This is a genomic window from Aureimonas fodinaquatilis (genome assembly GCF_008369445.1).
Classification (GTDB): Bacteria; Pseudomonadota; Alphaproteobacteria; order Rhizobiales; family Rhizobiaceae; genus Aureimonas; species Aureimonas fodinaquatilis.
Genome location: NZ_VTWH01000001.1, coordinates 55,805 through 112,425, shown reverse-complemented (window position 1 = coordinate 112,425; position 56,621 = coordinate 55,805). Strand labels below are relative to the sequence as shown.

The window sequence follows — 56,621 nt, the reverse complement described above, 5'->3', positions numbered from 1 at the left end:
ATGCGAACAGCGTGTGGAAAGAATGGGTTGTTAACCCAAAATATTCGATAATCCGATTGCGGCTCCGGGTTCGAACATCCGCATATGTACCAAACCTCCCGGAGCCATCAAACTCGCAATGAAGAAAGAGCCGCTGTGGGACGTCAATTCATCAACCGATCAATCGCGGTTCTCGCGGCTTTCATCCTGTATGCTGCCCCAATCAGCGTGGCGCAATCCCAAGATGCCACTGCAAACGACACCGCCGCAGCCTCTTCCAGCAGATTGCCCCTTCCCCGCTTTGTTTCCCTGAAAGCTGAACGCGCCAATCTGCGGGTCGGCCCCGGGCGCGACTTTCCGATATCGTGGCTGTTCACCAAACGCGGCCTGCCCATGGAAATCATTCAGGAATTCGAGCAATGGCGGCGTGTGCGCGACAGTGAGGGCTCTGAGGGCTGGATTTATTATTCGTTGCTGTCTGGCGAACGGTCAGCGATAGCCGCCCCGTGGCTGTCTGGCCAGGACGTGCATATTGACGTCCGGCGCAACAATGTCGAGGAGGCCGCAGTGGTGGCCAGGCTGGAGCCCGGCGTGGTGATGAAGGTTGAGAACTGCACCGGAACATGGTGCCGTGTGGATGTGGCGGACCGCAAGGGCTTTGTTGCGCAAAACCAGTTGTGGGGCGTTTACCCGGACGAGGTGTTCTAGAACCGGGCCCGCCGGAATATGGCGAGAAAATCGCGCTTTAAACGCGCTTGCGACGAAGCCGGACCACCACGTCAACATTAACAATTTCCATGCCTTCAGGTGGCTCCGGAAGATTGTCGATGGACAAGGTGCCATCGGGAATGTCCAGCATCATATTTTCTTCTTCCAGGAAGAAATGGTGATGGTCAGAGGTGTTCGTGTCAAAATAAGTGCGCTGGCCCTCTCCCGAGAGCGGGCGTACCAGGCCAACATCGGTGAACTGATGCAGAGTGTTGTACACCGTGGCCAGTGAAACGGGTTCGCCTGCCTTGTGCGCTTCCTCGTGCAGTTCTTCAGCAGAAAGGTGACGGTCGCCAATTCCGAAGATCAGATTGCACAATGCAACACGCTGGCGTGTAGGACGCAGCCCGGCGGCACGCAGGCGCTCAAACACGCAGAAAGAGGCATGCTGCACAACCGCTGCGGACTTACCCAATGTCTGATCACCCATTGCATTCACCATTTATAACTTGACTGCGTTTGTCCACTTTTACGAATAATCGTTCACACATGCAAGAGATAGTCTTTCTAAGGTGGAAAAACAAATCTTATCCCGATGATATGGGTATCTGAGGAAACGAATTCATACATGGTACATGTAATTTTATGAATTTACGGTGCCCAACTGGCAGCATAGGTTTGTTACGGGATTTGCCCCGTGTCCTAGCCGTGCTATGGGCGTTTGAAAAATCAAAGGCAATGGGCCAGCTTTCATCCGCTGTTCCTCATGCCTCAGGTAAGCGGAAGAGTGGCAGGCAGTACCATGGAAACCAGACAGACGCAGTTCAGCAAGGACGAAATTCTCTCCTGCGGCCGGGGAGAGTTGTTCGGCCCTGGCAATGCGCAGCTGCCCCTGCCGCCAATGCTGATGTTTGACCGGATCACAGAGGTCAGTGAAACCGGCGGTGAGTTTGGCAAGGGCATCATCCGCGCGGAGTTCGACGTCAATCCGGATCTCTGGTTTTTCGATTGCCATTTTCAGGGCGATCCGGTCATGCCCGGCTGTCTGGGGCTGGATGCCTTGTGGCAGATGACCGGCTTTTTTCTTGGCTGGCTCGGAGAGCCAGGCCGTGGCCGGGCCCTGGGTGTGGGCGAGGTTAAATTTACCGGTCAGGTTACACCGGACGTCAAACTGGTTGAATACGGTGTGGAGTTTCGCCGCGTCATGCGCTCAAAACTCAAGCTTGGCATTGCAGAAGGCTGGATGAAAGCCGATGGCGAAATCATCTACCGCGCAAGCAATTTGCGCGTTGGCCTTTTTCAAGACCAGGATGCGGCATAAGCCGCTGGCAGCATCGGTAAAGGAACGAACCATATGAAGCGTGTCGTCGTCACCGGAATGGGTATTGTCTCCTCCATTGGCAACAATGTTGAAGAGGTTGCTCAATCCCTCAAGGAATCGCGTTCCGGCATTACCTTTTCGGAAGAATATGCCGAACTGAACTTCCGCTGCCGGGTTTATGGCAAGCCGACGCTGGACCCAACAACCCTGCTTGACCGGCGCGCACTGCGCTTTCATGGAGGTGGCACTGCATGGAACCATGTTGCCATGGATCAGGCAATTGCCGATGCCAAGCTGACCGAAGACATGATTTCCAACCCGCGCACCGGCATCATCATGGGTTCGGGTGGCGCATCGACCCACACGATTGTGCAGGCGGCGGACATTACGCTCAACAAGGGCGGGCCAAAGCGCATCGGGCCGACCAGCGTGCCAAAGGCCATGGGCTCCACCGCCTCTGCAACGCTGGCCACATGGTTCAAGATCAAAGGCGTCAACTATTCCATTTCTTCGGCCTGCGCCACGTCCAATCACTGCATTGGCAATGCGTATGAGACGATTCAGGTTGGCAAGCAGGACATCATATTCGCTGGCGGCTGCGAAGAATTGAACTGGACCCTCTCGTCGCTGTTTGACGCGATGGGCGCTATGTCGTCAAACTTCAACGACAATGCATCCGTTGCCTCCAGAGCTTATGACAAAGACCGCGACGGATTTGTCATTGCCGGCGGTGCTGGTGTGCTGGTTCTGGAAGAGTACGAACATGCGGTGGCGCGTGGTGCGCACATCTATGCGGAAGTGGTTGGCTATGGCGCCACATCCGACGGCTATGACATGGTGGCACCTTCCGGCGAAGGTGCCGTGCGTTGCATGCAGCAGGCTCTGGCCAGCGTGGACACTGCCGTTGATTACATCAACCCGCATGCCACCTCGACACCGGTCGGCGACCGCATGGAAGTTCAGGCAATTCGGGAAGTCTTTGGCAACAATATTCCGCCAATTTCGGCAACAAAATCACTGACCGGCCATTCACTGGGCGCAACGGGCGTGCAGGAGGCAATTTATTCCCTGTTGATGATGCGCGACAAGTTCATTGCCAAAAGCGCCCATGTTGATGAGCTGGATCCGGAATTTTCCGACATCCCCGTCGTGCGGGAACGCATCGACAATGCCAAAATTGACACGGTTCTATCCAACTCCTTCGGATTTGGTGGAACAAATGCCACGCTGGTCTTCCGCCGCATCTAACCATTCGCGAAAAGTGGTCTGAACTTCGAATTGCGGTAAAAAATAAAGGGTTTCGGGCGTTTATGGGATCGAGCCTGTAAATACCGGACAGGAACAGAAACAGGGGATGGCCATGGGCGACCTGATGAAGGGAAAGCGCGGCCTTGTAATGGGCGTCGCCAACCACAACTCCATTGCCTGGGGCGTTACAAAAGCGCTTGCCGGGCAAGGTGCGGAACTGGCTTTGACCTATCAGGGAGACGCATTCGGCAAGCGGGTGCGTCCACTGGCGGAAGAAGTGGGCTGCAATCTTCTGATGAATTGCGACGTGGAAGACATTTCCACCGTTGATGAGGTTTTTGCTACTCTTGAACGGGAATGGGGCAAGATTGACTTTGTTGTCCACGCCCTGGCCTTTTCCGACAAGAACGAATTGAAGGGCCTTTACGCAGATACCACCCGTGAAAACTTTGTCCGGACAATGGTGATCTCCTGCTTCTCCTTCACCGAGATTGCCCGCCGCGCAGCGCGGATCATGAACAATGGCGGCTCATTGGCAACCCTGACCTATGATGGTTCGCAGCGCGTCATGCCGAACTATAATGTGATGGGTGTAGCCAAAGCGGCTCTTGAAGCCTCCGTGCGCTATCTGGCTGCAGATTTTGGTCCGCGCAATATCCGGGTCAACGGCGTTTCCGCAGGCCCGGTGCGCACACTGGCAGGCGCCGGAGTTTCCGATGCAAGATTGATGCTGAACTATCAGCGACGCAATTCGCCGATGCGCCGGAATGTCACCATTGATGAGGTCGGCGGAGCCACGCTTTATCTTCTGTCTGATCTGGCAAATGGCGTAACCGGCGAAGTTCACTATGTCGATGCCGGCTACAACATCATGTCCATGCCGGCGCTGGATGAACTTAAAACACAGGAACGCCATGCGGTGATTGCCGAGGGCGCAGACACCGTCAAGGAAGACGTCGCTTAAACCAGACTTCAGTTCCTCCTGCTGTTTTGGGGTATTTTCGCTTTTTCGTGAAAAAGTGAGAATGCCCCAAATTGCTATATATTTCTGGTAGAAATCATCGTCATAATTATCCTATGTAGACATTATACCAAATTAGTCGGTAGTGGAGCTATAAAGGGTGGGCGGCGAATTGGCACCAAGCACTCAGATTGCAGAGGCGGAGTGCCTCGCAAACGGGGAACGCAGTCAATTCAGTGATTTTATCCCGGCTTTCGCGCTTTTGGCTGCGGGGCTGATTGCCCTGTTGATTGCTTTTGCGGCGAGCTCGGAAGACCGCGGACAGTATGTCATTGTAACTGCGCCCTGGGCCGATACTGTCCAGACAATCCGGCAGATTTCATCCACCGGCGGTGGCTTTCTGGAGTTCGGGGGCTTTTCGAACATCGTCCTTGCGGCGTCGTCTGATCCGGATTTTGTGTCGAGCATGCAGGCAGAAGGAGCTTGGCTTGTTCTGCCGCTTCCCCGCCTCGCAGGGTGTTTTGCGTTAAGTGGCGAGGCTGAGAAATGAACACGGAATTGAATGGTTTGCGCCAGTATTTCGGGCGTTTCCTGGTCTATCTGCTTTGGGCGCACGTCCCGGTTCTGTTCATCGTTGGCATGATCACCGGCCAGTCGGCTGTGTCCGGTGCTCTGGCCGCAGCGTTTCTTGCAGGTGTTTACCACATAACTTGGTTGCGCAACGGCACCGCGCCGGTGACACGCTATGTGTCTTCCGTCGCGCTTGTTCTGGAACCTGCATTGTTGCTCTATTTGCTGCGCGGCCAGCCATGGCAAATGGATATGCACATGTACTTTTTTGCCATGCTGGCGCTGACCATTGCCTGGTTTGACAAGCGCGCGGTGCTTATAGCCGCTGTCGCCATTGCCCTCCACCATTTGCTTTTGTTGTATCTGCTCCCCTATGCGGTTTTCCCCAGTGACGGCAACCTGTCGCGCGTTCTTCTGCACGCCGCCATTGTTGCATTCCAAACCGCCGTGCTGGTCTGGCTAAGTGTTATGGTCGCCAACAGTTTTGCCCGCATCAGCCGGATGAGCGAGGAAATTGTGGCCAAGAATGATGCGTTGGAACAGCGCACCAAAGAGGCTGAAGACGCAAACGAAGCCAAGAGCCTGTTCCTGGCGAATATCAGCCACGAAATCCGCACACCGATGAACGCCATTCTCGGATTCTGCCATCTGGCGCAGCGCACAGACCTGGACCCAAAACAGCGAGACTACGTTACAAAGATCAGCAATGCTGCCGGATCGCTTTTGCGGCTCATCAACGACATTCTGGATTTCTCAAAAAATGAAGCTGGCAAGCTGACGATGGAAACGCATCCGTTCGAACTGCGTGCGTCTGTTGAAAGCCTGCGCGCTCTGATGGCTACGGAAGCCGACGCCAAGGGCGTGACGATTGTTGCGCAGATTGATGACGCCATTCCCAAATCGCTGCTGGGCGATGAGCTGCGCTTCAAGCAGGTGATCCTCAATCTTTTGACCAATGCTGTGAAATTCACCCAGAAAGGCGATGTCACAATTGCCGCGCGGCTGCGTTCGCTGGCGGAAAACACGGCCACAATCGAGGTATCGGTTCGCGATGCGGGCATCGGCATGACCGCCCAGCAGCAGGCCTCGCTGTTCCAGTCCTTCAATCAGGCAGACAATTCCACGACGCGCCGTTTTGGCGGCACCGGACTGGGACTTGCCATCTGCAAACAGATCGTCGAGCAGATGGGCGGCCAGATCGGGGTTGCCAGCGAACTGGGCGTTGGCAGCACTTTTACATTTTCGCTTGAACTGGCTCTCGACAACAGAAGCGCTGATGAAGCCTGCGTACCATCAGACGCATTTTTGCAATTGCGCATTCTTGTGGCCGATGACAACCCGGCTGCCCGCCAGATCATTCAGGAAATATTCCTGGAATGGGGCCTCAATGTCGATCTGGTTGCTTCCGGCCCGGAAGTCATTGGCGCCATGGAAATTGCGGCCTCGGCAAACAAGCCTTTCGACGTTGTTCTGCTGGACTGGAAAATGCCCGGCATGGACGGCATGGAAACTGTCCAGGCAATGCGGTCAAACACGGCCATCAAGAAAAAGCCAATCATCGTCATGATTACGGCTTATGGAAATGATGAGTTCATCAACGAAGCAGAGAAAGCCGACATTGCAGCTTTCATTTCCAAACCTGTTGAACCAAAGGGCTTGTTTGACACAATCACCAATCTGATCACCGCCACGACCGAGCGAGACGGAGCCTCCGCGCCTGCTGCGCCTGGTTTGCCGATGGTGCAGCCGGAGTTTTCCGGGTTGCGCGTATTGCTGGTGGAAGACAATGAGATCAACCGCGAAATTGCCATCGAACTGCTGACAGATGCCGGTTTGGTGGTTGATACGGCTGAGAACGGCCTTATTGCCTGCGAACGCGTTGAGGCAGAGGGTTTAAGATACTCGGCAGTTCTGATGGATGTTCAAATGCCGGAGATGGACGGCCTTGAAGCGACCGGGGTTATCCGACGGACATGGGATGCCGAAAAGCTGCCGATCATTGCAATGACGGCCCATGCTTACGAGGAAGAGCGGCAAAGATGCTTTGCCGCGGGAATGAATGATCACATAGCCAAGCCGGTTGACCCCGATGCCATGGTGAAAACCCTGAACCGCTGGCTGAAGCTGCGGCAGGTCACCGCAAAGGCAGAGGCTCCGCCTGCGATGGTTGAGGTGAAGGCGGTCGAAACCGGCCTGCCCGATGATCTGCCCCCATTTGGAATCAAGGCTGCTTTGAACAGAATGAACGGCAAAGTGCCGCTCTTGCGCAAGCTGATCATCAGTTTTGGCGAACGATATGATGATGTGGGCGGTGATCTGCTGAAACTGATCCAGGCCGGCGACATCGCCGACGCAAGGCGGCTGGCGCATACGCTGAAAGGTGTGGCTGGCTCTCTGGAACTTCTGGAGGTTCAGGAAAAGTCTGCCGCGATTGAGCGTAGGCTGGCGTCTGACGAACTGGATGGAATTGGCGACAATATTGCAGAGCTGAAGCTTCTGGTGGAACCGGCAATCGCAGCCGCACGACGACTCTCGCCCGCGGTTGTGGCGCCGCAAGCGCCCGCGGGAATCGCGCTGGATCGGCAGGATTCAAGCGCGGAGCGTGACCAGCTTCGTGATCAGATCAAGCGCCGCAGCCTGCAGGCCAGAGGCGGTTTTGATGCATATGCCGCAGCCGTAGGCCTTAATGGGCAGGACGCAAAGCAACATCCGATCCGGCTTGCACTGGATCGGCTGGATTATGATCAGGCCCTGATCCTTCTTGACCGTGAAACCGCTCTGAATGCCTGAAGTGGATTGTGAGAGCACATGACGCACAAGTCTACAATTCTGATCGTGGATGACGAAATTTCGAATATCGAAATTATGAACGCCATTCTGGAAGATGATTACGAGATTTGCTTTGCCACAAGTGGCGAGCAGGCGCTGGAGATTGCACGCACTATATTTCCCGATCTCATTCTTCTCGACATTCTGCTGCCGGGAATTGATGGATTTGAGGTGTGCCGACAGCTTAAGACAGATGAGTTGATGGCCGATGTTCCGGTGATTTTCACCACCGGGCTGGGCGACACGGAAGATGAAGTGCGCGGCCTGATGCTCGGCGCAATCGACTATGTTACCAAGCCCATTCAGCCCATCATCCTGAAGGCCCGTGTGGGCAACCATGTGGAATTGAAGCGACTGCGCGACCAATTGGCCGAAATTGCAGTGACCGATGCCTTGACGGGTTTGAGCAACCGACGCCGGCTTGAGCAAACCCTGAAAACCGAAACCTCCCGCCTGTCGCGAAACGAGGAGTATCTTTCGGTTATCATGGTGGATATCGACTTTTTCAAACAGTTCAACGACACCTACGGCCACCCCGCCGGAGACAGATGCATCACCATGGTTGCTTCTGCCATGAACCGCGCTGTCAAACGGACCTCTGATCTTCCGGCAAGATATGGCGGGGAAGAGTTTGCCTGCGTTTTGCCGGGTGCCGATGCCGATATGGCGTATTCAGTGGCTCGGGAGATTCAACAACAGGTGCGCGCCCTGAACATTCCGCATCAGAAATCCGATATTGGCCCCTATGTGACCGTGAGCATGGGAATTGCAACAGCGCGGTGCCTGCAAGGCATGACTGCAGACATGTGGACGCATCACGCCGACAGCCAGCTTTATATCAGCAAAAGCAATGGCCGCGACCGCATCACCCAGACCACATTTGAAGCAGATCACGCCTGAACCCGTCTGGATAGTCGCGCGTCAGAGTCACTGCACCGTTGAAAACAGGAAGCGCAGTGATCTGATACAATGTCTGCAAGGCTTTCAGCGGGTAGGAACGGGCGTTTCTCCGCGATAGTCATAGAATCCGCGCTTGGTCTTCCGGCCAAGCCACCCCGCCTCGACATATTTGACCAGCAATGGGCAGGGACGGTATTTGGAATCCGCCAGACCATCATGCAGCACCTGCATGATGGAAAGGCACGTGTCCAGACCTATGAAATCTGCCAGTTGCAGCGGCCCCATCGGATGATTGGCGCCAAGACGCAAGGAATTGTCGATGCTTTCCACGGAGCCAACGCCCTCATACAGGGTGTAAATTGCCTCGTTGATCATTGGCATAAGGATGCGGTTGACAATAAAGCCCGGGAAATCTTCCGAAATTGTCGTCACTTTATCCAGATTGGACGAAAACCCGCGCGCCGCCTGGAATGTTTCATCCGATGTCGCAATTCCACGCACCAGTTCCACCAGCTTCATAACCGGCACCGGATTCATGAAGTGAATGCCGACAAACTGTTCCGGCCGGTCGGTGGATGAGGCCAGTCGCGTGATGGAAATCGACGAGGTGTTTGTTGCCAGAATGGCCTCCGGCTTCAATTCCGGACAGATTTGCTGGAAGATCCGGCGTTTGACCGCCTCTTCCTCCGTGGCCGCCTCAATCACCAGGTCCGCTTTGGCCAGAGCTTTCACACCATCAGCGGCGCTGATGCGTGCAATGGAAGCTGCCTTGTCCGCCTCGCTGAGTTTGCCGGATGCGACCTGACGCGCCATATTGGCAGCAATCCGCTCAACGCCCTGTTGTGCACGCTCAAGACTGACATCCTGCAGGATGACGTCATAGCCGGCCATCGCGCTCACATGCGCAATACCGCCGCCCATCTGCCCAGCTCCCACAACCGCGACCGTGCGGATATCCACCATAGTGAACCCTCCCCTCACATGCAGCGCACAGCCTGCGCTGCATGGATTGATGTTATGTTTTTATAGTTTTGATTGCAGTTCCGGCACGATCTGGAACAGATCGCCCACCAGTCCATAATCGGCGACCTGAAAAATCGGCGCATCTGCATCCTTGTTGATGGCGACGATGACCTTGGAGTCCTTCATGCCAGCCAGATGCTGGATAGCGCCGGAAATGCCCAGCGCAACATACAGATCCGGTGCCACCACCTTGCCAGTCTGGCCGACCTGCCAGTCATTGGGCGCGTAACCGGCATCCACCGCAGCACGTGAAGCGCCCACCGCAGCACCAAGCTTATCGGCCAGCGGCAGCACAACCTCTTCAAATTTTTCGCGGCTGCCCAGCGCCCTGCCGCCGGACACGATAACCTTTGCCGCAGAAAGTTCCGGGCGTTCGGATGCCGCAACATCTTCGCTGACAAAGCTGGAAATGCCATTGTTGCCGGCACCTTCCAGTGTTTCCACCGGAGCAGCGCCGCCACCCTGCGTTTCAGCAAAAGCGGCTGTGCGCACAGTCAGCACTTTGCGCGCATCTTTGGAGCGCACTTTTTCAATGGCGTTGCCAGCATAAATCGGCCGCTGAAACGTATCGGCGGAATCAACCGCAATGACATCAGAGACCTGCATCACGTCCAGAAGGGCGGCAATACGCGGCGCCACATTTTTCCCGGTTGTCGTGGCTGGTGCAACAATCGCATCATAGGCGCCAGCCAGTTTGACAATCAGGTCGGCCAAAGGTTCGGCCAGTCCATGCGCATAAGCCGCATCGTCGACCAGCAGCACTTTTTCAACATTGGCCAAAGCACCAGCGGCCGCAGCCACCGAGGCAACCCCCTGCCCCGCCACCAGAATATGCACCGGCGCGCCAAGCTGGCTTGCCGCTGTCAGCGCCTTGCCTGTTTCACCCGAAAGAGACTTGTTGTCATGTTCAGCAATCAAAAGCGTCGTCATGTCAGTTCCTCAGCTTAAAGCAGTCCAGCTTCGTTTTTCAGCTTGCCGATCAACTCGTCCACCGAGCCAACGATTACACCTGCCTGCCGCTTGGCGGGTTCAGACGTGGTCAGAACCTCAAGACGCGGCGTCACATCAACACCAAAGTCTTCAACCGCCTTTTCATCCAGCGGTTTTTTCTTGGCCTTCATGATGTTTGGCAGCGAAGCGTAGCGCGGCTCGTTCAGCCGCAGATCCGTGGTGACAATGGCGGGCAATTTCAGGTTCAGCGTCTGCAAGCCGCCGTCCACCTCACGCGTTACAAGCGCCTGGCCGTCACCCAGTTCCAGTTTCGAAGCAAATGTCCCCTGTGCCCAGCCCAGCAGAGCCGCCAGCATCTGGCCAGTCTGATTTGAATCATCATCGATGGCCTGCTTGCCCAGAATCACCAGATCAGGAGCTTCGGTCTCGACCAGTTGTTTCAGTATTTTCGCTACCGCCAGCGGTTCAACCCGGCCCTCTGCCTTGACCAGAATACCGCGATCGGCACCCATGGCCAGAGCCGTGCGAATGGTTTCCTGTGCCTGCGCCGGGCCAATGGATGCCACAACGATTTCGGAAACTCCGCCTTTTTCCTTCAGCCGAATTGCCTCTTCCACGGCAATCTCGTCAAAAGGGTTCATGCTCATTTTGACATTGGCGAGGTCAACGCCGCTTCCATCCGCTTTGACACGAATTTTGACGTTGTAATCCACGACGCGCTTCACGCAGACAAGTATTTTCATGAAACAATCGCTCTCCCTTGATGGATCTTCCCGGAGCATCGGGCCTGCAGAGGACATATTAGCATTTTACGTTAACGTCAAAGTTCATCGACTGCCGCCAGGCACCCACAGCACGTCATCCTTGCCGATATTGTTGGCAAAACGTGCTGCGACAAACAGCCAGTCCGACAGGCGGTTGATATATTTCAGCGCATCTTCCGACACGATTTCATCCGGTGCACCCGCCAGTTGCACCATAAGCCGCTCTGCCCGCCGCGCCACCGTGCGCGCATGGTGCAAATGTGCGGAAGCCGGGGTGCCTGCGGGCAGAACAAATGATTTCAACGGTTCCAGGTCACCGTTCATCTGGTCAATTTCGTGCTCGAGCCGGTCAACCTGCGAGCCGATGATTGCCAGTCGCTCGTAAGGCAGCGGCTTGGCGGTTTGTGGAGTGGACAAGTCTGCCCCAAGATCGAACAGGTCGTTCTGAATGGTGGAAAGCATCGGGTCCATTTGCGCGGTACAATGCAGCCGCACCACACCCAGAACAGAGTTCAGCTCATCCACAGTACCGTAAGCTTCAACCCGCAGATCGTATTTCGCACGTCGCTCGCCATTGCCCAGGCCGGTGGTGCCCTTGTCGCCTGTGCGGGTGTAAATCTTGTTCAAACGCACCATGGAGCAATGTTCCTCAAGCCTATCTGGCGAAATATAGGGCACCAACAATGATGATGACGGCGATGGCCTGCAACATGACCCGCAGCCTCATCAGCTTTTGCGAGCGATTGCCTGGGCCACCCATCATCATGTTGCGCAAACCTGCCAGAAGCACCACGGCAACGGCAATCATGACGGCAAAAGCGAGATAGGTCAGAAAACTGGACATGCTGGTTCTCATATAACGAGTTTGCGCCGCCGCATAGTGGGTGACGCTGCATTCATTTAACCTTCAAACCCTCTTGCTGCGCACGGCTGCGGCCACGCCTATGCCGGCAAGCACCAGACCGCACAGTTGCACAAGGCTGAGTGTTTCACCAAACAGAATGAAGGCCATAACCGCAGTAACGCCGGGCGTCAGATACATCAGCGACGCGACTTTCGACACGGCCCCTTCACGGATCATGAACATCAGCATGAAGATTGCGCCGATGGACAGCACCACGCTCAGCCAGATCAGCGCAAAGATCAATTCGCCAGTCCACTCAATTTGCCAGCTTTCCAACCCGATGGCCAAGGGCGCCACCAGAATCAAAGCACCGCAATATTGCAGAATGGAGCCGGTTCGCAGGTCGGTGCTGCCGCCAAATTTTTTCTGCCATATCGTGCCAACAGCAATGCCCATAGCTGCCATAGCCGCCGGAATCAGGGTGAGAGCACTGTAAACATCATTGCCGCCAAGCTTGGGCACAATCACCAGGGCAACGCCCACCAGACCAAGCACCAGCCCAATCCATTGCCGCCGGTTGATGGCTTCGCCCAGAAAGGCAGCGGCCATCAACGCTGTGAGAATGGGTTGCATACCGGCAATCAGCGCTGCAATTCCGGCGGGCAGGCCGTATCGCACCGCAAAGAATATACCGCCCAGATACACGCCGTGAATCAGGGCGCCCACAATCATGGAATGAGCAGCGATTTTCGGCTTCGGCCAAGGTGCGTTGGCGGTTACAACCAGCAGCAGCAGAAGAACGATAGCGAGACTGAACCGTAGTACAAGGAAAACAAACGGTTCGGCATATGGCATGGCATAGACTGAGCCAATAAAACCGGTGGACCACACTATTACAAATAGTGCAGGGAAGAACATAACGAGCCGTTTCATCGGAAACTACACTATCCTTACGAACCACACGTGATTCGCTGTTACCACAGGCGGGCGCCCATTGCTGGCCTATCAGCGTCTGCGTGCGGTTTAAAGTGTCCGCCGTTCCGCGCCAGCCTGTAAAGTCAGTTCATGAATGTCATTATTTCCACCATTCTTCCCATATTCGGCCTGATTGCGATTGGTTACCTGTCCGGAAAGTTTCGTTTGCTGCCGGCAGGAACTGCTGAAGGACTGGCGGCATTTGTTTTTACCATTGCCGTGCCCTCCGTGCTGTTTCGCACCATGGCAACCATTCAGTTCAGCGATGAAAACCCGGTCAAGCTCTGGCTGACCTATTTCGCCGGGATTGTCATTGTTTTTGCGCTCGGCATGCTGGCTGCCCGCCGTTTTTCCCGCGCTGACAGGCGCACATGTGTGATTGCGGGTGTTGCGGCCAGCTTTTCCAACATGGTCATGGTTGGCATACCCACCATCAATCTGACATACGGCCAGGAGGGCATGAACCTGCTGGCCCCGTTGCTGGCCATTCATTTGCCGGTGATGATGATTTTTTCCACTCTGCTGATCGAGCGGGCAAAAGTTCTGGACCTGCATGACCTGGGCGAGGACGTGCCGCCGGTGGCGGTTATGCAGGTCGTTTCCAGTGTCTGTGTCAATCTTCTGCGCAGCCCGTTGATCCTTGGCATTCTGGCTGGCATGGCTTTCAGACTATCTTCCCTGTCCTTCAGCGGCCCGCTGGCTGAAATGGTCACCTTGATGGCCACGGCGGCCGGGCCGGTCACACTTTTTTCTCTTGGCCTGACACTGACCCGGTTCAGCATTCGCGGCGATATCACGATTACCGCGATGATGTGTGTACTGGCACTGATGGTTCAACCCGCCATTGTTTACGCTATCGGCTATTTCACCTTGCCGCCTTTGTGGCGGACAATTGCCGTGTTGCTGGCGGCGTGCCCGTCCGGGGCGAATGCCTATCTCTTTGCCACATACTTCAAATCCGGCCAGGCTATCGCGGCCACAGCCATCGTCATGACGACCACTCTGTCAGCGCTCACCCTATCGTTCTGGGTGCTCTATCTCGGCTGAAGCAGAGAGCTGGATATCCTGCAGGCCGACCATGCGGGCAATGTCCAGCGGAGTCAGCCCTGCTGCACGCAAAGCCGCCAGACTGGTCGAACCCCGGCTTTTGGAAAGCTTTCCTCCGTCCGCGTCCAGAATAAGCCGATGGTGATGGTAAAGCGGCTCCGGCAGGCCGAGCAGAGATTGCAGCACCCGATGCACGGATGTCGATGGCATCAGATCGGCACCACGCACCACGTGGCTGATGGATTGCAACGCATCATCCACCACAACCGAAAGATGGTAGCTGGTTGGCACGTCGCGCCGGGCAAGAATAACATCGCCCCACAGATGCGGCTCAGCCTGAACCTCAACCGTGCCCTCATCACCGCTCAACTCGCAAAATTGCACAGGTCCGGTTCGCGATAAGGCGGCCTGCATGTCCAGCCGCCACGCAAAGGGCTGACCGTCGTCCACCATGGCCTGCTGCTCGCTTCGCGAAAGGCGCTTTTCCTCCCCCGGGTAGAGATAGGCGCCGTCTGGATCACGCGGATATGCAATGCCGCTGGCATGTTCGCAGTTTTGCGCATGCTCGCGCACATCGCCACGGGTCATGAAGGCCGGATAGACCAGCCCCTCCGACTGCAAGGCCTCCAGCGCGGCGGCATAATCGGCAAAATGCTCTGACTGGCGACGCGGCGGATGTGCCGACACAATGCCCAGCCAGGCAAGGTCGTCCAGCAGCCGCGCTTCCAGAACCGGTGAACAGCGCGCCAGATCGATATCTTCAAGGCGAACAAGCAGAGTGCCACCGGCAACCGATGCCAATGCCTGATTGAGCAAGGCGCTGAAGGCATGGCCCAGATGCAACTCGCCATTGGGGCTAGGCGCAAAACGAAAAATCGGCAAAAGTTCAACGTCCTTGTTGAATGCAAAGCTGCCTATATCTGTAACTTCGAAACAGGCAAACAAAGCAACCCCCAATGATTTCCAGTCTGAGCGACATTGAAACAGGATTGAACTCGCTTGCAGATGCCGACCCGCGCCTGCGGGCTGTCATTCACATGGCCGGGCCACTTCCACTGCGCAGAAACGATGGCGGCCTGCCGGGTCTGGCATCCACCATCATTGCGCAGCAGGTGTCCAAAGCCAGCGCAGATGCAATCTTTGGGCGCTTTTCACAGGCTGTGGATCTGAACAATGCCCAGGCTATTCTAGGCACCCCGGATGAGGTGTTCCGCATGGCTGGCTTGTCGCGGGGCAAGCAGCGCACCATGCTTGCCATTGCAAGCGCGGTGGATTCCGGCGCGTTGGATTTCCAGCGTGTTGCAACGGCGCAGGCTGCGGAAGCCATTGCCGAGTTGACGTCTGTTCACGGCATCGGCGTGTGGACAGCGGAATGCTACTGCCTGTTTTCACTGGGGCATGACGACATTTTTCCAGCCGGTGATTTGGCTTTGCAGGTCGCAGTGGCACATGCGCTCGAACTGCCGCAGCGTCCGGTCGACAAAGTTTTGCGGCAGACTGCGCAATTGTGGGCGCCGCACCGTTCTGTCGCCGCACGTCTGTTCTGGGCCTATTACGCCGCGATTACCAAAAGAGACGCTGCCCCAACGGTCGATGCAACGCCCGGACACACAGCAGAATAAATCTGCGGTTGATAACGGCCACAAAGATCGCAATCCCCCACAAGGCGTGGCTTCACAAAGACGACATGTTAAGTCACGATAGTAGCAAGCGAATTCTTCGGCATGAGCATACCATCATCGCAGAATGAAGATCGATTTTGCGAGATGCGACTTCGGTAAAGGAGACGATCCTTGACGATCGCGGTGCATTCCAGCCTAACTCCTGCGCTCGTGTTGAACGCAGATTTCAGGCCGCTTAGTTATTATCCATTGTCACTCTGGTCGTGGCAGGACACGATCAAGGCAGTGTTTCTCGACCGTGTAACAATTCTGGCAGAATATGACGTGGCGGTGCACTCACCGTCTTTTTCAATGCGCCTTCCATCCGTCGTCTGTCTGAAAACCTATATCAAACCGGCAAGGCACCCCGCCTTCACCCGGTTTAATGTGTTTCTGCGCGATCGCTTCCAGTGCCAGTATTGTGGATCGCCTCATGACCTGACATTCGACCATGTCATTCCGCGCTCCCGCGGAGGCCTGACAACATGGGAAAACGTTGTTGCGGCCTGTTCGCCCTGCAATTTGCGCAAAGGCGGATTGATGCCGGCCGCAGCGGGCATGTTTCCGGCGCAGGCGCCGTTTCAACCCACTGTTTACGATCTGCACAACAATGGCCGGCTTTTCCCACCCAACCACCTGCATGAGAGCTGGCTGGACTATCTGTACTGGGACACAGAACTGGAAGCAGGGTAAGCCCCGTATAACGCCAGTGCCGCAAGAATGGCTGCAGCAATCACGTTCCACCCGGCCATGGAAATGCCGCCAACCCGCAACGCCGCCTCGGTGCAAGACGGCGGCACAACTGCGTCCAGGGCCGACAGCAAATCACCTGAAAAATTGGCCGTTGCACCCGCAGCGCAGTCGGCAGGGCCGGCCCAGAAGTTCCATTCCACTCCCGCGTGATACACGCCGATAGCCATGGTCCACAGCATCAGCAGGCCAATGATCAACAGCGCAATGCGACCAAGCCATGCAGGCGCGCCCGCCAGCACAGCGCCAATTGCAATCAGACCCACAGGCAGGCCGATATAATAAGCAGTCCGCTGTTCCAGACACAGGGCACACGGCATGTATCCGCCCACATGCTGAAACAGCAGGGCGCTGCCTATCGTCGCACCCATGCCCAGTGAAACAGCCATCAGCCAACCAGCTGGCCTTCGTCCTGACGGACGCGCTGTAACCGCCTCAACCATGCAACCTCCGGAAATATCGAATCAAATTGTCTGCGATCAATTCACTCTGAAACATGGCGAAATCTCGCTCTACCGGTGCTTTCGACAAAAATTCATGACGGAACGAAATACAGCAAGGGTCATTTCAGGTGTCTATCCCCCATGGCCGAGTGCCAGTTCTCGACAGGAGACACAAGATGGCTAAGGAAAAGCATCTCGAAGACCTTTTTCACGACACACTGAAGGACATCTATTACGCTGAACGCAAAATTCTCAAAGCTCTGCCAAAAATGCAAAGAGCAGCGCATTCCGATGAGCTGAAGCAGGCATTTGGCAAGCATAAGGACGAAACAGAAGGCCATATTGAAAGACTGCAACAGGTGTTTGAACTGATGAGCAAACCCGCGCGTGGCAAAACCTGTGACGCGATTGAAGGGATTCTCTCCGAGGGTGAGGACATCATGGAGGAATTCAAGGATTCAGTCGCGCTGGATGCAGGCCTCATCTCATCAGCGCAGGCAGTGGAACATTATGAAATGACCCGCTACGGTACATTGAAGCGTTGGGCGGAAGAGCTAGGCATGGCGGAAGCAGCCGCCCTGTTTGATGCAACGCTTGCCGAAGAGACCAAGACGGATGCTAGCTTGACCAAATTGGCAGACACATCTGCCAATCAACGAGCAAAAGCCCGCAAGGCAGCCTAGCCTGCCGGTCCAAACTGGCGAAAGACCGCATCAATCTGCGCCGCTTCGAGTCCCGCCCCAAGGCAAAGCGCCAAGACCAGACGCGCTTTGTGAGGAGACAACCATTCGGCGCAGATCACCCCATTGGCCAAAAGGTCAATTTCCGACCCGACAAATGCATATGTGTTGCGGAAAACCGGCCCACCTGGCACACGCGTTGCCAGCACCACCGGCATGGTTTTTGCAAGATTCTTCACCGCTTCTGCAATCTGGGTTGGCACATGCCCGGCGCCGGAGCCTTCAATCACAGCCCCTTTGTAACCAAGTGAATCAGCCGCCCGGATAACGAAATCCTCGCTGTCCAGGCCAAGCTTGACGATGAGCACTGGCGCGGTCGCGGCATTGTCGAAATTGCGAATTTGCGAACGCACGGGCCGTGCTATCAACCGGAAACGGTTTTCCACCACCAGTCCCACAGGCCCGGAATTGACAGAAACAAATGCTGATGTGAGAGCGGTATGGCCTTTTTCCACCAGCCGCGCCGAATGAACCTCATCATTCAACACAACCAATGTACCCAGTCCCGAAGCCGCTTCATCGGCAGCCACAATAACCGATGCCAGAAGATTGGCCGGTCCATCTGCGCCACAAGCCTTGGCACCGCGCATTGCCCCCGCAACCACAACAGTGGCTGCACCGTCATATAAAAGGTCCAGCAGAAAGCTGGTTTCATCTATGGTGTCGGTTCCCTGAACCACGATCACACCATGCGCGCCATTTTTTTCCGCTTCGCGAATCCTGTCGACCACGGTGGCAATATCCTGAAAAGTCAGGGCTGCGCCGGGTTTAAGGAAGGGAGTTTCGACCGAAATTTGCGCAATATCAGCCAGTTCAGGCACCTGCCGCAATATATCGTCGCCTGTCAGGGTCGGTACAATTCCACCTTGCGCTCCCGGCGCCATGGTGATTGTTCCGCCAAGAACGACAAGATGCACATGTTTCATGATAACTCCCGGAACCAAAGGCAGATGCGCAATGACGCGCAGTTATTTATAGTTGCAGCGCGCGCCACTCAGCAATAGCTACTGCCTGACAGATGCTCTAGAGTGATGACAAAGCAGCCGGATCATTGTTTGGAAATGGCGCTGAAGATTCTTTTGGAGGCATTCGGCCGCTTACGATGACAACTCATCACCCTTTTCTTGCATGCGGCGGCGATTCCGCAAAAATCATAAGTCAGATGGACTGGGCCTCCACCAGAGTTGGCGACATCAAAGACTGGCCCGAAGTTCTGAAAACCACGCTGGCGCTGATGCTGTGCTCATCCTTTCCCAAAGCCTTGGTTTGGGGAAAGGATCTGCTGACATTTCACAATGACGCATTCCGCGTTATTCTGGGTGACAAGCCTTTGGCCATTGGTCGACCGTTCAGCGAGGTGTGGTCGGAGGCTTGGGAAACGATTGAGCCAATAGCCGTGAAAGCAATGAATGGTCAGTCGACATTCATTGAAAATTTCCCGCTGACCATTAATCGAAACGGGTCATCCGAGCAGGCTTACTTCACCTTTTCCTATAGCCCGGTTATCAGCGCTGAAGGCGAGATTCTGGGCATGATGGACACGGTGGTGGAAACCACTCTGGCGGTTCAGGCACAGCAACGTGCAGAAATCCTGAACCGCGAATTGACCCACCGCATGAGAAACATGCTGACCCTTGTCGGCTCCATCGCCTCGCAGACATTGCGTTCGGGCGGCACTCCGCAGGAACTGGAAACGGCGTTCAGCCAGAGGCTGCAGGCCTTGGCCAGCGTTCAGGATATGCTGAAAACCGGCCACGCCACAGAAGCCGATGTGCACAGCATCATAGCCAGTGCTGTCGCCCCGCATGCAATCGCCGAAGGTCGCATCAACACCGAAGGGCCAAACCTGCATCTTCTGGAGCCGCAGGCTCTTGCCCTGTCCCTGGCATTGAACGAGTTGATCACCAATGCCATCAAATACGGCTCGCTTTCCAACGACACCGGAACCATCAGCATTCGCTGGAACAAGGAAATTCCGGGAGATAACGGCTTTTACCTGCACTGGCAGGAAACAGGCGGGCCGCTGGTGACCCAGCCAATCAAGGCCGGTTTCGGCTCCAGACTGATCCAGCGCCACGTTGCGTCGGCATTTGGTGGTTCCGCTCAGGTCACATACGAGGCCGGGGGACTGCGTTATGAAATCAAGCCGGCAGAAGGTTGAGACTGTCGGCTTTCGCCCATAGCTACTTGCCGGCCGCCTTATGCGTATCAGGCTTTCCCCGGCCTGAACCGGACTTGTTGCCGCCTCCCGAATCCTTGTTGACCGTGGCCCAGGCGCGGCGTTCTGCCTCTTTCTCCGAAATGCCCTTTTCTTCATATGCCTCTGCTATATGGTCGGCCTTGCGCTGCTGCTTGTCAGTATAAGCGCTTTTGTCGCCGCGTGGCATGGCGCTCTCCTCTTGCCTTAAAGCATTGAAATGACAGAAGAGGGGAGAGTGTTCCACCGCCTGTTATTTTTGAAAATGAGTGCACGAAACGGGATGAGTTGCTCCTTTCCCAGCGTTATGAAAAGGCTGTACGGGACAGGAAAAGGCCGATGACCATTCAAAGCAGCATAGATCAGGAGCAGGAGCGGCGTTTTCTCGCTGTTGAGAAACGCGACAGTTCAGCGGATGGCCAATTCATTTATGCGGTCAGAACCACTGGTATTTACTGCCGCCCTTCCTGCCCCTCACGCACAGCCAACCGCAGCAATCTGGTGTTTTTTGCAGACGGTGCGCAGGCAAGAAAAGCGGGCTTCAGGCCATGCCAGCGTTGTGCGCCAGACGCTGTTTCAGCCAGGAGCGAAAGAAGCGCCATCATTGAACGGGCCTGCCGCCAGATCGAGACTGAACTGGAGGCATCCGATCTTGCAGCGCTGGCACAAGCTTCCGGTTTCAGCCCGGCTTATTTTCACCGCCTTTTCAAAGCCGCAACCGGCATGACACCCAAAACCTATGTCACGGCTTGCCGTGCCAGGCGTATCCGCGCAGAGCTGGCCGATGGAGATAGCAGCGTCACCACTGCAATTTATGCTGCCGGATACAATTCCAGCAGTCGGTTCTACGAAAAGGCAGACAAGATGCTCGGCATGCAGCCCAAGGCTTTCAAAAACGGCGGAGAAAACACTGACATCCATTTTGCTGTGGGCCAGTGTTCGCTTGGATCCATTCTTGTCGGCCGCAGCAGTGTAGGCATTTGCACCATAACGCTTGGCGATGATCCAGAGCAGCTGGTGCATGACCTGGAGAGGCGGTTTCCAAATGCGCGTCTGACCGGCGGCGATGAGGATTTTGAGAAGCTGGTTGCACAGGTCATTGGCTTTGTTGAAGCACCAGGGATCGGGCTGGATTTACCGTTGGATATTCGCGGAACCGCGTTCCAACAGCGGGTCTGGCAAGCTCTGCAAGCAATCCCAGCCGGGGAAACCGCCAGCTACGCACAAATTGCAGCGCGCATGGGCCTGCCCAAATCCACCCGGGCAGTGGCAGGCGCCTGCGCCGCCAATGCCATTGCCGTGGCAATTCCCTGCCACCGCGTTGTGCGCAGTGATGGCAGTTTGTCAGGCTATCGCTGGGGGGTGGAGCGCAAGCGCGAACTGCTTGCGCGGGAAGCGTCTACGTAATCAGGCGGCGCAGCATGCGCTGATAGAGCTTATAGGCAAGCCGATTCAGCCCCAGGCGCGCTGCGGCCACACATGGCAAAATGGTTGCGAAGTATAGGACGCGCAATCGCGCCCGCCCTTCGAAGCTGTCGGCAAGAGCCTGACTGATCTGCGGTGCAATCCGGTAATATTGCGCAATGGCCGCGGGACCGCCGCTTTGTGCGCTCAGCCAGCCATCGCGGAATTTGCGAAGCGTGGCCAGTTCGAAACAATCATCCGGGCGCCCCATGACCGCGCAGCACGCAGTTGTCAGAAAACATCCTTCTGACAGGCAGTCATTGGGGTCAGTGCGCGCCTCCATAGCACGCAGGTCCTGAATGCCTTGGGAGTAGAGCGTATCAAAGTCGCTTGTATCAAGCGCTCGCTGGTAAAGTGGGATGGCCGAACCAGATGCTCTGACCACGCCGGTTTCCACTTGTACTGTGCTGCTACCACGCAAAAGCCGCATTAATCTCGAGGCCGTGTCAGCTTCGATTGGCGTAAACTCGGTGGTGGTATTGTAGAAGGCGACAGGAGATCCCATCGTGTTGCGCTTCTCAATCTTCAGTATGCCACCCAATACAATGGGCTCGCCACTCGCGCCGGCAAAGCCAATATAAACGCGGTCGCCTTCATTCATTGGGGTTGAAGCAATGATAGGGCCGCCCCGTTGCTGCCAGTTGGGCCAGTATTGCGGATTGTCTGGATTATTGCCGCCCAAAACATTGAAACTGTTGATCGGCTGCGCATAGCCGCTGCCGCCCACCTCTATGGTCGACCTGGTAACCTTGGCGTCTTTGTCCAAGCCGATAGACAATGTGAAGCTGAGATAGGGCTTTAAGGTGACCGTTTCGGCAGCAGCTTGCGAATCCTCGTAAAAAATATGCTGTATCAGATCGAGCTTGTCGTCGGGGTTCAATGGAACTTCGCCGGCAATGCCATGAATCTGGTTGGTAACCGACCAGTCACCTCTTTCGGTGATGGCCTTGCATTCTGCCGCCGCTTTGGCCGTCACCGGCTGAAATGCAAACACTGAGAATCCGCCAAACAGGGCAGCGCGACGGTTCAGTTTGTGGGCTGTCTGTCCCATTGTGCTCACCTCTTTCACAATTCAGGGTCGTGTTGTAGGCAAAACCTCACCCGACAGGCGAAGCGACGGCGCTCTGAAGGCAAGAAGCCTGTCACCTTTTCCGGCCAACAAGGTTTCGTTCCCCGGCATCAGGCCAATCTGAAATGTGCCTTCGTCCTGCCACTGACTTATCGGCACCATCGCCGCATAGTCCATCACCGCCAGCGTCGTGTCGCTGGCTTCAAATCTGGCGTTGAGAACAACCCATGGCCTTGTGGGGTGGAACGCGAGTTGCTGAGGTATCATCGGGGTTTCAACCTGACGCGGGCCCTGCCAGTTGCGAACATCCCAAACGCTCATCTGCATTTTATTATCGAACGCCAGAACGTACCGGCCATCCGGGCTGATACCGATTGCGTGCGGCCAATTCACACCTTCCAACTCTCTCAACTCTGCCAGGGTTACCCCATCAAAAACCTTCAGGCTGGTCATGCGGTGCTGACCGCCAATAATGGCGCTGCCATCCGGCAGCCAGTTTAACGGGCCGCCAATGCGCACCGCGCCCATGCGTGTGACAGCCAGAAACTGTTTCTGCTGCACGTCATACAGCTTCAGGAACCCGTCTTCCGTGACATAGGCTATAGCCTGACTGTCTGGCCGCCATGCAATTGCATCAATGACCACCGGCTCGTGAATCTGCCCAACGGATACGCCGCTTTCGGTATCGTAAATATACAGCGCATTGGTCGTCTGCCCGCCCTCTTCAACATATTCAGAAATTGAGCTGACGAGGGCATTGTCCGGTGAAAAGCGATGCGTACGGCCCCGATAGAAATCATGCAGTTTCGTATTGGCTCGCAAGTCCCACAATTGCGGCGGGCTCTGCCCCAGTACCGCGCGACGACCATCACTGGCAAAAGCCCCATCGTCCATATCCGCCAGTTGTTCAGCTTGCGAACTGGCTGGCATCACCCGAAGCTCCACCCGGCGGTTTTCGGCTCGCCCGCCGCGATTGCGGTTAGAAGCTTCGGGAAAGGCAGGGCCATGGCCGGAAATCTGCAAGCGATCCAATGGCAGTTGGTGATGTGTATTGAGATAGGTCTGCACAGCCTTGGCACGGTCCAGCGAAAGCTCGAAGTTAAACCGCCCGTTGCCGGACATGTCCGTGTGACCTTCGATTGAAAGAACGGCATCCTCGTTCGCTTCCAATACCTTTGCCACGTTGGACAGCAATGCCCGCGAGCGCGCCGGAACCTGCGCCGAACCAAACGCAAAACGCACTATTGCCTCATCCGTGTCGGGGAGCTGTAGCGCATCCGAACTACCAGGCTGCGGCTGCATTTCCAGTTGCCGCGCCTGCTCAACCAGACCATGGGTGTATTTGAACCAGTCGGACCCGCTTTCGCCGGTTTCAGACAGTCTGTTCAGCAGTTCTGCCGCCTCTGCGAATTTCTGCGCCTCTATGCGGTTTTCCACTGCGCTGCGCCCAAGCTGGCGCTGAAACCTTTCCGCATACGGCCTTTGCTGCTGCTCGATATAAAAAGCCAAAGCCTCGTCAAACCGCCCGTATTTTTCCAGCGAAAGTCCGTAGCCGGTTATTGCGCTGACCCGGCCTGAATCATGCGGCGCCAGCTCCAGCGCTTTTAGCGAATGCTTCCGCGACACATCAGGATTGGCCAGGAAATGATAGTTCAACCATGCAAGTGTCAGCTCATTGGCATAGTTGCCCGGCAGTTCCGCAGCAGCCTCCGTTAAAAAAGCCTGGCTTTCTTCCGGGCTTCGCATTGCCAGTTGCTCGAATATGGTTTCTGCCAGTTCCGCCGTTGGATACTTTTCGAAAGCTTTTTGAAACTGCTTCAAAGCAAGTTTCGGCGAATGAAATTCGTCGCGCAGAATCTCACCGGAAAACTGAAAGGCAGCCGGATCGCCCGCTTCCTGCAACGGCGAAAGAATATCGTCGATGACGGCATAACGAATGCCTGGCTCAAGCTCGTTTTCCGCCATCAGACGCAATTGCAGCCTGATCAGGCGTTGATAGACTTCAAAAGGCGGGTCTTTTTCTATGGTAAGCCGGTATAACTCCCCAGCTTCCTGCAACCGGCCATCCTCTTCGGCATCCAACGCGCGAACAAAATCAAAAACATATTCCTGCGTGCCGATTTCCTGTTCCCACTGCTTCAGGAAACGGTGTGCATCTTCAGGATTATCGTCCTTGTTCTTGCGCAGGAAATAGCTGTTGCGAATGACATCGCCATCCAGTGGTGCGCTGGCAAGTGCTTCATCATAAAGCTGGCGTGCCACATCAAAACGCCCAGCAGTCTCATGCTCCAAAGCCAGATTAATATAGGCGACCGTCAGCTCCGGGTCCGCCTCAATAGCCTGTTGATAAAGCCTTATCTTGGTGTCGATATCGCCATTGTGCCCAGCCAGCCAGGCTGCGGAAAACAGACCCTCAGCGGTGTCGGCATGCTCGTTTGCCAAATAACCGCGCAAGATTGCCCGTTCTGAAGGACTCTGCGTTTTAAGACTGCGTTGCAGAAGATCGAACGGGTAAATATCCGCATAGGCAGAATTGCCCAACGCGGGCTGGGCAATCAAACTTCCAACCAACATCATGACCAGACCAAACAGGCGAACAAAATGCATGGGCTTTGTAATCCGGGGGTTTGTGGGCAATGAGCGCGAATGCCAATGTGTCAGCATCAGTCTAGTCATAAGCCGGCTCTCTAATCCAGCCGCCGTAACCATCTGCCACATAGGCCCTGCCCCGGCTGTTGTACCGCAAACTCGGCACTTCGCAGCCGCGCTCGGTCATCATCAGGCCTTCCCGGCACGAACCATATTGCATCATAAGGTTGTGATTGGCCTGTGCGAGGTTGGCACTGGCTTGCGCCATGCCACCGGCGATCACATCGCCGGACAAGCCGCAGCCCGACAAAAGCGTAACTGCCAACGCCACTCCAAACAATCGAACCACACTCATTCCTGCCATGCCCGCACCATTTTCGGACAAGTCAATCACGCCGCTGTTTGGGCTTCATCACCCAATCGGGTGAGGTTTTCCGCTCGGCAGTGGGCGCTGGCGTATCCGGGATTGAAATTTCTTGGCGCGGGGCGGGAACAATCATTTCTGAACCCTATTTTCTGGTTATTACTGCCTCACAGGGAGAAACATCATGATAACCAGAGCACTCATCGCAACAACGCTTGCGCTTTCCATTTCCGGTGTCGCTCTCGCAGCCGAACCGGCGCGCATGGGCGAAACCTCCAAAGGTCCAACCCTGACAAACGCGCAAGGAATGACGCTTTATACATTCGACAAGGACAGCGACGGCAAATCGGCCTGCAACGGCCAGTGTGCCGCCAACTGGCCTCCCCTCGCGGCGGCTGCCAATGCCAAGGCTTCAGGCGCGTACACTGTTGTGACCCGGGACGATGGCTCGCATCAGTGGGCTTATAAGGGCCAACCGCTCTACACCTGGGTCAAAGACACCAAACCGGGCGACATTACAGGAGACGAAGTCAATAACGGCACCTGGCATGTTGCGCAGCCATGAGGAATTGCCGCTGAAGCGGTTACGTTTCAACGCATGACAACTCGTTAGAGCGCATCAGATTGAAAGACCACCTGATGCGCTCTTAAGCCTTTGCGTGCGAACCGCATGTCCGCCCAAGCTCTTCTTCCACCGCGATGGGTCAGCGCGCATTGTTTTTTTCAGACCGTCGCGTGAATAAGCTCTTTAACGCCATTGCCATGATACCCGCAGGTACCGCTTTGCCGTATTTCACACCGCGCAAACCGGGTTTTTTATGACGGCCCGAACCCAATTTCCCCTCTGGGGGACTGCCACTTCATGTATGATTTTGGAAAAGTGGTGCGGGTGGTCGGACTCGAACCGACACTCCTTGCGGAACCGGATTTTGAGTCCGGCGCGTCTACCAGTTCCACCACACCCGCGTGATGACCGCCGCGCATACACAATGTGCGACCGGTATGAAGCCGCTATAAAACACTTGTTTGAGAAACACCATACCCGTCGAGAGACATATTTACTGAAATTGCTCTCCTAAGGATTGCGCCCTTCCTGCAGCAGCGTCTCGGCTTTTATGGCTTTCAGAGATCGTGCCATCTCGGTGGTTATGGAATGGCAGATCATGTTGAAACCACGCTCTCGCAGACCTGGTGTTTCAGCCGCCGTCTGAGCCGTTGTTGCAAGGCCAACGCCGGCCGGTGTTGCAGACACGATGTGGGCAATGGCTTCCAGAAGCAGGGGATGTTCGCGCTGCCCGACAACGCCCAATGATGCGCCGAGGTCGGTCGGGCCGATGAAAACTCCATCAAGTCCGTCAGTCGATGCAATGTCCTGTGCCAGTTCAACGGCCTCGGCATCTTCAATCATCGCTATAACCGATGTGCGTTCTGCCGCCGATGCAACATGGCCGCCGGCCGGCATAAGGCCATAACGCCCGGCTCTGGTGAACGAACTGACACCGCGCTGACCAACAGGCGGATAGTGCGCGGCCTTAACAATGTTCCGAGCTTGTTCGGCACTCGTTATGTGCGGCACCAGAATGCATGAGGCGCCAAGATCCAGGGCAGGCAGAATGTCACGCACCTCAGCCGAAGGCACGCGGACAACCGCGGCAATTTCGGCAGCATCGGCAGCACGAAGCAAGGATTCCAGAGACGATTTGTCGGCGGGGCCATGCTCCTGATCAATGATAACGAAATCAAACCCTGCGTAGCCAACCATCTCAACCACGGCTGGCAGGTTCTGGCCGATGAAAAAACCATGCAGCAGCTCACGCCGGCGCAGTCTGGTCTTGAACGATATAGCGATTTCGTGGCTTGAAATGCGCATGGCTAAACCTCCGAATCCTGTTCCTTGATTGTCTTGACAGAGCGCCCGGTCGGAATGGCGGACAGGACGATTGAGACAACGGCAAGCACAACCAGCGTGATTGAAATCGGCCCGCGGAAAAAGATGGCGATATCTCCGTTGGACAGGACCAGAGACTGACGAAGCGATTGCTCGAATTGCGGTCCCAGCACCAGGGTCAGTGCGATTGGTGCCAATGGGATATCAACTTTGCGCAACGCATAGCCAATTGCTCCGAAAAGATACATGACCGCCACATCAACCATGGAGTTGTTGATGGCATAGCTGCCAATGGTGGCAAACACGATGATCAGCCCGAACAAGATCGCGTAGGGTATGTCGAGAACCTTGATCCAGAGCCCGACAAGAGGGAGATTGAGAACAAGCAGAATGACATTGCCCACAATCATGCTGGCGACCAATGTCCAGACCAGTTCTGCGTGGTCGCGCAGAAGGAATGGTCCCGGCGTGATGCCATTCATCAAAAATGCTCCCATCAGCAAGGCGACGCTTGCAGACCCCGGGATACCCAGCGCCAGCAAAGGAAGCAGCGACGCGTTTGCAGTGGCATTATTGGCCGCTTCCGGAGAAGCGACGCCCTCAATCGCGCCTTTGCCAAACAGTTCAGGTCGCTTCGTAACCCGGCGCTCCAGCGCATAGGCGGCAAAGGACGATGTTGCGGAACCCAGGCCCGGAATCAGGCCGATCAAAAATCCCAATGCTGTGCCGCGCAGTACCGGCGCGGTGGAGCGGCGCAGCTCTTCCTTGCTGAGCCACATCGACGTCATCGGCGTAAGAACCAACGTCTTGCGAGATGCCTCAACGTTCAACAGAATTTCTGAAATTCCAAAAAGCCCCATCAGGACGGGCACAAATCCCAGACCGTCCATCAGGCTGAGCTGTCCAAACGTCAGCCGGGGCATGCCGACCATAGGGTCAAGACCCGGCAGGGTCAGGGCCAGACCAAAAACCGCGCTTAACAATGCCTTGAGCACGGAATTTCCGGCCAGCCCGACAAGCAGCGAGAAGCCGACGAGAATGAGCGCAAAAAATTCTGGCGGGCCAAACAACAGACCGAGTTTGCTGAGAGGACCGGCCAGAAAAACAATGCCCAGAGTGGCCACGCAGCCGCCGAAGAATGAGGCCAGAGCCGCTATGGACAGCGCCTGCCCCGCTTTGCCTTTGCGCGCCATCTGGTAGCCATCAATCGCCGTGACGACAGAGGCGGATTCACCCGGCACATTCATCAACACGCTGGTGATGGTGCCGCCATACATCGTGCCGTAATAGATGGCTGCCAGCATGATGAGGGCGCCACCGGGGTCCATTCCGAACGTTATTGGCAGCAGAATTGCAATGCCTGCGACGGGGCCAACGCCGGGCAGAACGCCCACCAGAGTGCCGATAACGCAGCCAAGCAATGCGTAGAGCAAGTTGGCGGGCTGCAAGGCTGCCAGCAACCCCATGCCAAACTGAGCGACTTGGTCCATCATGAGAGCGGCTCCGGCCTAATTCCAGAAAAACTGTGAAACGGTTCTGCTCCCCGACGTATGAAAGCAGCGGTGCGGCAGCACGTCAGAGGCCCAATGCAGCAAGCGCGGGTATCTGGGCGGGCGGCAGCCTGACATAAAGCCACGTTTCAAAAACATAGGCCGCACCGAAACTGGCCAGCACGGCTGTGGGAATGATCGCAAGGAAAGAGACCCGCGTGATGAGCAGCGGCGCGATCAGCATGTATGCAAAGACAGAGAGCCGGAAGCCGAAAAGCTCAATGCACCACCAGAGCAGCCCCAGCGATGCCAGCATGGCCACCATGCGCCATGGCGATGCGTCAGAGGCATAGACTGGCGGCCCTTCCCTCAGATCGCGGAAATTTACGATGAGACCAATGACACAAAGCACCACGAGCAGCCCACCGATCCAGATTGGGAAAAACCCGGCTCCGGGCCCCAGGCGACTGTAGTATTGCAGCTTCAGCCCTTGTTGAATGAGCACCGCGCCGACCAGCAGCAGGGCCACAAGCACGCAGGCATACAGATGGGGAACACGCAGGCGCGGCTTGTCGGTCATCCTCTTTTCCTCCGGTCAAAGGAATGGGAGCGCCGCAGGTCCGGCACCCCGTGCCTGCCTTACTGGTTTGCTTGCAGTCGCTTGATGATGTCGCCATAGGAGGCAAGCGTCTCAACGGTCTCTGCCTGCGTGGTTGCACCATCCTTGAACTGCGCCACATAGCCCAGATCTGCCACACGCTGAACCAGAGCCGGATCGTCCATAACCTTGGCCATGGCTGCCTCGAGTTGTGAGCGGATGTCCTCTGGCAGGCCGGGCGGGGCCAGAAGCACAGTGCGGTTCACCAGCGCAAATCCGTATTTGTCGTCAACACGCTCAAGCCCAAGCGAATCCATTTCAGGCACGGACACGTCCGAGATAATGGCAATCGCGCGCAAGGTGCCTGCTTTCACATGCTCCATGTTGGTTGCAGGGGAACTGAACGTGATATTGGCATCACCTGAAATCATTCGGGTTGTCGTCTGTGCGGCGCTTTCATTGGGCAGTGTGCGGTATTCCAACTGCCCGGCGTTCTCCGCAAGCATGGCCATACCCACATCGTGAATACCAAAGCCGCCTGAGGTCGACATGATCAGACCTCCAGGGTTGGCTTTGCCGTATGCTTCAAGTTCCTCCAGATTGTTCACCGGCAGTTCGGGATTGACGATAACCATGAAAGGAATGCTGAAGTAATTGCCGATATAACTGAACTTCGCCGGATCATAGGCAACTTCCACGGCATTTGGCGCAATTGTGGTGTTGGAGCCGGTGCCAATCCCCAAAGTGTATCCATCCGGGCGGGCATTGTACAACTGGCCAAGGCCGACAGCTCCGCCTCCACCAGCGCGGTTTTCAACAACAACCGGGCGTCCCATTTCTCCCTCAAGTGCCGCAGCCAGAACACGCGCGGTCAAATCGGTGCCGCCGCCCGCGCCGTAAGGCACGATAAGGGTGATGGGCCGACTGGGATAGTCCTGCGCGGTGGCTGTGCCGCTCAAGCCTGTCGCCATCAGCACTGCGGCCAATGTCGCCAACAAATTGCGTCTTGTGCTCATTTTTTCTCTCCCTTTTTTTTATGAAGTGTTCAGCGTGTTCGCCGCCAAGGTTCCGGAACCTTGCTTTCCATGTCCGTCACGGCGTCGACCAGCACGGGACGCCGCATGGCAATGGCCTTGCCTATCGCATTCGCAAGATCACCCGGGCGCTCCACGCGAATGGCATCAACACCGAAGGCTTGCGCAACATCAGCAAAATTGGTTGGTCCGAAGCGGATCATCTCGTCAATGTTGCCATCCCGCTCACCCAGCAACCGGCGAACATTGCCAAGAGCCTGACCAAAAGCGGAATTGTTGTTGACCACAACGACAACGGGTAGATTGCGCCGCCTCGCCGTCTCCAGTTCGGCGATGTGGTAGTATAAGGCTCCATCTCCCGTGAAGCAGATCACCGGACGTTCCGGTGCGGCACATTGTGCACCCAGGGCTGCGGGAAAAGCCCATCCCAGAGAGCCGGCTGCACGAAGATAGGTTTGCCCGGCACCGCGCAGCGCAATGGCGTTTCCACTCCAGATTGCCGAAAAACCGGTGTCACCAACCAATATCGCATTGTCCGGCAATGCATCGCCTACGGCCTTGCACAGTGCCTGCGCGCCAATTGGCACCGCCTGCGAGTCAGCCAGTTCATCCGCCGCCTTCTGCCACTGGCTGACAGCAGAACGCACCTCGTCTGCCCAGCTTGTATAGCGCTGCTGATCGGCCATTGCCTTTTGCAAGGCTTCAATTGTGTCACGAGGATCGGCAGCGACTGCGTAGATTGCTGGATAGTTTCGTCCGGCTTCGGCCGGATCAATGTCGATCTGAATCTTGGGCACTTCCAGACCTGGAATTGTCCAATCCATCGTCGTCTGGTCACTGACTTCACTGCCGACGAAAATGACAAGGTCGGCGCGATCCAGCAGATAATTAGCCGGCGGCGAAGAATAGTTGCCGACAATGCCCACATGCAGTGGATGGTCAGTCGGCAGGCATCCGTGCCCCCCTGTAGAGGTTGCGACCGGTATCGAATAGCGCTCGGCAAATTCTGCTATGGCACGGGCCGCCTTCGAATGCATCGCTCCCGCACCAGCCACCAGCATGGGGCGGCAACTTGCAGCAAACATTTCAGCCATATGGTGGATATCATCGGCGCTGGCAGGCGGGCGGAAGGCCGGGACCTTGTTGTAGCGCGGATCGATATCAAGCGTATCGTTTATGTCCGCCGTCTCCACCAGTTCACCTTGCAGGCCCGTCAGGTCCAGATGCGCCGGACGAGGTGCTCCGGAAGTCATTGCGCGAAATGCCTGATCCAGCATCAGACGAAGTTCTGCCGGATCCTCAACATCTGCATGAAACTTGGTAACGGGCTGATAGAGCGGGGCGTGGTCGATTTCCTGATAGGCATGGCGATTGCGATAACCGGGCGGCTTGCGCCCTGTGATCGCCAGAACCGGGCTTCGATGCAGATACGCATCCTGCAAACCCGCCGCAAGATTTGCCGCCCCAACGGATTGAGCCATGCAGATGCCCGGACGCCCGGACACACGTGCATACCCATCTGCCATGTAAGCAGCGGCAGCTTCGCTGTGAGCAAGCACACGGGTAATGCCAACGTCTTCCATTTCAATCAAGGCGCGGCGCAGGATGGCGTCCATGAAAAAAACATGCGTAACTTCGCGTTGCTTGAAGTAGTCCGCAATGTATTTTGCACCTGTTCGTGTTGTATGCATCAACCGAAAACTCCAGCACTGCTTAGCCGCTTGCGCGAATGACAAGCTCAAAGCCCAGATCTATTTTATTGTTTTCCGAAGAGCCGTTGGCGAAACGCTGCGCCAAAATCGCCGCAACCTGCTCTCCGATCTGCTTTTGCGGCAAGCGAACGGTGGTCAATGCAGGGTTGAGGCTTGGGGCGAATTCAAGATCGCCATAGCCGACGACGGCAATGTCCTGCGGCACGGAGATTCCCAATCGCTGAGCTTCAGCAAGGCCACCCAAGGCCAGAATGTCGTTGGAGAACGCCACTGCATCAATATCGCCACGAATGGCCAGCCGGGCGAACGCCTCTGCTCCTCCACTTGATGTGGACTGATCAGGCAGGGCAATAACCTGCGGGCGCTGGCCACCCAGTTGCTCGATTGTATCGACAAAAGCCGAGCAGCGAGCCGCACCCCGCTGGTCGCGCTCAAGTGAACGCCCGACAAACGCCAGATTGCGCCGACCGCTGCGCCACAGATGATGTGCAACGGCAACCCCAACCTCGCGGTTGGAAAAACCGACGATTGTATCGACAGGATTATCCGCCAGATCCCACATTTCGACAATCGGACATGGCGCATCCAGCATCAGTCGCAAGGATCGACGTGTGTGTGCCGTTCCAGTGGTGACAATGGCAGAAGGCGACCATTCAAGCAGCGTTTGCAGAAGCTGCTCTTCCCTGTCCAGATCATAGTCGTGGCTACAGACCATCAGCCGGTAGTCCATTGCCTCCAGCGCGCGCGAAAGCGACTGCAGGGTCTGCGCAAAGAAGCTGGTCGTTAGCGATGGAACAATGATGCCGACAATTCGCGTTTTGGAATTGCGCAAACTGCCCGCCAGGCGATTGGGGTGAAAACCGTGGCGTTCCGCCACGGAAAGCACGGCGGATCGCGTTGCCTCGGACACCCGATCTGGAGCCGAATAGACACGCGAAACCGTAGCGGGAGATACCCCCGCCAGAGCAGCCAGTTCGTCCATTGTTATCCGGCCGCCGGAGGCGCTGTTCGCTGATTTTGACATACCAAATCCATGGTTGAGGCCAAACCTATAGTTGAAGACTGACGTGACAGTCAATGATTTCCAAATCATTTTAACACGGAAATGACAGTGCCTTCACGGTCAACGCCAAATCATTGTCATTTTTCGGGATATTTTTCAGTATATTAGCTGAAGTTTTGACCGTAAAATCCCACTCTATGTTTTTGCATTACGAAATCATTATCGAGCAGAATTGAGATTCAATCCGAGGCGTGTTCTGGCCACACGCGAAGCGCCGTCCTGATGACCTGCTCATCAAGATTGATCTTTGAAACTGACTGTGATGTTGCGGGCTTATTGCGGCTCGCGGCTGCCTATAAAATCGCCGAGCGCGCCCATATCCGGCAATTGGGCCAACTCATCCGCGCTGAGCGAAACACCAAAACTGGCTTCAATTTCCATAATCAGAAAAAGATTGCTCAGCGAATCCCAGCCGGGAACATCTGCCGCAGTGGTGTGCCGGCTGATTTCCAATTGCGGCTGGGCAAAGGTTCGGCGAATAACTTTCACCAGTTTTTCAAACTGTTCGTCGTCCATATCATCACCCGCTGGAGCATTCCCCTTTGAAACGGAACGGTTCAAAGCCAGGACAATGCGACAAAACAAAAAGTGGGATCATTTCAGGTGACCGCTGGATCACCTGAGGCGATCTGTACAATCTTTTCAGACGAACTCAGCCAGATATTTTGAAAGATTATCTGACCGCGCGATCTTTCCCGCCGTGGATTTGCATATCCACCCGGGAGGCACAATTTTAACGGCTGCGGCAGGAACGCCAAATGCGGCCAGAAGTGCACGGTTGATGGACGACACGTCTGGTCCTGCTGCACCTTCAGATTCCGCAACAATGACAATCTGCTGAGACCCTGTTAGCGCATTGTCCACGCCCAGCGCCACGCATCGCCCCGGCTTCACCCCGGAAACATCGTGCATTGCGGTTTCAATATCGGTCGCATGGAAGTTGCGCCCGTTCACAATAATCAGGTCTTTGAGCCGACCGAGAACAAAGACTTCGCCATTTTGAATGAAACCCGAATCCCCCGTGCGGAAGAGACCATCGACCTTCGCAACTGGTGTTTCCGCTGCGAAATATCCGTGGAAATCGAAAGGGGTTCTGACGCAAATCTCGCCAACAACACCTTCCTCCCGATGCAGCAACCCATTCTGCAGAATGGCAATTTCAACACCAGGCAAAAGCCGGCCATTGCTGATCAGCCGAATGCTGCCAACCCCTGTGGCAGGCAGTGCCCGCCCGTTCTCAACTGCAATCTGCAAATGAAGCGGAGCTGCCTGCCCACCCGACTGGCTCACCGCGAAAACCGTTTCCGCCATGGCGTAACTGGCGCTCAAAGTGTTTGGCGGCACATCGAAACGTTCGATAAATGCTTCGAATGTCTCTGGCCGGTTCGGCTCCGAACAGCCTATCCAGCAACGCATGCTGGAAAGATCATGTTTTGCCGCAGGCGAAACCGCTCGCGCCAGGTGAGCAAAGGCGAAATTGGGCAGCCAGCAATGCGTTGCGCCCGCTGTTTCAATTGCTTCCAGCAGAAGCACAGGTCGGGAAACCCAGGCGAAGGCATCCAGGGATTCCAACTGCGCTCCGCTGTAAAGCGGAAGCAGAAAGCAGGCAACCAGGCCCATATCATGGTAAAGCGGCAACCAGCTTGCGATGCGTGAATTTTCATCAAGCCCGACAGCGGGGCCGTAAGCTTCGAGTTGTTCGACAATTGCATGATAGGTCAGCACAACGCCCTTTTTCAGGCCGGTTGTGCCGGATGAATGCTGCAACAATGCAGGGGCGTCTTCTGCAATTTCAACCGGTGCAGCCGCTTTTGTCCAAAGATCCGCATGCACAGGCGTCAGAACACTCAGACCAGAACCGCCGCTGATTTTTGCCGCGATCTCATGAGCCAGCGCCGGCTCTGTGAGCAAGGCTGATGCCTGTGTGCGGGCAAAAACACGTTCATGCGCCCGCCAATACAAATCCGCATCCTGCCGGACATTCGGTCCCGGCAGAAAGCTGGGCACCGCGCCAATCCACATGGCTGCAAGAAAGGCAGACATTTGATCCGGCCCATGGGGCAGGATAATAAAGACAATATCCCCTGCCTGTACTCCGGCCGCTGACCACGCCCTTGCGTGAGCTCCAACCCGCCGGGAAAGTTCGCCATAGGTCAGATCGTGGCGCTCGTCTCCCTGCCAGAACCTGGCGAACAGCCGTTCCGGCTCATGTTCGAACCGGTCATTCAGCCGCTGGAGGAAACGGTTCTGGCTCACAGTTCCGCCACTTCCAACATCGCATGACGCATGGCCGCACGCATGGCGAGGTCATAACGCACACCTGCTGCTGTCCTGTCGCTGACACTCCAGTTAAAGCCCGTTTCCGGAAGCGGAATATGAACAAGACGGGTTGTCGGAAGTCTTTTGGCCGGCATATCCGGGCACGCCCCAAACTGATAGCTGATGAAAAGCAGCAAATATTCATCATCCTGCATCAGGCCGGCAAGCGCTTGCTCAACGTCTTCAAGATTGGCGAAATCGGACTGAATGCAGACATAAACCCGAGGCCCAATGCACTGCTTTTTCAGAAAACTGGCGGCTCGCTGCGAATAGAACGCGCGAAGGGGCGCGGCATCATCTTCAAGAAAGAAGGTGTCGCATTCATGATTGAACAAAGCCGTGTAGCGCTTGTGACGAACCATGGGAACAGATCGGTAAACCGAAGCAGTGGAATACTGGCTAGCATCGTCAAAGCCGGCCAGACCATCGGAAAGGGCTGCAATCATACCTGCCAGCGGAAACACCGACATGTTGAACGGCACCAGACAGTCATCCGGTTCGGCAAAGCGGAGCATGTAGCGGTTTGCCTGCAACCAGCCATAGCAACCATTGCCAATCGAGATCAGCTTGACCGCCGAGGCCAGTTCACAACTGCTGTCATATTCCTGATGCAGTATCCTGAACGCCTCAATCCACGGAGAGTTTGGCTCAAACACCTCCAGGCACCGCGCTAACATTTCCCTCGCGCCGGGTTGCAGGCCAGTTCCGCGAAATGAGTAAGCAAAGGAATCTGCGCTGGCGGGTTGAATGATGTGCGGATGATCGGCCAGTTCCTTGAGAACCGCATTGGCCTTTTCGTGCACACCGCAATGCACCGCTGTCTGAATCAAACTGACACGAGCTGAAACGCCCATTACCGGATGGTCAATTTCAGGCCAGAGCTCTAGCCCCTCACTCAACCAGTCCAGACTTGTGCGATACGCACATCGCCTCGCCGCAGACATGCTGAGACTGGACAATATCTCAGCCGTTTTCCCATACTGTCCGGCATGCGCGAGCATTGCGTTTTCATAAGCAATAGCATCGTCGTAAACCCAATTCTCACTTGGTGGTGCGGGCAGTTCAGGACTGGGTTTTTTCATTTGGCCGCTGCTGTTTCCATGGTTTTTTCGTATATTTGCCTGACCAGATCACCGTTGTGAATGCGATTCCAGCCTTCGCGGATGATTTTCAGGTTTCTCTCCGCCGCTCGGTCCACCAGAGCATCGTCCTTAGCCATTTTTATGATTGCATCGGCAACATTGCGTGTGTTGTTGACATCAACCGTCAGCCCACCTTCGCCGTCGCCAAACCAGTCCGCAGCACAACCGGCGCGGCTCTGGATTGGAAATGCCCCGACGGCCATGGCTTCCAGAACCGTGGTTGCCAGTCCGTCCGAAATTCCCAGCGAAATAACGGCGCGCGAAGATGCCAGATCATGCAACACCGTTTCCTGGTGAATATGTCGATCCAGCGCCCGGATGTTCAGATTGGTGCGATTGGCCATAATCCCGGCCCATTCCTGCATGTCGGGCTCTGCAGCAAGAACCAGAATTTCATAATCCCGCAACTCTGCTTGTGCCAGAACAACTGCCGATAGAGCCAGCAGATTGCGCCCGGCCCAGTTGTGATAGCCTTTGATCAGGATGCGCCGCCTCTGTGAGGGCCGGACGGTTGCCAGCGCCGCAACCTTATCCACATCTATGCCGCCGGATGAGGGAATGATTGGCATTTCCGGCCCGGTGTAGCCGTAAGCCGCCGCCAGTTCCTTGTCGCGTGCGCAATCTGCCAGATGAATGTCAATTTGTGAGAAGGTTTCACGCAGTCTGCGCTTGTGTTCCCTGATGCGCCCATACAGAAAAATGTCGCTCCCCCAGGTGGAGTGAACCCACGGCGCCTTATACGGCTTTCGCCGCAAGGCTTCCAACACCAGATAGCCCGCCATCTGGGTTTCCATGCTGTGAATGATATCTGGTTGAAACTGTTCGATACATTGCATCAGGCGGTGCGGGCTCGACAGGCTGTCCAATGCCATGAAATGGTGGCTGACGGGCACATAGCGCCATTTGGTATCTTCATCGACGCTGTTTTCGTCGCGCCCATCGCGCCCGCGCACCTCAAAAATGCCCGCGGGCAGGGTTTTGCGAACGCGATCAAGCCCGATCTTCTGAAAATCAGAGCTGGATACGGCCAGATCGGCAATGGACGGGAAGACGACGATCGACAAATCCGGGGACTCGATCATTCGCAACCAGCGGTGCAGATGCGGGCTGTTGGTCATGCCAACGATGAGCAAACGTTTCATAAACCTGCCTTAAAACCGAATCTTCCGGACGCCCATTTTTCGCCTTACAGCGGCCAGAACCCGCGTCGTTTTTGCGCCAGACAGTCGTATGACTTTTGAGCAAAAGCCGAAATATCGTGCCCGCTCATGACCGTCAGTCTGGACGTGGAATTGTGCGTGTGGAAAGGAAACATCAGACCTACCAGCGCATGCCGTGACAAGCGGCAAGCCGCCTTGAATTTTTTGTCAGCGGGCATGATATCGGCCATGCTGAGAAACACTGAAAAGCGTTTTGATGCCACATTGACATCCCAACGCGGCACAAGCTGGCCGGTGTCTGCGCGCATCAGAGCCAGTGCAAGTCCGACATCGGGATTGTCATCTTTCAGCGCCCAGAACTCAACTTGGGCGCCCATGCGCAGCATCTCTGCCGCACAGCCCAGAAGATGAAAACCACGCATGCCCCCGCCTTCACGGACATCAAGTAGCACCGACTGAATTTCCGGTTCGCCTTTGGCCAATTTCATCGGGTTCCTGTCTTCAAAACCGCGGGCTGCTCTGTCACCTGCAAGGCGCTTTCCATCAGCCGTGCCATTTCAGCCGTATAATCGGGCACGGGCAAAGCCACGCCCATTGCCGCTGCGCGCTTGTTGCATCCGATCATCACATTCACTGCGTTCACCCCGCCAATGGCCGGGTCTATCATCGTGGAAACCGGTGCACCGGACGCATCAATCAAAAGATCAAGCATGTAGCCAATGCTCACGCTATTCCCCGAACAGAAATTGACGATCTGTCCGGCACTATCCGGTTGGTTCGTCAGGGTGACCAGCGTTTCCACAACATCACCCACGGCCACAAAATCGCGCTCCGCCTGAAGCGGCCCGGTGACCAGCCTGCCGCCGCGCGGGCCCAGATCCACAATGCTGCGCGCAAAGCGGCCAAGGCTCAAATGGGCGCCCATGTCCGGCCCGACAATGTTGAACAACCTTGGCAGGAACACCGGAATACCTGCGGCAAATGCTTCCAGACCAAGCTCTGTCTGGCGCAGTTTTGTGCGTCCGTATGCGTTTACCGGCGCGCAGATGTGATGCTCTTCAACAGGCATCACCAGCGGCGACACTTCACCATATTCGGCAGCCGTGCCGGCCAGCACAATTTTCGGCACATGCCGCATCTGCCTCGCTGCATTCAACAGAGCTGCGGCAAACCCGACATTCACCCGCTCCATCTCGTCCGGTGAACCGGTTGCCGCCCCCGCAAGGTGGAACACGACATCAGGCCGAACCTGATCCAACGCTTCATAAAGCCGGGCAGTGTCATCACAGGCTTCGGTGATCAGAGTTTCCACCTGTGCAGGACGGCGACCCAGCGCCACCACCGACCAGCCGCTGCCTGCCAGATGCCGGGCAAGCGCCCCGCCAAGAAAGCCGGTTGCCCCTGTTATCAGAGCGCGCATCAGCCTCTCCTCTCATGGGTTGCCAGCGTATCGAGCGACAAGCCGCCAGGCCCGATCCGCGTTTGGCGAAGGCCCGGCTCACCCCTGTTCCACCGATAAAGAAATGTCTCGTTGACGATAGATTGTGGATGGCCATTTCCCACAGCATTCGCTGTCCACCAGGCGTCAACATCCCCCCAACCCCGACGTGTGTCAGCAATTGGAAATGGCGTTTTCAACAAAAGCTCACGGCGCGCCAGAAATGCCGGGGCGTAGAGGTCCTCCAGCAACAACCGGGCGGAGGTCTCATTGCAGATCGCCGGAGTTTGCAACCGGGCATACAGGCCTTCATCCAGGAAAAAGTCCTGACCGCAGCCGACAATCACCTCGGGGCGCCAGACTGAAGTTTTTTGCCCTTCCTTACGCGCAACCAGCCACGCTTCAGTCAGCCAGTTGGCCGAAAACATATCGCCTGCTTCCTGCATGGAAACGTAGCGTCCGTTCACGGCTGCAACGGCAAGCTGTCTGGCTGCACCCAAATCCCTTTCGCCTGCATAAAGCAGGCCAACGCCGGATCGCCCCTTTTCCTGCGCAAGTTCCAGAACTGCCGGTGATGCATTGTTCAGAACGACCAGCAATTCCGCCGAGCCGTTTTTTTCGCGCAGCGCCGCAATTGCACGTTCAGCGGCCAGCAGGCTGGCATGAAGCTCTGGTTGGGATGTACCGGCAAAAACAACAACCGAAATGTCTGGAGCGCTCACTGGCCGTCTCCCAGGTAGTGCGGCACAGCCTCCAGCGCTTTGTGGAAAGCTTTGCGACTGTGGTTCGCCAGAAGATAGGTCTGGGCAGCCTTGACCCTGCGTTCAGCCTCTTTGGGGTTGCGGTGAATGGTCTTCAACGCGTCAACATATTCTTCATCTGCCTCCTGGTCGCTCATCAACCAGCCGGTGTCAGGCCCAATCAGCTCGCTGATACCGCCAACATCCGGGGCAACGATCGGCAGACCTTTGGCAACCATTTCCAGAAGTGAAATCGGCATGCCTTCGCCGGAGGTTGTGAAGATGTAAGAGTCAAATTCGTCATATGGAATTGCATCGAGATCCTGGAACTCTCCGCAAACATCGATGTTGCGCTCCGCCTGAAGGCGGGACATGTCAACATTCTGGTTGTTGGTTGCGCCATAGACCTTGAACTGACGATCCGGACAATCGTGCGCAATGGTGGCCAACACATCAAGCCGCTTTTCCGGCGCAATCCGGCTGAGCCACAAGGAGCGCTCGCTGGATTGGTGGCGAAAACGCCGCAACTCGGCTTTCGGGTCTTTATCGGCAAAGCCAATCACCGGAGTTCGGATGATGTGCAGCTTTTCACGCTGGCTTTCCGACAGGCCGAAATTTTTGCAGAGCTTGTCCGCAATCACCTGGTTGTCCGCCATGATAGCGGTCATATGCTCCATGCAATGCGGCAGGAAATCGTAATAAAACCCTGCAGCAGGAGACCCATCCTTCAGCCTGATATCGCTGTAGATATTGGTGTAGATCGCGCTATCCACCGCGTATTGGCCAGCGCGCTCGCGCAGATTTCTCCACCCGACATAGGAATTGATGCAATGCAGGCGCCGCGGCCGCAACTGGATGAGCAGCCGGTCGAGAATATCCTCGCGGTCAGCCTGCAGCAAATCCTTGTCCAGGCCGGTGAAGGACAAGGCTTTTATGCCCATATGGGAGCGAACATCGCCGTTCTCGTTCAGATCGGGCGAGATAATGCACAACCGATCAACATCGAACTGTTCGGCGAGCACAGCCAACAATCGGCTCGTGACCGTCTCAGAGCCTCCAATTGTACTCATTCTGGGCACAATCACCATATGATCAACGGTTGATGGAAGCCGATCCAGCGCCTTCAGAATGGTGCTTCCAAGTCCGGAAATGGCGGGCGTTGTCAGCTTTCGGTTCAGCCGCGCCAGCATATTGTCGGTTGGCGATAGCGGGCTGACAGTCTGTTGCAACTGCAACAGATCCTTGCGCAAAATCGGCACCAGAGCCCGCAATCTTGCCGCATCTTCCGGTGATGCGACCGGGTTCTGCCCCGGCAGTAAGGCCACAGGAAGCGCTGCCATCGGCACATCAACAGTATGGCCCGCCTGCGCATGTGGGTGCGCGTGTTCCGGCTCAGGCACCGGTATGGCCACGGGCCAAAGCCCTGCCTGACGCATCGACGAAAAAATGGTGGTTCGCACCTGCTGTGGCAGCAACCGCCATCCCTTGCGCACATAAGGTTTCAGGTGAAATTTGGCGCTGGCTTTTGCAAGGCGCATGAGCGCCTGCCTGTCCGGCCTGGGATAGCGCCGGAAATAGGTTGGCATATCTTCCGGCTCAACCGGCGAGGCTTTGTAAGCCTGCCGAATGCTGAACGCTGCACGCAACGGGCTGACATCGCTGTACACATAAGCCGCAGTGGAATGCGCCCGCGATAATGCATATGGCTTCAACCGCTGCAGCTCGTCAGGCACATCGGGCCGGTCGAAAAATTTTTCTGCAATCTGAACAATTTCTTTTGCACGCGCGCGGGAACGGTCCGCCACGGTGATGGAGCCTTGATGCTCGCGCCAGCAGGCCAGATTTTCCGGCAGGCGAGAGAATGGCCCGCGCAGTGCCAGCCGAAGCCAGCAATCCAGATCCGGCGCATAACGATAGTCCGGATTGCGCAGCTCCAGAATATCGCGCACGGCAGATCGGCGAATGATGGCCCCTGGCCCCGGAAACGGGCTGAACCACGCCACCATCGATGACAGATCATATTCAAGGGTCGCAATGTCGCGAAGTGGCTGGGACGCTGCGTCTATCATTGTCCAGTCAGGATAAACCACCAGAACTTCGGGGTTGGCATCCATAAACTTCACGCATTTTTCCAGCCATTTCGGCCTGACCGGATCGTCGGAAGACAGAACTGCAAAATACTCCCCGCGCGCCATCGCCCAGCCGCGATTGGTAGACCCTGCCTCGCCACGGTTTTCATGGCGGAAATAGCGCACCCGCTTGTCCCTGTAGGAATGCACGACGCTGTACGTATTATCCATCGAGCCATCATCGATGATGAGATACTCGAAGTCCTCAAACGTCTGGCCGAGCACACTGGCGATCGTTTCGCGGATCAGGTCGGCGCGGTTGAAAGTTGGCGTCACCACCGTAACCCTGGGCGGCACATGACCATCCGTTTCGAGCGAAGTGGCTGCGGACACTGAATTCACCCCTTACAACGAGTTATGACGACACGGCGGCATCGCGGACAACTACTACGCAAAAATGATTACTGTCAGGTGTCACTAACTTTTATATTGCAGGTTACCGAAAAAGGACCGCGATTGTCACTCAACTGCCACGTCAGGTGAGCTTGCGCACCTGACGTTCGGCATTGCGCAGAATGTCATAGGCCCGTTTTTTCCTGGTGTGAAATTCCAGAATGTCGGCTTGCGGCAGGGTTTCTTCACCCACTGCACACATGGCAGATGCAGCAGCGGCAATGTCGGCAAAACTGCGCGCGCCCACGGCGCCAATGATGGCACTGCCCAGCAAAACCGGCTCAGGTGTAACCGGCAGAACCACCCGCATGTTTGTGGCATCGGACAAGATACGCCGCAACAATTGTGAGCGTGCCGCACCTCCGGAAACCACAATTGCGCCCAGTTCCACGCCCTTTTCACGCATGGCGCGTACAATTTCGCCCGTGCCATACGACAAGCCGCAAAGGCCGGCGACAAAGAGCCGCACCAGCCCCGCCTCACTGTTGTCCAATGTCAAACCTGAAATGACCGCGGTGGCTGCCGGGTCGGCCTCTGGCGAACGGTTGCCCAGAAATTCGGGCACGATGTGAATATCACGCGCCAGCGTTGCGGCATTTTCAACCGAGCCAGCCATTTCAATTGCCCGGCGCTCCAGCAGCCCCAGAAGCGAAAGTCCCTGCGATGCCGCTTCCTGCGCCATGGCGGCGCTGGCGGGATGCAGCGAGACAAGATAGTCCAAACCCGCGCCATAGGCCGATTGCCCGCCTTCCAGCAGCCAGTAATCCGGCAGCAGAGAGTCGTAATAGGGTCCCCAGACACCATCAACAAAGGCCGGCTGCCGGGTCACTGCCATGGCGCAGGATGATGTTCCCATAATGAAAGCCAGTTCAGCGGATGGGTCGCGTCCATCGGCACCCAATGTGCCAATGCCACCGGCATGCGCATCAATTGCCGGCGCTCCAACTGCGGTGCCTGGAACAAGACCCAGATCGGCCGCCGCCTGTTCGGTCAGGCCGTTGGCCAATGGCTCGCCGATGCCAACCACGTCGGCGCCAATGCGGGCAAAATTTTCATCCGCCAGCTCTTCAAGACCGATTGTGCGGAAGTAATCGGCATCCCAGCGGCGCTCATGCGCCAGATAGGTCCATTTGCAGGTGACGGTGCAGACCGACCGCGCCAGGCTTCCGGTTGCCCGCCAGGACAAGTAGTCGGCAAGGTCGAAAAAGTGCTCGGCTGCCGCGAATATATGTGGGCGATTTTCCTTCAGCCACAGCAGTTTGGGCGTTTCCATTTCCGGAGAAATAACCCCGCCCACATATCGCAGCACCGGATGGCCGGTCTGGTTGATGCGGCGGGTCTGGTCGAGTGCACGGTGGTCCATCCACACGATGATATCGCGCTGGCTGTCTTCGCTGGGGCCAACGGGCAGGCCTTCCCCGTCCGGGCCGATAACAACCAGCGAACAGGTCGCGTCAAAGCCAATGCCTTTGACGGCTTCGGCAGCAACACCTGATTTATCAACGGCCTCACGCACTGATTGAACAACGGCCTGCCAGATATTGGCAGAGGACTGCTCAACAATACCATGCTCGCCGCGCCAGAGGGTGATGTCGCGTTTTGCCGAGCCGAGCAAAGTTCCGCTGCGGTCAAAAACCCCCGCGCGTGCGCTGCCTGTACCCACATCAACGCCGATGAATGCCTCACTCATGCCCGCTCCCTCATGCTTTTCGGCAGTTTGCGCGTGTCCTGAACGCCGGTCCCGCACCGATCCAGAGCGTCTCATCTGATCATTCGATCACTTGAGGCGCACTAACTCTTTGTTTCGGCGCATTGTCCCGCCGTTGAAGCGATTCCGCTCAACGGGAAATGCTCTAGGTTTCGGCGCATTGTCCCGCCGTTGAAGCGATTCCGCTTCAACGGGAAATGCTCTAGCAGAAGGATTGGAGGTTGCGAAGCCGTCTTGCAAACGGCCCGGTCAAATTACCAGCAGGTGTAGCCACCATCTGCTACGACGATGGAGCCTGTCAGAAGGCTGGAAGCATCTGACGCCAGAAAATGCACCACTGAGGCAATTTCATCCGGCTGGCCAACCCTGCCCATAGGCGTCATATCCAGCCAGACCTTATACATATCGGGGTTTTCGTCCATGCCGAACCGCGTCAGAGGCGTTTCAATATAGGTAGGCGCCACCGCATTCACCCGCACTCCCCGGCTACCCCATTCAGCCGCCAGCGACTTTGTCAGATGGTGAACTGCCGCCTTGGATGCATTGTAAAATGCCTGGGGCTGCGGCTTATTGACAATGAACCCCGACATTGAGCCAATATTGACGATAGCCCCGGACTGACGTTCCAGCATTTTGCGGCCAAACTCCCGGCAGCACCAGAACAAGCCGTCCAGGTTGACATCCATGTGAAAGCGCCAATGGTCGTCGCTGGTTTCTTCTGCCGGCACATCCGATATTGCCACCCCGGCATTGTTTACCAGAATGTCCACCTGCCCGAATTGCGCCATCACGCTGTCTGCAAGCGCGGCAACATCAGCCGAACGTGTCACATTGAGTTCCGCTCCGGAGACTTGCCGGCCCTCTGCCCCCAGCTTCTCAACCATCGCAGCCACCCGCGTCGGGTCAAGATCGGCAACAATCACCCTCGCGCCTGCTTCTGCCAGCGCCGTGGCACAGGCTGCACCTATGCCCTGCCCGGCACCGGTTACAACCGCGACTTTTCCATCAAGCTTCAATTTTTCCAGATACATCGAATTCAACCTTTTCTTGCAGCAGGCAGTTGGCAGATCAGTTTGAAGAAATCGCCAGACCCTGTTTGTCAAAGCGGTGCAGATGCGCGGTTTCCGGGGTCAACCACACGGCTTCCCCGTGTTGCACCCGATATTCGCCAGGGGTGCGCACTGTCACTTGCTCATCACTGTCCAGCCGCACATGCACAAACGTGTCCGAGCCCAGATGTTCCGTCACGCCCGCAATGCCGCGCAGCACGCCACTGTCTTTTGAAATACCCAGATGCTCGGGCCGAATACCGGCAGTGACCGCGCTCAACCCGGCAGCATAGGCGCCGCCAAGAAAGTTCATTTTGGGTGAGCCAATGAAGCCTGCCACAAACAGATTGTCCGGCTTTCGATACAGATCCAGCGGCGAGCCCACCTGCTCCACCCGGCCGCGGTTCAAAACAACAATCTTGTCGGCCATGGTCATGGCCTCCACCTGATCATGCGTCACATAGATCATCGTGGTTTTGAGCTGCTGGTGCAGTTCTGAAAGTTCCAGCCGCATGTTGACCCGCAGTGCGGCATCCAGATTGGACAGGGGTTCGTCGAACAAAAACCCCTTCGGCGCACGCACAATGGCGCGGCCGATGGCAACACGCTGCCTCTGTCCGCCAGACAGTTCGCGCGGGCGGCGCTCCAGATAGTCCGTCAGGTTCAGCGTGGCGGCGGCAGCCTCAACCTTGCGGGCAATTTCCTGCTTTGTCTGACCTGCCATTTTCAGCGGAAATCCGATATTTGCTCGCACACTCATGTGCGGATAGAGCGCATAGGACTGAAAAACCATTGCCAGGCCGCGCGCCGCCGGTGAAACGTCGGTGACATCCTTGCCGTCAATCTTGATGGTGCCGCCAGACACATCTTCCAGACCGGCAATCAGCCGCAGCAGCGTGGATTTTCCACAACCGGACGGGCCGACGAAAACAACAAATTCTCCATCAAGAATTTCCAGATCCAGATCCGGAATGATGACAACTTCGCCGAAGCGTTTCTGAACGTTGAACAGTGAAATCGCGCTCATGGTTTCATCCTATTTCACCGCGCCAAACGTCAGCCCGCGCACAAGCTGGCGTTGCGAGAACCAGCCGATGATCAGGATGGGCGCAATGGCCAGGGTGGAAGCTGCCGAAAGCTTGGCGTAAAAATTGCCCTGCGGGCTGGAAAATGATGCAATGAATGCTGAAAGCGGTGCCGCATTGGTGGTGGTGAGATTGAGCGTCCAGAATGCCTCGTTCCACGCCAGAATAACCGAGAGCAGCACCGTGGACGCGATGCCCGGCACCGCCATCGGAGCCAGAACATGGGTGATTTCATAGCGCAGGGATGCACCATCCATGCGCGCCGCTTCCAGTATTTCACCGGGAATTTCGCGGAAATAGGTATAGAGCATCCAGACCATGATGGGCAGGTTGATGAGGAACAGCACCCCGATCAGCCCGGTGCGGGTATCCAGGAGGTTAAAGTCGCGGAACAGAAGATAAATCGGCACCAGCACACCCACTGCCGGCAGCATTTTTGTCGACAGCATCCACAGCAGGATATCCTTGGTGCGCTTGCCAGGCGAAAACGCCATTGCCCATGCCGCAGGGATGGCAAACAGCAGGCACACTGCAGTTGACCCAAGCGAGAGGTAAACAGAATTCATCATGAAGCGGAAGTAGTTCGACCGCTCGAAAACGTCGGTGTAATTCTGCGTTGTCCATTCAAAGAACAGATATTTCGGCGGGATGGCGATGGCGTCGAGCTCGCTTTTGAACGAGGTCAGAACGGTCCAGAGCACCGGAAAGAAGATCAGCAGCCCGAAAAACCAGGCAATAACGGTGAAAATCAGTTTGCGACGGGTGGAAACAGCACGTGCCATGGTCTCATGCCTCCAGATTCTTGCCGATCAGGCGCACAAGGAAAAACGCAACAATATTGGCCAGAACCACGGCAACAATGCCGCCCGCCGAAGCGCCGCCGACATCAAACTGCAACAGCGCCATATTGTAGACGAGGTAGGGCAGATTGGTTGTCTGCAAGCCGGGGCCACCACTGGTGGTGACGTAGATTTCGGCAAAAATGGACAGAAGGAAAATGGTCTGGATCAGGATTACGACGGTTATGGCACGCGCCATGTGCGGCAGCGTGATGTACCAGAAAATCGACAGGAACCCGGCACCGTCCATTTCTGCCGCCTCTCGCTGATCTTCAGACAGCGATTGCAGAGCCGTCAGCAGAATGAGTGTTGAGAATGGCAGCCACTGCCACGCCACGATGATGATAATTGCCGTCAGCGGCGCATTGGAAAACCAGTCGATGGCCCCGATACCGGTAAAATTGAGAAACTGGCCGATGACGCCCGCCACCGGGTTCATCATCATGTTTTTCCAGACCAGAGCTGCCACCGTGGGCATGACAAAAAACGGTGCTATCACCAGCAACCGAACAATGTTGACGCCGTAGAAAACCTGATCCAGCAGCAACGCCAGCAAAATGCCGCCGCCCACGGTGATGATCAGCACTCCCATGACCAGCGTCAATGTGTTGCGCAAAGCCGTAAAAAAAGCCGGATCAGACAAAAAGTAAGTGTAATTTGTCAGCCCGATAAACGGTGTCTCACCCGGATTGAACAGATTGTAGTTCAGGGTCGAAAAATACAGCGTCAGTGACAGCGGCACGATCATCCAGATCAGAAGCGCGATGACCGACGGTGCAAGCATAAGCTGTGCTGCTGTACGGGTTTTTGCCGTGGCCATGGATTACCCCCGCGGGTAGAGCTTTTAGAATGATCCTTCGATCACCTGATGTGCTCTAGCTCTTTGTTTTGTCGCATCGCCCTGTCGTTGGAGCGATTTTGCTTCAACGACAGGAATTGCTCGGGCTTGATCAGAAAAATGTCGCGGATGCTGACAGCCAGCATCCGCGCCTGGGGGCATTATTTGAGATATCCGCCGCGTGTCATTTCCCGCACGGCCGTTTGTTGAGCTGCCGCAAGCGCCTGGTCCACCGGCATGCTGCCGGAGACTGCGGCGGCCATCTGTTGTCCTACCGCAGTGCCAAGCCCCTGAAATTCAGGGATGGCGGCAAATTGCAGCCCGACATAGGGCTTGTCCGGCTGGATGGACGGATCGGCATTGTTGATTGCGGCCAATGTGGCGGCTGCAAACGGCGCGGCCTCTGTGTATTGCGGGTTTTCATAAAGCGAGGTGCGTGTGCCTGGCGGCACATTGGCCCAGCCTTCCTTTTCCGCCACAAGTTCCGCATAGGCCCGAGAGGTTGCCCAGCTGATAAAGCTTTCAGCCGCTTCTGCTTTCTGCGAACCGGCCGGAATGGCCAGAGACCACGCCCACAGCCAGTTGGCCCCTTTGTTCGGGCAATTCTCTATGCCACAGGGAAATGGCGCAAAGCCCACCTTGTCTGCAACCTGACTTTCAGTGGGGTTGGTGACGAATGAAGCCGCAACAGTGGCGTCCATCCACATGGCGCAACGCCCTTGATTGAACAGCGACAGATTTTCGTTGAAGCCGTTTGAAGCGGCACCCGGAGGGCCGTATTTCGTCATGATCTCAACATAGAGATTGACCGCATTTTTCCAGCCTTCGCTCTCGAACTGCGGCTGCCAGCTGGCATCGAAATAGTTGGCGCCATACGAGCGGGCCATGGAGCCCAGAAACGCCATGTTTTCACCCCAGCCCGGTTTGCCGCGCAGGCAGATGCCGAAAACATCGCTGTTGGATTCAGAGATTTTTTGCGCTGCTTCCGCGATAAACGCCCAGTCCGGCGCTTCCGGCATGGTCAGCCCCGCCGCCTCGAACAGGTCTTTGCGGTAAAGCGTCATGGCGCTTTCGGCATAGAATGGCGCCGCAAACAGCTTGCCATCCGCAGAAAGAGCCTCGCGGATCGGCGGCAGAATGTCGTCGACATCATAATCCGCCCCAAGATTTTCCAGAGGCAGCAACCACTGATTTTTGGCCCAGATTGGCACCTCGTATGTGCCAATGGTCATAACGTCAAACTGCCCGCCTTTGGTGGCGATGTCCGTCGTGACGCGCTGGCGAAGAACGTTTTCCTCCAACGTCACCCAGTTCAACGCAATGTCAGGATGTTTTTCCGTAAAATCCTGCGTCAGACCCTGCATCCGGATCATGTCGCCATTGTTCACTGTGGCGATTGTCAAGGTTTCCTGCGCTCCGGCGTAACCGGACAAAGAGAAAACCGCCGCAGCCCCTGCCGCGAGCGCATATCTGAACATGAATCGAAGGCCTCCCAACCTTTTTTTCGTGCCACCCTTTATATTTGGGCAATTATTCAAATCATGGGCAAATTCCCATTGCAATTTAAAATTGTCAAATCAATTGCATGGCGCAGTGCAGCAACTGCACTGCCATCTGTGGTAGATTTCCGTTACGCGCCTTGCAGCAAATGGCTGGCCGTGCGCTCATCGGTCACAAGCCCGCTGATCAAGCGACCCTCCAGTGCGGCGCGAATCGCTGCCAGCTTGGTGTCTCCCATCGCCATGGCAATCACCTCTGACTGCTTTGTGTTGGGAAGCGGCGCACTGGCCACCCGATCATTGAACGGACAGTCCAGAATCCTGCCTGACTGATCAAAAGCCCAGCCGACGATTTCCCCCACCGCTCCCAATCGCAACAATTCCACGCATTCTTCCGGCGAAACGAACCTGTCCTTGACCAGAGGGGCATCCGAACTGATCTCGCCTATGCCGACGAAGGTCACATTGGCTTCAGCCGCCAGCGATAAGGTGCGCTGAACCACCTTCTGCTCGTGCAGCAACGCGCGCTCCTGCGAAGATGACACCACCACCGGCAACGGCATGGGAAACAGTGGTGCTTCCACCGCATCGGCCATCGAAAAGATGACATTGTAAACCGATGCCGATCCATCCAGGGTGATGTTGCCGGTCAGAGAAACAATCCGGTGCTGCGGGCAGTGCATCTGCGGCAAATGCTCCACAGCCGCCTTCAGCGAACGTCCGGTTCCCATAGCAATGATTTGCGGCTCGGCAATTTTCAACCGGCGCTCAAGCTCGGCTGCGCCCGCCAGCGCAATGCCCAATGTGGTGGAGTTGGATGAAGGATCTGATGGCACAACCTGCGCAAAGGACAGCGAGAATTTGCGCTGAAGCGAGGCCGCCAGATCAAGGCAGGCAGCAATAGGGTGGTCTATTCTGACCTTGACCAGACCGGCGCTGACCGAAAGCGACACCAGTCTCTGAGCGCTCTGGCGCGATATTCCCAGAATTCTGGCAATTTCATCCTGGGTCTTGCCCGCAACATAGTAAAGCCAGCCCGCTCGTGCAGCGTCGTCCAGACGCTGTTCATCATCCTGCCGCGCTTTTGCCATGGCTGCCTGCCCCTTACCCGCTTTACCGCCCGTTTGCAGACGGTGCTCTGGCTTTGGCAGGCCAAATTGACACTGCTACCAGAGGACGCTTGTGCTAAGCGGAAAAACATGGCATTTCAACAACAACATCAAGAGTTGGGCGCGACCCAACGCCAACCTGCCGTCCGGGCAAGGTGGTGCCTTCTTCAGAAGGGATGTGGCTTTGACCGGCAAACAAACGGACTCTCGCCACATATTTCGCGCCTGCAGGTACGAAAGGCGCCGTCATTTTGAACAAATCTCCGATTGATCCCGCATCCCGCCTGCAGTTGCGCGGCGACGACACCTGCACCTTCGTAGCCACTGTATCTGCAATGGTCGGGGGGCGGAAACGGCATTGCGCAGTTTTTTGTGTGGTGCACAAAGAAAAGCAGGCCGCATTCACCCATGTTTACCTGGTTCCTGTCACAGCAGCAGCGCGGCCAGAGGTATTTCTGGCAACTTATTTTGAAGGTGAGCGTGTGGGGCAGGCAATAAGCTGGGCGTGGGCGCAATATCAGATCAAGACGGCAGCGATAGCTCAGGCTGCTTAATTTTACGGGCGACCAGATTACTGTCCAACTCTTTCAGCACATCTAAAATATTCCATTTCCCAGCGTTGTAGCAATGGAAGCTTTGCCGGGGTTGCGCTACCTTCCATGCAACCGGTATGCGTGCTTGTCGCCGAACATTGCCGGCTGACAAAAAGGCGGCACGTCTGAAGCATTGCCAGTCGAAACGATACTGTTTCAACTGCAGGACAATGCGGCACATTAAAGAGTTAGAGCGTAACAGATGATCGAAAGATCACAGGAAACGCTCCAGTCGCTGGAGGCTGTGATGGAAAAACCCGATCTGCCGCTTGGTCTTCCCGACCAGCTGGAAGAAAAAAAGGAAGTGGCGCGCAACTGGTTTGAAAGTCTGCGGGACCGGATCTGTCAGGCTTTCGAAGACCTGGAAGATGAGCTGGGCGATGCTGATGACCAGGAGCCGGGCCGCTTCACACGCACGCCCTGGGAACGCGAGTCCAACGGCGGCGGCGGCGTCATGTCGATGATGAATGGCCGGGTTTTTGAAAAGGTTGGCGTGCATGTTTCCACAGTGCATGGCCGGTTTTCTGCCGACTTTGCCAAGCAGATACCGGGCGCAAGCGATGATCCGAATTTCTGGGCGTCGGGAATTTCGCTGATTGCCCATATGCGCAACCCCAACGTGCCCGCCGTGCACATGAACACCCGCATGGTCGTAACCACCGGTCAATGGTTTGGCGGCGGCGCAGATCTGACGCCTACGCTGGCTCGGCGCCGCACGCAGGAAGATATGGATACGCAGGCCTTTCACAAGGCGATGAAGTTCGTCTGTGACCGCCATGGCGAGGTGGCAAACTACGAGCGCTACAAGGAATGGTGCGACGAGTATTTTTTCCTGCCCCATCGCAATGAAGCGCGCGGTGTGGGAGGAATTTTCTATGACTGGCTGCATTCGTCGGAAGAGCGCGGCGGCTGGGACGCGGATTTTGCCTTCACGCGGGATGTGGGCAAAGCGTTTCTGGTGGTTTACCCGCATATTGTCCGTCAGAATATGCACAAGCCATTTACCGAGGACGACCGCGAAGAGCAGTTGATCCAGCGCGGCCGCTATGTCGAATACAATCTGTTATACGACAGGGGAACATTGTTCGGCCTGAAGACCGGCGGCAATGTCAGTTCCATACTGTCTTCCATGCCGCCCGTGGTGAAGTGGCCTTGAAGCGTTTTGTGCTGAAACTCCAGGTTTCAGCACAAGACATTTCGATCATTCGAAGAGGCGGACCGTTACAGGTCATTATGGAATCGCCTGAAACGGGTCCGAGCCGGTCTTAATCGAGGTCATCCAGCGGACAAGCAACGCCAGCGCGCTCACACTTGCGCCGATAGGCAATTGCCCAGAAGGCCGGATTGCGCTCTTGCGAGACCCTTGCAATCACCGTTTCAAAAAACGCCTTTTTCATAGCCGCATTGCCCGAGGCAGGAAATGAATCCTTCTCTGCCTTGGTCATGGTGCAGCCGACGCAACGCCCCTGCCGCTTGTACTTGCACACGTCCACACATGGCGATGGTGCATTGGCCCAGATCTCGCTCAGCTTTTGCTCTCCAATTTGTCCAGCGGGCATGGGCGTTCCTTCTTTTCGCAACGCCGCCGGTACATTCGCGACCAGTATGCATAACGTCCGGCATCCGCCAGCCGTTCGCTCAGCATGCGAAAAAATGCCTTACGGCTTTTTTTGCCTTCAAGCTTTTTGAAGCGCTTCTTTTCCGTGCGGGTCATCCTGCAGCCGATGCAGTGCCCTTCGTCCCGAAACTTGCACACACCAATACAGGGCGACGGTGCCTTGCGCCAAAGATTTGCCATGAGTGCAGATCAATTCAGGTCTTCAGGCAGTGGCGGCAATGGCAAAGCCGGCACACCATCGTCGAGCAACGATTTCACCTCTTGAGCCGAGGCTTCACCATAAATGCCGCGAGCTTCGGCTTCGCCAAAATGAATGCGCCGTGCCTCTTCGGCAAATTTCGGTCCGACATAGTCGGATTGTGCTCGCACCTCGCGCGCCAGTTCCTGCAATTTGCGCAGCATTTCCGCCGATTGCCCCTCACCCATAGCCATCGGCGCCGCGGCTTCGCCTGCCTGGCCACTATCGCCACGGCGCGAAACTGCTGGTGCCATTATCGCCTTGGTCACCGCCGTGCTGCCACAATGCGGGCATTCAACCAAAGCCAGGCCATTCTGCCGGTCAAATTCAGCGGACGAGCCAAACCAGCCGTCAAACTCATGCCCGGCTGGTTCACAACGAAGTTGAAAGTGAATCATGACGTGCGAACCGCAAAATCATCACTGAACTGCCGGCGGTTTTTCAGATTTGGAATTTTGCCGCGCACCGCATCGACAAGTGCCGGTTCGATCTGCGCTACGGCCACGCCCGGCTCATTGCCATTCACTTCGGCCAGAACCCGACCCCATGGATCAATCACGATTGAATGGCCATAGGTTTCCCTGCCATCTTCATGCACACCGCCCTGCGCGGCAGCAATCATGAAAGCGTTGTTTTCAATAGCCCTGGCCCGCAGCAGCACATGCCAGTGCGCTTCGCCCGTCTGGCGAGTAAAAGCAGCCGGTGCAGTCAACACATTGGCGCCGGCCAATGCCTGTGCGCGAAACAGTTCAGGGAAGCGCATGTCGTAGCACACGGCAAATCCCATGCGCACAGCGGCACCGTTGATGTCCATATGGGCCAGCGCAGCGCGCTCCCCCGGAACATAGGTATTGGACTCGCGCCAGCTTTCGCCATTATCCAGATCCACATCAAACATGTGGATTTTGTCGTAGGTTTCGACCAACGAGCCGTCTCGCGCGAAAATATAGGCACGGTTCGCCGCCTTGCCGCCCGATGCCGCAACGGCGGTGGACCCGATATGCAGAAAAATCGAATGCTTGCGCGCCAGCGCAGATGCCGCCTGTACGATCAGGTCGTCACTTTCCGGACGGAGATTTTGTGCCAATTGCGCCTTGTCCCGGCACAGCGCTCCGGTCATTTCCGGTGTCTGCACATAGTGAGCGCCTTTGGCCACCGCCTCACCAACAAGTTTCTCCAGCGTCAGAACATTATCGTCCGGGCGCGTGGTGGAACGCATTTGTATAATGGCGGCAGTGAACTCACTCATCAGTCAGGCTTCCTGTGCAGCCAGCAAGGCATCCAGCTTGCCAGCATGTTCCAACGCATAAAGATCATCACAACCGCCAACATGCGTTGCGCCTATGAAAATTTGCGGAAAGGTCGAGCGGCCATTGGCTCGGCTCAGCATTTCCGCGCGAAATTCAGGCTGCTCGGAGGCGTTTTTTTCGTCATAGGCAACATCCTTGCTGTTGAGCAAGGCCTTGGCCCTTGAGCAAAAACCGCAGCCGTCCCGCGTATAAATTATAATGTTTTTGGCCATTACTCGATTCCAGGATTTTGTACAGGCATCATATGCGTCGGCGAAACGCCCGCCGCAACCCTTGAAAACGTTAAAAGCCTGACCTCTTGCGCCCCTGCTCGCAAAAGCGCCCTTGTTGCTGCACGCGCTGTTGCGCCGGTCGTGTAGACATCGTCGACAAGAAGCACGGTGCGGCCAGCCACATGCCGGCGCTGCGAGTCCGGCACCCGAAACGCCCCGGCCACGTTTTCCTCTCGCTTCGCACGGTCCAACCGCACTTGTGTCCGGGTGTACCGCCACCGCTCCAGCGCCATAGGCCGGTAAGCGATGCTCGTCAGGCCAGCCAGATGGCGCGCCAGTTCCGCCGCCTGATTGTAGCGGCGTACAAACAGGCGGCGGCGGTGCAATGGCACTGGCACCACCATGTCAGCACCCGGCAGCAGGTCTGCGCCTGCGCGCACCATCCAGCGCGCCATGGGGATAGCCAGCTGGGTTTGATCACCATATTTCAACCTTGATACAAGACTGCGCCCAAGCCCGTTGTGCAACACAGCCGATCGCGCTCTGGCAAATGGCGGCGGTTCTGCCAACGCGAAGGGAGAAACAATTGTGTCGCCCTCATCAAATTCCAGGGGGATGCCCAGAATATCGCACAGAGGCCGTTCAATGAAATGCATTCCCGACCAACAGCTTGCGCAAAGAGTGGCATGCAACGTTGTTGCAGCGTTGCAGCCAGTGCACACGGGTGGAAAGACCAGATTCAGGGGCAACGCCAATATTCGGCGACAGTAAGCGCACGCTGCCTCTCGCCAGCGGGCAAGAACCAATCTATTCACAGAGCCTCCTGCGGCGGCAACAATTGACCATCAGCGTGACATATTGTCGCAATCAGATGCAAGGCGGAGATATGACCGACCACACCACAGCGCCCTTCGACCGTGATCTGCAGTCTGCATTTCGCAATCGCTGGCGGCAGCGCGGCATGCAGAATGCGCGCTTTCTTTTTGACAGAGTTACAGACGAACTGGCCGAACGCCTGTCACTGGTGCAGCGCCAGTTCGCCATCGGCGCGGAAATTTCCGGGCTGGACGGCACACTGTTTCGACAGGTCATGACATCAGGGCAGGTGCAGCGTCTGGTGCGTGTGGAACGCGGCATTGATTGGCTGCAGTCAGCAAACGAAGCCGTTGTGGCCGATGATGAGTTGCTGCCCTTTGCCGATGCCAGTCTGAATCTGGTGATTGCGCCACTTTCGTTGCACCTGACCAATGACACCCCCGGCAGTTTTATCCAGATTCACCGTGCTCTGAAGCCCGACGGGCTTTTCCTGGCTGCGCTGGCTGGCGGAGAAACCCTGACAGAGCTGCGCACGAGTCTGTTGACGGCAGAAGCGGAGTTGAGTGGCGGTGCGTCGCCTCGCGTACAGCCATTTATGGAAATTCGCGATGCAGGTGCCTTGCTTCAGCGCGCCCGGTTCGCCTTGCCGGTCATTGATCAGGAACGGCTGGTCGTGCGCTACGACACCATGTTTCACCTGATGGCAGAAATCCGCGCCATGGGCATGGCCAACAGCCTGAACGCCCGAAGCCGCAAGCCGACAACTCGCGGGCTGTTTGTGCGCGCCGCGGAAATTTATGCAGAGCGGTTTTCTGACCCGGATGGCCGCATACGTGCGACCTTTGATATCATTTATCTGTCCGGATGGCGAGCGCATGAGAGCCAGCAGAAGCCGTTGCGCCCCGGCAGCGCAAAGGCAAGTCTGGCAGAGGCCTTGAAAGATCGTTCTGACAAAAGCTGACAGTCTGCGTCAGCAGGCACCACGCTGTGTGCCATCAGGATATTCAAGGCAGGGTGCCGGGCTGCGCCGGTTTTCAATCCGCACGGGGGTTGCCCGCCCATCGTTGATGGAACCGGTTTCCATCATGTCCAGGCCAACAGGCGCGGAAGCCAGCGTTTTGTCGCCGTGAAAACGCCCGGGCTGGACCACAAGCACCATGACAACCGCCATTGTGCCGAAAAACAACGTTGCCCGAACAAGAGC

The 56,621-nt window shown here is 56.3% G+C and carries 58 protein-coding genes, 1 tRNA gene, 3 pseudogenes and 1 riboswitch (1 of these 63 cut by a window edge); of the genes and pseudogenes, 19 read left to right on the top strand and 43 right to left on the bottom strand.

What is annotated here, in order from left to right:
* Positions 1-135: 135 nt before the first annotated feature.
* Positions 136-687 (top strand): SH3 domain-containing protein, encoded by a 552-nt coding sequence (locus FPY71_RS00590; RefSeq protein ID WP_246160080.1) that lies wholly within the window; start codon positions 136-138, stop codon positions 685-687.
* 37 nt (positions 688-724) lie between these two features.
* Here FPY71_RS00590 and irrA read toward each other — a convergent pair whose 3' ends face one another.
* Positions 725-1,177, bottom strand: a complete 453-nt coding sequence (gene irrA / locus FPY71_RS00585; RefSeq protein WP_149296592.1) for an iron response transcriptional regulator IrrA — start codon at positions 1,175-1,177, stop codon at positions 725-727.
* 312 nt (positions 1,178-1,489) lie between these two features.
* On the opposite strand from irrA, the gene fabA reads away from it, so the two are divergent.
* From fabA to FPY71_RS00555, 8 genes and pseudogenes are all read left to right on the top strand, one after another.
* Entirely contained in the window at positions 1,490-2,008 is a 519-nt protein-coding gene (gene fabA / locus FPY71_RS00580; RefSeq protein ID WP_149296590.1) for a 3-hydroxyacyl-[acyl-carrier-protein] dehydratase FabA, read from the top strand.
* A 33-nt stretch (positions 2,009-2,041) separates the two neighbouring features.
* The gene (gene fabB / locus FPY71_RS00575; protein ID WP_149296588.1) at positions 2,042-3,256 is read left to right on the top strand and encodes a beta-ketoacyl-ACP synthase I; all 1,215 of its coding nucleotides are present in this window, start codon (positions 2,042-2,044) and stop codon (positions 3,254-3,256) included.
* A gap of 112 nt (positions 3,257-3,368) precedes the next feature.
* Complete coding sequence (gene fabI, locus FPY71_RS00570; protein ID WP_149296586.1) at positions 3,369-4,220, top strand: enoyl-ACP reductase FabI; 852 nt, start codon at positions 3,369-3,371, stop codon at positions 4,218-4,220.
* Positions 4,221-4,389: 169 nt separating this feature from the next.
* Positions 4,390-4,767, top strand: a complete 378-nt coding sequence (locus tag FPY71_RS00565) for a hypothetical protein (RefSeq protein ID WP_149296584.1) — start codon at positions 4,390-4,392, stop codon at positions 4,765-4,767.
* A pseudogene (locus tag FPY71_RS18815) lies at positions 4,764-5,546 on the top strand (sensor histidine kinase); the annotation flags it as partial. The gene FPY71_RS00565 and the pseudogene FPY71_RS18815, both read left to right, overlap by 4 nt.
* Before the next feature lie 21 nt (positions 5,547-5,567).
* Positions 5,568-6,029 (top strand): annotated as a pseudogene (locus FPY71_RS18810) (ATP-binding protein); the annotation flags it as partial.
* Between the two features lie 81 nt (positions 6,030-6,110).
* Complete coding sequence (locus FPY71_RS18805; protein WP_425457860.1) at positions 6,111-7,577, top strand: response regulator; 1,467 nt, start codon at positions 6,111-6,113, stop codon at positions 7,575-7,577.
* Between the two features lie 18 nt (positions 7,578-7,595).
* Entirely contained in the window at positions 7,596-8,516 is a 921-nt protein-coding gene (locus FPY71_RS00555) for a GGDEF domain-containing response regulator (protein ID WP_149296582.1), read from the top strand.
* An 84-nt stretch (positions 8,517-8,600) separates the two neighbouring features.
* On the opposite strand, the gene FPY71_RS00550 is transcribed toward FPY71_RS00555, so the two are convergent.
* The 6 genes from FPY71_RS00550 to FPY71_RS00525 form a co-directional block, all read right to left on the bottom strand.
* A complete protein-coding gene (locus FPY71_RS00550) occupies positions 8,601-9,479 on the bottom strand; it encodes a 3-hydroxybutyryl-CoA dehydrogenase (RefSeq protein ID WP_149296581.1) in 879 nt (292 codons plus the stop codon).
* A 60-nt stretch (positions 9,480-9,539) separates the two neighbouring features.
* Complete coding sequence (locus FPY71_RS00545; protein ID WP_149296580.1) at positions 9,540-10,469, bottom strand: electron transfer flavoprotein subunit alpha/FixB family protein; 930 nt, start codon at positions 10,467-10,469, stop codon at positions 9,540-9,542.
* A 14-nt stretch (positions 10,470-10,483) separates the two neighbouring features.
* Complete coding sequence (locus FPY71_RS00540; protein ID WP_149296579.1) at positions 10,484-11,233, bottom strand: electron transfer flavoprotein subunit beta/FixA family protein; 750 nt, start codon at positions 11,231-11,233, stop codon at positions 10,484-10,486.
* A gap of 84 nt (positions 11,234-11,317) precedes the next feature.
* Entirely contained in the window at positions 11,318-11,890 is a 573-nt protein-coding gene (locus FPY71_RS00535) for a cob(I)yrinic acid a,c-diamide adenosyltransferase (protein WP_149296578.1), read from the bottom strand.
* 19 nt (positions 11,891-11,909) lie between these two features.
* Positions 11,910-12,098, bottom strand: a complete 189-nt coding sequence (locus tag FPY71_RS00530) for a twin transmembrane helix small protein (protein ID WP_149296577.1) — start codon at positions 12,096-12,098, stop codon at positions 11,910-11,912.
* A 63-nt stretch (positions 12,099-12,161) separates the two neighbouring features.
* Positions 12,162-13,031: a DMT family transporter gene (locus FPY71_RS00525; RefSeq protein WP_149296576.1), complete on the bottom strand. Its 870-nt coding sequence runs from the start codon at positions 13,029-13,031 to the stop codon at positions 12,162-12,164.
* 132 nt (positions 13,032-13,163) lie between these two features.
* Between FPY71_RS00525 and FPY71_RS00520 the strand changes: the two genes are divergently transcribed.
* Entirely contained in the window at positions 13,164-14,120 is a 957-nt protein-coding gene (locus FPY71_RS00520) for an AEC family transporter (protein WP_149296575.1), read from the top strand.
* Here FPY71_RS00520 and gluQRS read toward each other — a convergent pair.
* Complete coding sequence (gluQRS, locus tag FPY71_RS00515) at positions 14,091-15,002, bottom strand: tRNA glutamyl-Q(34) synthetase GluQRS (protein WP_149298548.1); 912 nt, start codon at positions 15,000-15,002, stop codon at positions 14,091-14,093. The two genes, FPY71_RS00520 and gluQRS, sit on opposite strands and share 30 nt — an antisense overlap.
* A 74-nt stretch (positions 15,003-15,076) precedes the next feature.
* Between gluQRS and FPY71_RS00510 the strand changes: the two genes are divergently transcribed.
* On the top strand, positions 15,077-15,742 hold the full coding sequence (locus FPY71_RS00510; RefSeq protein ID WP_149296574.1) for a DNA-3-methyladenine glycosylase family protein: 666 nt from the start codon (positions 15,077-15,079) through the stop codon (positions 15,740-15,742).
* A gap of 171 nt (positions 15,743-15,913) precedes the next feature.
* Positions 15,914-16,474 carry an HNH endonuclease gene (locus tag FPY71_RS00505; protein ID WP_149296573.1) on the top strand — a complete coding sequence of 187 codons (561 nt, stop codon included), beginning with the start codon at positions 15,914-15,916 and terminating at the stop codon, positions 16,472-16,474.
* On the opposite strand, the gene FPY71_RS00500 is transcribed toward FPY71_RS00505, so the two are convergent.
* Positions 16,438-16,974: a disulfide bond formation protein B gene (locus FPY71_RS00500; RefSeq protein ID WP_188052159.1), complete on the bottom strand. Its 537-nt coding sequence runs from the start codon at positions 16,972-16,974 to the stop codon at positions 16,438-16,440. The two genes, FPY71_RS00505 and FPY71_RS00500, sit on opposite strands and share 37 nt — an antisense overlap.
* A gap of 176 nt (positions 16,975-17,150) precedes the next feature.
* Here FPY71_RS00500 and FPY71_RS00495 point away from each other — a divergent pair, with 176 nt between their 5' ends.
* The gene (locus tag FPY71_RS00495; protein ID WP_149296571.1) at positions 17,151-17,657 is read left to right on the top strand and encodes a YciE/YciF ferroxidase family protein; all 507 of its coding nucleotides are present in this window, start codon (positions 17,151-17,153) and stop codon (positions 17,655-17,657) included.
* On the opposite strand, the gene FPY71_RS00490 is transcribed toward FPY71_RS00495, so the two are convergent.
* Positions 17,654-18,640 (bottom strand): asparaginase, encoded by a 987-nt coding sequence (locus FPY71_RS00490; RefSeq protein WP_149296570.1) that lies wholly within the window; start codon positions 18,638-18,640, stop codon positions 17,654-17,656. The genes FPY71_RS00495 and FPY71_RS00490 overlap by 4 nt on opposite strands.
* A 236-nt stretch (positions 18,641-18,876) precedes the next feature.
* On the opposite strand from FPY71_RS00490, the gene FPY71_RS00485 reads away from it, so the two are divergent.
* A complete protein-coding gene (locus FPY71_RS00485) occupies positions 18,877-19,875 on the top strand; it encodes a sensor histidine kinase (protein ID WP_246160073.1) in 999 nt (332 codons plus the stop codon).
* A 25-nt stretch (positions 19,876-19,900) separates the two neighbouring features.
* Here the strand turns inward: FPY71_RS00485 and FPY71_RS00480 are convergent.
* A pseudogene (locus tag FPY71_RS00480) lies at positions 19,901-20,101 on the bottom strand (plasmid stabilization protein); the annotation flags it as partial.
* Positions 20,102-20,250: 149 nt separating this feature from the next.
* Between FPY71_RS00480 and ada the strand changes: the two are divergent.
* Complete coding sequence (ada, locus tag FPY71_RS00475; protein ID WP_149296568.1) at positions 20,251-21,318, top strand: bifunctional DNA-binding transcriptional regulator/O6-methylguanine-DNA methyltransferase Ada; 1,068 nt, start codon at positions 20,251-20,253, stop codon at positions 21,316-21,318.
* Here ada and FPY71_RS00470 read toward each other — a convergent pair.
* The 3 genes from FPY71_RS00470 to FPY71_RS00460 form a co-directional block, all read right to left on the bottom strand.
* Complete coding sequence (locus FPY71_RS00470; protein WP_149296566.1) at positions 21,311-22,426, bottom strand: CFI-box-CTERM domain-containing protein; 1,116 nt, start codon at positions 22,424-22,426, stop codon at positions 21,311-21,313. The genes ada and FPY71_RS00470 overlap by 8 nt on opposite strands.
* Positions 22,427-22,447: 21 nt before the next feature.
* Positions 22,448-25,051 (bottom strand): OmpA family protein, encoded by a 2,604-nt coding sequence (locus FPY71_RS00465; RefSeq protein WP_188052158.1) that lies wholly within the window; start codon positions 25,049-25,051, stop codon positions 22,448-22,450.
* A 61-nt stretch (positions 25,052-25,112) separates the two neighbouring features.
* A complete protein-coding gene (locus tag FPY71_RS00460; protein WP_188052157.1) occupies positions 25,113-25,427 on the bottom strand; it encodes a hypothetical protein in 315 nt (104 codons plus the stop codon).
* A 154-nt stretch (positions 25,428-25,581) separates the two neighbouring features.
* On the opposite strand from FPY71_RS00460, the gene FPY71_RS00455 reads away from it, so the two are divergent.
* On the top strand, positions 25,582-25,962 hold the full coding sequence (locus FPY71_RS00455) for a COG4315 family predicted lipoprotein (protein WP_149296560.1): 381 nt from the start codon (positions 25,582-25,584) through the stop codon (positions 25,960-25,962).
* A gap of 316 nt (positions 25,963-26,278) precedes the next feature.
* Here the strand turns inward: FPY71_RS00455 and FPY71_RS00450 are convergent.
* From FPY71_RS00450 to FPY71_RS00345, 22 genes are all read right to left on the bottom strand, one after another.
* A tRNA-Leu gene (locus tag FPY71_RS00450) sits at positions 26,279-26,363 on the bottom strand.
* 109 nt (positions 26,364-26,472) lie between these two features.
* The gene (locus FPY71_RS00445) at positions 26,473-27,267 is read right to left on the bottom strand and encodes an HpcH/HpaI aldolase family protein (protein ID WP_149296558.1); all 795 of its coding nucleotides are present in this window, start codon (positions 27,265-27,267) and stop codon (positions 26,473-26,475) included.
* 2 nt (positions 27,268-27,269) lie between these two features.
* A complete protein-coding gene (locus tag FPY71_RS00440; protein WP_342791212.1) occupies positions 27,270-28,778 on the bottom strand; it encodes a tripartite tricarboxylate transporter permease in 1,509 nt (502 codons plus the stop codon).
* An 82-nt stretch (positions 28,779-28,860) separates the two neighbouring features.
* Positions 28,861-29,355, bottom strand: a complete 495-nt coding sequence (locus FPY71_RS00435) for a tripartite tricarboxylate transporter TctB family protein (protein WP_149296556.1) — start codon at positions 29,353-29,355, stop codon at positions 28,861-28,863.
* Between the two features lie 59 nt (positions 29,356-29,414).
* Complete coding sequence (locus FPY71_RS00430; protein ID WP_149296554.1) at positions 29,415-30,389, bottom strand: Bug family tripartite tricarboxylate transporter substrate binding protein; 975 nt, start codon at positions 30,387-30,389, stop codon at positions 29,415-29,417.
* A gap of 29 nt (positions 30,390-30,418) precedes the next feature.
* The gene (locus tag FPY71_RS00425) at positions 30,419-32,098 is read right to left on the bottom strand and encodes a thiamine pyrophosphate-binding protein (protein ID WP_149296552.1); all 1,680 of its coding nucleotides are present in this window, start codon (positions 32,096-32,098) and stop codon (positions 30,419-30,421) included.
* A gap of 22 nt (positions 32,099-32,120) precedes the next feature.
* Entirely contained in the window at positions 32,121-33,143 is a 1,023-nt protein-coding gene (locus FPY71_RS00420; RefSeq protein WP_188052156.1) for a LacI family DNA-binding transcriptional regulator, read from the bottom strand.
* A 312-nt stretch (positions 33,144-33,455) separates the two neighbouring features.
* Entirely contained in the window at positions 33,456-33,698 is a 243-nt protein-coding gene (locus FPY71_RS00415; RefSeq protein ID WP_149296548.1) for an acyl carrier protein, read from the bottom strand.
* 126 nt (positions 33,699-33,824) lie between these two features.
* Positions 33,825-35,438, bottom strand: coding sequence for an AMP-binding protein (locus FPY71_RS00410; protein WP_149296546.1), 1,614 nt, complete (start codon positions 35,436-35,438; stop codon positions 33,825-33,827).
* On the bottom strand, positions 35,435-36,583 hold the full coding sequence (locus tag FPY71_RS00405; RefSeq protein WP_149296545.1) for a hypothetical protein: 1,149 nt from the start codon (positions 36,581-36,583) through the stop codon (positions 35,435-35,437). Before FPY71_RS00405 ends, FPY71_RS00410 begins: the two co-directional genes overlap by 4 nt.
* On the bottom strand, positions 36,580-37,785 hold the full coding sequence (locus FPY71_RS00400; RefSeq protein WP_149296543.1) for a glycosyltransferase family 4 protein: 1,206 nt from the start codon (positions 37,783-37,785) through the stop codon (positions 36,580-36,582). The genes FPY71_RS00405 and FPY71_RS00400 overlap by 4 nt, the downstream gene beginning before the upstream one ends.
* Positions 37,786-37,829: 44 nt before the next feature.
* Complete coding sequence (locus tag FPY71_RS00395; protein ID WP_149296541.1) at positions 37,830-38,291, bottom strand: hypothetical protein; 462 nt, start codon at positions 38,289-38,291, stop codon at positions 37,830-37,832.
* Complete coding sequence (locus FPY71_RS00390; protein WP_149296539.1) at positions 38,288-39,223, bottom strand: NAD-dependent epimerase/dehydratase family protein; 936 nt, start codon at positions 39,221-39,223, stop codon at positions 38,288-38,290. Before FPY71_RS00390 ends, FPY71_RS00395 begins: the two co-directional genes overlap by 4 nt.
* Positions 39,223-39,963 carry a glycosyltransferase family A protein gene (locus FPY71_RS00385; protein ID WP_149296537.1) on the bottom strand — a complete coding sequence of 247 codons (741 nt, stop codon included), beginning with the start codon at positions 39,961-39,963 and terminating at the stop codon, positions 39,223-39,225. Before FPY71_RS00385 ends, FPY71_RS00390 begins: the two co-directional genes overlap by 1 nt.
* Positions 39,960-42,443 carry a glycosyltransferase gene (locus tag FPY71_RS00380; RefSeq protein ID WP_188052155.1) on the bottom strand — a complete coding sequence of 828 codons (2,484 nt, stop codon included), beginning with the start codon at positions 42,441-42,443 and terminating at the stop codon, positions 39,960-39,962. The genes FPY71_RS00385 and FPY71_RS00380 overlap by 4 nt, the downstream gene beginning before the upstream one ends.
* 142 nt (positions 42,444-42,585) lie before the next feature.
* Positions 42,586-44,193 carry an FGGY-family carbohydrate kinase gene (locus tag FPY71_RS00375; RefSeq protein WP_149296533.1) on the bottom strand — a complete coding sequence of 536 codons (1,608 nt, stop codon included), beginning with the start codon at positions 44,191-44,193 and terminating at the stop codon, positions 42,586-42,588.
* Between the two features lie 272 nt (positions 44,194-44,465).
* Positions 44,466-45,242 (bottom strand): SDR family NAD(P)-dependent oxidoreductase, encoded by a 777-nt coding sequence (locus FPY71_RS00370; protein ID WP_149296531.1) that lies wholly within the window; start codon positions 45,240-45,242, stop codon positions 44,466-44,468.
* Between the two features lie 37 nt (positions 45,243-45,279).
* The gene (locus tag FPY71_RS00365; RefSeq protein ID WP_149296529.1) at positions 45,280-46,287 is read right to left on the bottom strand and encodes an ABC transporter ATP-binding protein; all 1,008 of its coding nucleotides are present in this window, start codon (positions 46,285-46,287) and stop codon (positions 45,280-45,282) included.
* 9 nt (positions 46,288-46,296) lie between these two features.
* On the bottom strand, positions 46,297-47,127 hold the full coding sequence (locus tag FPY71_RS00360; RefSeq protein WP_149296528.1) for a carbohydrate ABC transporter permease: 831 nt from the start codon (positions 47,125-47,127) through the stop codon (positions 46,297-46,299).
* Between the two features lie 4 nt (positions 47,128-47,131).
* Positions 47,132-48,004: a carbohydrate ABC transporter permease gene (locus tag FPY71_RS00355; RefSeq protein ID WP_149296526.1), complete on the bottom strand. Its 873-nt coding sequence runs from the start codon at positions 48,002-48,004 to the stop codon at positions 47,132-47,134.
* Between the two features lie 179 nt (positions 48,005-48,183).
* Positions 48,184-49,500, bottom strand: a complete 1,317-nt coding sequence (locus tag FPY71_RS00350; protein WP_149296524.1) for an ABC transporter substrate-binding protein — start codon at positions 49,498-49,500, stop codon at positions 48,184-48,186.
* Positions 49,501-49,652: 152 nt separating this feature from the next.
* Positions 49,653-50,612, bottom strand: coding sequence for a sugar-binding transcriptional regulator (locus FPY71_RS00345; protein WP_149296522.1), 960 nt, complete (start codon positions 50,610-50,612; stop codon positions 49,653-49,655).
* Between the two features lie 120 nt (positions 50,613-50,732).
* A riboswitch (SAM-I-IV-variant riboswitch) is annotated at positions 50,733-50,839 on the top strand.
* A gap of 42 nt (positions 50,840-50,881) precedes the next feature.
* On the opposite strand from FPY71_RS00345, the gene FPY71_RS00340 reads away from it, so the two are divergent.
* Together FPY71_RS00340 and hemF are read left to right on the top strand one after the other, a co-directional pair.
* The gene (locus FPY71_RS00340) at positions 50,882-51,184 is read left to right on the top strand and encodes a hypothetical protein (RefSeq protein ID WP_149296520.1); all 303 of its coding nucleotides are present in this window, start codon (positions 50,882-50,884) and stop codon (positions 51,182-51,184) included.
* 286 nt (positions 51,185-51,470) lie between these two features.
* A complete protein-coding gene (gene hemF, locus FPY71_RS00335) occupies positions 51,471-52,379 on the top strand; it encodes an oxygen-dependent coproporphyrinogen oxidase (RefSeq protein WP_149298544.1) in 909 nt (302 codons plus the stop codon).
* 109 nt (positions 52,380-52,488) lie between these two features.
* Here the strand turns inward: hemF and FPY71_RS00330 are convergent, their stop codons facing one another.
* From FPY71_RS00330 to FPY71_RS00305, 6 genes are read right to left on the bottom strand one after another with little or no spacing between them, the layout of a single operon-like run.
* Entirely contained in the window at positions 52,489-52,782 is a 294-nt protein-coding gene (locus FPY71_RS00330) for a DUF1289 domain-containing protein (RefSeq protein ID WP_149296518.1), read from the bottom strand.
* A complete protein-coding gene (locus FPY71_RS00325) occupies positions 52,749-53,021 on the bottom strand; it encodes a DUF1289 domain-containing protein (RefSeq protein ID WP_149296516.1) in 273 nt (90 codons plus the stop codon). The genes FPY71_RS00330 and FPY71_RS00325 overlap by 34 nt, the downstream gene beginning before the upstream one ends.
* Positions 53,022-53,030: 9 nt before the next feature.
* Positions 53,031-53,477, bottom strand: coding sequence for a DUF1178 family protein (locus tag FPY71_RS00320; protein WP_149296514.1), 447 nt, complete (start codon positions 53,475-53,477; stop codon positions 53,031-53,033).
* On the bottom strand, positions 53,474-54,328 hold the full coding sequence (locus FPY71_RS00315) for a carbon-nitrogen hydrolase family protein (protein WP_149296512.1): 855 nt from the start codon (positions 54,326-54,328) through the stop codon (positions 53,474-53,476). The genes FPY71_RS00320 and FPY71_RS00315 overlap by 4 nt, the downstream gene beginning before the upstream one ends.
* A 3-nt stretch (positions 54,329-54,331) precedes the next feature.
* Positions 54,332-54,601, bottom strand: a complete 270-nt coding sequence (gene grxC, locus FPY71_RS00310; RefSeq protein WP_149296510.1) for a glutaredoxin 3 — start codon at positions 54,599-54,601, stop codon at positions 54,332-54,334.
* A complete protein-coding gene (locus FPY71_RS00305) occupies positions 54,601-55,416 on the bottom strand; it encodes a ComF family protein (protein WP_281287473.1) in 816 nt (271 codons plus the stop codon). Before FPY71_RS00305 ends, grxC begins: the two co-directional genes overlap by 1 nt.
* A gap of 71 nt (positions 55,417-55,487) precedes the next feature.
* On the opposite strand from FPY71_RS00305, the gene FPY71_RS00300 reads away from it, so the two are divergent.
* On the top strand, positions 55,488-56,378 hold the full coding sequence (locus tag FPY71_RS00300; RefSeq protein ID WP_149296508.1) for a methyltransferase domain-containing protein: 891 nt from the start codon (positions 55,488-55,490) through the stop codon (positions 56,376-56,378).
* A gap of 9 nt (positions 56,379-56,387) precedes the next feature.
* On the opposite strand, the gene FPY71_RS00295 is transcribed toward FPY71_RS00300, so the two are convergent.
* A protein-coding gene (locus FPY71_RS00295) for a hypothetical protein (RefSeq protein WP_149296506.1) crosses the window boundary here: on the bottom strand, positions 56,388-56,621 show its 3' portion. Its footprint extends 54 nt past the window's final position; the window shows 234 of its 288 coding nt (coding positions 55-288); the start codon falls outside the window, past its right edge; it ends in the stop codon at positions 56,388-56,390.

Bases quoted from the DNA above. Each gene is read 5' to 3' on its own strand.
- FPY71_RS00535 (WP_149296578.1), bottom strand. From the start codon at position 11,890: ATGGTGCGTTTGAACAAGATTTACACCCGCACAGGCGACAAGGGCACC.
- FPY71_RS00370 (WP_149296531.1), bottom strand. From the start codon at position 45,242: ATGTATCTGGAAAAATTGAAGCTTGATGGAAAAGTCGCGGTTGTAACC.
- FPY71_RS00330 (WP_149296518.1), bottom strand. From the start codon at position 52,782: ATGCCCGCTGGACAAATTGGAGAGCAAAAGCTGAGCGAGATCTGGGCC.
- FPY71_RS00365 (WP_149296529.1), bottom strand. From the start codon at position 46,287: ATGAGCGCGATTTCACTGTTCAACGTTCAGAAACGCTTCGGCGAAGTT.
- FPY71_RS00485 (WP_246160073.1), top strand. From the start codon at position 18,877: ATGGACTGGGCCTCCACCAGAGTTGGCGACATCAAAGACTGGCCCGAA.
- irrA (WP_149296592.1), bottom strand. From the start codon at position 1,177: ATGGGTGATCAGACATTGGGTAAGTCCGCAGCGGTTGTGCAGCATGCC.
- FPY71_RS00520 (WP_149296575.1), top strand. From the start codon at position 13,164: ATGAATGTCATTATTTCCACCATTCTTCCCATATTCGGCCTGATTGCG.
- FPY71_RS00455 (WP_149296560.1), top strand. From the start codon at position 25,582: ATGATAACCAGAGCACTCATCGCAACAACGCTTGCGCTTTCCATTTCC.
- FPY71_RS00360 (WP_149296528.1), bottom strand. From the start codon at position 47,127: ATGGCACGTGCTGTTTCCACCCGTCGCAAACTGATTTTCACCGTTATT.
- FPY71_RS00510 (WP_149296574.1), top strand. From the start codon at position 15,077: ATGATTTCCAGTCTGAGCGACATTGAAACAGGATTGAACTCGCTTGCA.
- grxC (WP_149296510.1), bottom strand. From the start codon at position 54,601: ATGGCCAAAAACATTATAATTTATACGCGGGACGGCTGCGGTTTTTGC.
- FPY71_RS00440 (WP_342791212.1), bottom strand. From the start codon at position 28,778: ATGATGGACCAAGTCGCTCAGTTTGGCATGGGGTTGCTGGCAGCCTTG.
- FPY71_RS00470 (WP_149296566.1), bottom strand. From the start codon at position 22,426: ATGGGACAGACAGCCCACAAACTGAACCGTCGCGCTGCCCTGTTTGGC.
- FPY71_RS00430 (WP_149296554.1), bottom strand. From the start codon at position 30,389: ATGAGCACAAGACGCAATTTGTTGGCGACATTGGCCGCAGTGCTGATG.
- FPY71_RS00490 (WP_149296570.1), bottom strand. From the start codon at position 18,640: ATGAAACATGTGCATCTTGTCGTTCTTGGCGGAACAATCACCATGGCG.
- FPY71_RS00445 (WP_149296558.1), bottom strand. From the start codon at position 27,267: ATGCGCATTTCAAGCCACGAAATCGCTATATCGTTCAAGACCAGACTG.
- hemF (WP_149298544.1), top strand. From the start codon at position 51,471: ATGGAAAAACCCGATCTGCCGCTTGGTCTTCCCGACCAGCTGGAAGAA.
- FPY71_RS00420 (WP_188052156.1), bottom strand. From the start codon at position 33,143: ATGTCAAAATCAGCGAACAGCGCCTCCGGCGGCCGGATAACAATGGAC.
- FPY71_RS00415 (WP_149296548.1), bottom strand. From the start codon at position 33,698: ATGGACGACGAACAGTTTGAAAAACTGGTGAAAGTTATTCGCCGAACC.
- FPY71_RS00315 (WP_149296512.1), bottom strand. From the start codon at position 54,328: ATGAGTGAGTTCACTGCCGCCATTATACAAATGCGTTCCACCACGCGC.
- FPY71_RS00525 (WP_149296576.1), bottom strand. From the start codon at position 13,031: ATGAAACGGCTCGTTATGTTCTTCCCTGCACTATTTGTAATAGTGTGG.
- FPY71_RS00550 (WP_149296581.1), bottom strand. From the start codon at position 9,479: ATGGTGGATATCCGCACGGTCGCGGTTGTGGGAGCTGGGCAGATGGGC.
- FPY71_RS00545 (WP_149296580.1), bottom strand. From the start codon at position 10,469: ATGACGACGCTTTTGATTGCTGAACATGACAACAAGTCTCTTTCGGGT.
- FPY71_RS00300 (WP_149296508.1), top strand. From the start codon at position 55,488: ATGACCGACCACACCACAGCGCCCTTCGACCGTGATCTGCAGTCTGCA.
- FPY71_RS00435 (WP_149296556.1), bottom strand. From the start codon at position 29,355: ATGACCGACAAGCCGCGCCTGCGTGTTCCCCATCTGTATGCCTGCGTG.
- fabI (WP_149296586.1), top strand. From the start codon at position 3,369: ATGGGCGACCTGATGAAGGGAAAGCGCGGCCTTGTAATGGGCGTCGCC.
- FPY71_RS00495 (WP_149296571.1), top strand. From the start codon at position 17,151: ATGGCTAAGGAAAAGCATCTCGAAGACCTTTTTCACGACACACTGAAG.
- FPY71_RS00500 (WP_188052159.1), bottom strand. From the start codon at position 16,974: ATGGTTGAGGCGGTTACAGCGCGTCCGTCAGGACGAAGGCCAGCTGGT.
- FPY71_RS00465 (WP_188052158.1), bottom strand. From the start codon at position 25,051: ATGCATTTTGTTCGCCTGTTTGGTCTGGTCATGATGTTGGTTGGAAGT.
- fabB (WP_149296588.1), top strand. From the start codon at position 2,042: ATGAAGCGTGTCGTCGTCACCGGAATGGGTATTGTCTCCTCCATTGGC.
- FPY71_RS00375 (WP_149296533.1), bottom strand. From the start codon at position 44,193: ATGAGTGAGGCATTCATCGGCGTTGATGTGGGTACAGGCAGCGCACGC.
- ada (WP_149296568.1), top strand. From the start codon at position 20,251: ATGACCATTCAAAGCAGCATAGATCAGGAGCAGGAGCGGCGTTTTCTC.
- FPY71_RS00400 (WP_149296543.1), bottom strand. From the start codon at position 37,785: ATGAAACGTTTGCTCATCGTTGGCATGACCAACAGCCCGCATCTGCAC.
- FPY71_RS00350 (WP_149296524.1), bottom strand. From the start codon at position 49,500: ATGTTCAGATATGCGCTCGCGGCAGGGGCTGCGGCGGTTTTCTCTTTG.
- FPY71_RS00320 (WP_149296514.1), bottom strand. From the start codon at position 53,477: ATGATTCACTTTCAACTTCGTTGTGAACCAGCCGGGCATGAGTTTGAC.
- FPY71_RS00345 (WP_149296522.1), bottom strand. From the start codon at position 50,612: ATGGCAAAAGCGCGGCAGGATGATGAACAGCGTCTGGACGACGCTGCA.
- FPY71_RS00395 (WP_149296541.1), bottom strand. From the start codon at position 38,291: ATGAAATTGGCCAAAGGCGAACCGGAAATTCAGTCGGTGCTACTTGAT.
- FPY71_RS00390 (WP_149296539.1), bottom strand. From the start codon at position 39,223: ATGCGCGCTCTGATAACAGGGGCAACCGGCTTTCTTGGCGGGGCGCTT.
- FPY71_RS00425 (WP_149296552.1), bottom strand. From the start codon at position 32,098: ATGCATACAACACGAACAGGTGCAAAATACATTGCGGACTACTTCAAG.
- FPY71_RS00355 (WP_149296526.1), bottom strand. From the start codon at position 48,004: ATGGCCACGGCAAAAACCCGTACAGCAGCACAGCTTATGCTTGCACCG.
- fabA (WP_149296590.1), top strand. From the start codon at position 1,490: ATGGAAACCAGACAGACGCAGTTCAGCAAGGACGAAATTCTCTCCTGC.
- FPY71_RS00325 (WP_149296516.1), bottom strand. From the start codon at position 53,021: ATGGCAAATCTTTGGCGCAAGGCACCGTCGCCCTGTATTGGTGTGTGC.
- FPY71_RS00405 (WP_149296545.1), bottom strand. From the start codon at position 36,583: ATGAAAAAACCCAGTCCTGAACTGCCCGCACCACCAAGTGAGAATTGG.
- FPY71_RS00530 (WP_149296577.1), bottom strand. From the start codon at position 12,098: ATGTCCAGTTTTCTGACCTATCTCGCTTTTGCCGTCATGATTGCCGTT.
- FPY71_RS00555 (WP_149296582.1), top strand. From the start codon at position 7,596: ATGACGCACAAGTCTACAATTCTGATCGTGGATGACGAAATTTCGAAT.
- FPY71_RS00540 (WP_149296579.1), bottom strand. From the start codon at position 11,233: ATGAAAATACTTGTCTGCGTGAAGCGCGTCGTGGATTACAACGTCAAA.